Source organism: Pseudomonas sp. OTU5201 (assembly GCF_038440135.1).
GTDB lineage: Bacteria > Pseudomonadota > Gammaproteobacteria > Pseudomonadales > Pseudomonadaceae > Metapseudomonas > Metapseudomonas resinovorans.
Genome location: NZ_JASATC010000035.1, coordinates 1 through 55,744, shown reverse-complemented (window position 1 = coordinate 55,744; position 55,744 = coordinate 1). Strand labels below are relative to the sequence as shown.

Annotated in this window: 51 protein-coding genes, 1 tRNA gene and 2 pseudogenes (1 of these 54 cut by a window edge); 26 read left to right on the top strand and 28 right to left on the bottom strand. The window is 64.7% G+C overall.

Going from position 1 to position 55,744, the window contains the following annotated elements; translation table 11 throughout:
- Together AAHM40_RS20330 and AAHM40_RS20325 are read left to right on the top strand one after the other, a co-directional pair.
- Positions 1–162, top strand: the end of a protein-coding gene (locus tag AAHM40_RS20330) for an MFS transporter (RefSeq protein WP_342246255.1). 1,029 nt of this gene lie to the left of the window's left edge; the window shows 162 of its 1,191 coding nt (coding positions 1,030–1,191); its start codon lies beyond the left edge, outside the window; its stop codon occupies positions 160–162.
- Between the two features lie 137 nt (positions 163–299).
- Complete coding sequence (locus AAHM40_RS20325; protein WP_342246254.1) at positions 300–674, top strand: nuclear transport factor 2 family protein; 375 nt, start codon at positions 300–302, stop codon at positions 672–674.
- A gap of 143 nt (positions 675–817) precedes the next feature.
- Here AAHM40_RS20325 and AAHM40_RS20320 read toward each other — a convergent pair whose 3' ends face one another.
- Positions 818–1,738: a sigma-54-dependent transcriptional regulator gene (locus AAHM40_RS20320; protein ID WP_342246253.1), complete on the bottom strand. Its 921-nt coding sequence runs from the start codon at positions 1,736–1,738 to the stop codon at positions 818–820.
- Positions 1,739–1,806: 68 nt separating this feature from the next.
- Complete coding sequence (locus AAHM40_RS20315) at positions 1,807–2,388, bottom strand: RBBP9/YdeN family alpha/beta hydrolase (RefSeq protein ID WP_342246265.1); 582 nt, start codon at positions 2,386–2,388, stop codon at positions 1,807–1,809.
- Between the two features lie 129 nt (positions 2,389–2,517).
- Here AAHM40_RS20315 and AAHM40_RS20310 point away from each other — a divergent pair.
- A pseudogene (locus AAHM40_RS20310) lies at positions 2,518–2,933 on the top strand (LysR substrate-binding domain-containing protein); the annotation flags it as partial.
- Here AAHM40_RS20310 and AAHM40_RS20305 read toward each other — a convergent pair.
- The 4 genes and pseudogenes from AAHM40_RS20305 to AAHM40_RS20290 all read right to left on the bottom strand — a co-directional run.
- Positions 2,886–3,407 (bottom strand): annotated as a pseudogene (locus AAHM40_RS20305) (biotin-independent malonate decarboxylase subunit beta); the annotation flags it as partial. The pseudogenes AAHM40_RS20310 and AAHM40_RS20305 sit on opposite strands and share 48 nt — an antisense overlap.
- Positions 3,408–3,503: 96 nt before the next feature.
- Complete coding sequence (locus AAHM40_RS20300) at positions 3,504–5,219, bottom strand: aryl-sulfate sulfotransferase (RefSeq protein ID WP_342246252.1); 1,716 nt, start codon at positions 5,217–5,219, stop codon at positions 3,504–3,506.
- 83 nt (positions 5,220–5,302) lie between these two features.
- Positions 5,303–6,637 (bottom strand): aryl-sulfate sulfotransferase, encoded by a 1,335-nt coding sequence (locus tag AAHM40_RS20295; RefSeq protein ID WP_342246251.1) that lies wholly within the window; start codon positions 6,635–6,637, stop codon positions 5,303–5,305.
- Between the two features lie 16 nt (positions 6,638–6,653).
- Positions 6,654–8,999 carry a TonB-dependent receptor gene (locus AAHM40_RS20290; RefSeq protein WP_342246250.1) on the bottom strand — a complete coding sequence of 782 codons (2,346 nt, stop codon included), beginning with the start codon at positions 8,997–8,999 and terminating at the stop codon, positions 6,654–6,656.
- A 188-nt stretch (positions 9,000–9,187) separates the two neighbouring features.
- Between AAHM40_RS20290 and AAHM40_RS20285 the strand changes: the two genes are divergently transcribed.
- The gene (locus tag AAHM40_RS20285; protein WP_342246249.1) at positions 9,188–10,099 is read left to right on the top strand and encodes a LysR family transcriptional regulator; all 912 of its coding nucleotides are present in this window, start codon (positions 9,188–9,190) and stop codon (positions 10,097–10,099) included.
- A gap of 182 nt (positions 10,100–10,281) precedes the next feature.
- On the opposite strand, the gene AAHM40_RS20280 is transcribed toward AAHM40_RS20285, so the two are convergent.
- From AAHM40_RS20280 to AAHM40_RS20265, 4 genes are all read right to left on the bottom strand, one after another.
- Entirely contained in the window at positions 10,282–10,683 is a 402-nt protein-coding gene (locus AAHM40_RS20280; protein ID WP_342246248.1) for an ExbD/TolR family protein, read from the bottom strand.
- Between the two features lies 1 nt (position 10,684).
- Entirely contained in the window at positions 10,685–11,392 is a 708-nt protein-coding gene (locus AAHM40_RS20275; protein WP_342246247.1) for a MotA/TolQ/ExbB proton channel family protein, read from the bottom strand.
- Positions 11,393–11,425: 33 nt separating this feature from the next.
- Positions 11,426–12,214, bottom strand: coding sequence for an energy transducer TonB (locus tag AAHM40_RS20270; protein WP_342246246.1), 789 nt, complete (start codon positions 12,212–12,214; stop codon positions 11,426–11,428).
- A gap of 337 nt (positions 12,215–12,551) precedes the next feature.
- Positions 12,552–13,457: a TauD/TfdA dioxygenase family protein gene (locus AAHM40_RS20265; protein WP_342246245.1), complete on the bottom strand. Its 906-nt coding sequence runs from the start codon at positions 13,455–13,457 to the stop codon at positions 12,552–12,554.
- A 163-nt stretch (positions 13,458–13,620) separates the two neighbouring features.
- Here AAHM40_RS20265 and AAHM40_RS20260 point away from each other — a divergent pair, with 163 nt between their 5' ends.
- On the top strand, positions 13,621–14,535 hold the full coding sequence (locus AAHM40_RS20260) for a LysR family transcriptional regulator (RefSeq protein ID WP_342246244.1): 915 nt from the start codon (positions 13,621–13,623) through the stop codon (positions 14,533–14,535).
- A gap of 279 nt (positions 14,536–14,814) precedes the next feature.
- Here the strand turns inward: AAHM40_RS20260 and AAHM40_RS20255 are convergent, their stop codons facing one another.
- The gene (locus tag AAHM40_RS20255; RefSeq protein ID WP_342246243.1) at positions 14,815–15,873 is read right to left on the bottom strand and encodes an ABC transporter substrate-binding protein; all 1,059 of its coding nucleotides are present in this window, start codon (positions 15,871–15,873) and stop codon (positions 14,815–14,817) included.
- A 301-nt stretch (positions 15,874–16,174) separates the two neighbouring features.
- On the opposite strand from AAHM40_RS20255, the gene AAHM40_RS20250 reads away from it, so the two are divergent.
- The gene (locus tag AAHM40_RS20250) at positions 16,175–17,758 is read left to right on the top strand and encodes an ABC transporter permease (protein WP_342246242.1); all 1,584 of its coding nucleotides are present in this window, start codon (positions 16,175–16,177) and stop codon (positions 17,756–17,758) included.
- Entirely contained in the window at positions 17,755–18,618 is an 864-nt protein-coding gene (locus AAHM40_RS20245; protein WP_342246241.1) for an ABC transporter ATP-binding protein, read from the top strand. Before AAHM40_RS20250 ends, AAHM40_RS20245 begins: the two co-directional genes overlap by 4 nt.
- A gap of 84 nt (positions 18,619–18,702) precedes the next feature.
- On the opposite strand, the gene AAHM40_RS20240 is transcribed toward AAHM40_RS20245, so the two are convergent.
- The 3 genes from AAHM40_RS20240 to AAHM40_RS20230 all read right to left on the bottom strand — a co-directional run bounded on the left by AAHM40_RS20240 (position 18,703) and on the right by AAHM40_RS20230 (position 21,839).
- Entirely contained in the window at positions 18,703–19,674 is a 972-nt protein-coding gene (locus AAHM40_RS20240) for a GGDEF domain-containing protein (RefSeq protein ID WP_342246240.1), read from the bottom strand.
- A gap of 75 nt (positions 19,675–19,749) precedes the next feature.
- Positions 19,750–20,778, bottom strand: a complete 1,029-nt coding sequence (locus AAHM40_RS20235; protein ID WP_342246239.1) for a DUF2955 domain-containing protein — start codon at positions 20,776–20,778, stop codon at positions 19,750–19,752.
- Positions 20,778–21,839: an HlyD family secretion protein gene (locus AAHM40_RS20230; protein WP_342246238.1), complete on the bottom strand. Its 1,062-nt coding sequence runs from the start codon at positions 21,837–21,839 to the stop codon at positions 20,778–20,780. Before AAHM40_RS20230 ends, AAHM40_RS20235 begins: the two co-directional genes overlap by 1 nt.
- Positions 21,840–21,991: 152 nt before the next feature.
- Here AAHM40_RS20230 and AAHM40_RS20225 point away from each other — a divergent pair, with 152 nt between their 5' ends.
- Together AAHM40_RS20225 and AAHM40_RS20220 are read left to right on the top strand one after the other, a co-directional pair.
- Positions 21,992–22,957, top strand: a complete 966-nt coding sequence (locus tag AAHM40_RS20225) for a LysR family transcriptional regulator (RefSeq protein WP_342246237.1) — start codon at positions 21,992–21,994, stop codon at positions 22,955–22,957.
- Between the two features lie 89 nt (positions 22,958–23,046).
- Positions 23,047–23,250, top strand: coding sequence for a hypothetical protein (locus AAHM40_RS20220; RefSeq protein ID WP_342246236.1), 204 nt, complete (start codon positions 23,047–23,049; stop codon positions 23,248–23,250).
- Between the two features lie 772 nt (positions 23,251–24,022).
- Here the strand turns inward: AAHM40_RS20220 and desA are convergent.
- Complete coding sequence (gene desA, locus AAHM40_RS20215) at positions 24,023–25,207, bottom strand: delta-9 fatty acid desaturase DesA (RefSeq protein WP_342246235.1); 1,185 nt, start codon at positions 25,205–25,207, stop codon at positions 24,023–24,025.
- 172 nt (positions 25,208–25,379) lie between these two features.
- On the opposite strand from desA, the gene dibA reads away from it, so the two are divergent.
- The 6 genes from dibA to AAHM40_RS20185 all read left to right on the top strand — a co-directional run bounded on the left by dibA (position 25,380) and on the right by AAHM40_RS20185 (position 31,624).
- Positions 25,380–27,284 (top strand): phosphodiesterase DibA, encoded by a 1,905-nt coding sequence (dibA, locus tag AAHM40_RS20210; RefSeq protein ID WP_342246234.1) that lies wholly within the window; start codon positions 25,380–25,382, stop codon positions 27,282–27,284.
- A gap of 202 nt (positions 27,285–27,486) precedes the next feature.
- Entirely contained in the window at positions 27,487–27,669 is a 183-nt protein-coding gene (oscA, locus tag AAHM40_RS20205) for a sulfur starvation response protein OscA (protein ID WP_280283022.1), read from the top strand.
- A gap of 128 nt (positions 27,670–27,797) precedes the next feature.
- Positions 27,798–28,793: a sulfate ABC transporter substrate-binding protein gene (locus AAHM40_RS20200; RefSeq protein ID WP_342246233.1), complete on the top strand. Its 996-nt coding sequence runs from the start codon at positions 27,798–27,800 to the stop codon at positions 28,791–28,793.
- Positions 28,794–28,927: 134 nt separating this feature from the next.
- Positions 28,928–29,746, top strand: coding sequence for a sulfate ABC transporter permease subunit CysT (gene cysT, locus AAHM40_RS20195; RefSeq protein ID WP_342246232.1), 819 nt, complete (start codon positions 28,928–28,930; stop codon positions 29,744–29,746).
- A gap of 10 nt (positions 29,747–29,756) precedes the next feature.
- Positions 29,757–30,629, top strand: a complete 873-nt coding sequence (gene cysW, locus AAHM40_RS20190; RefSeq protein WP_342246231.1) for a sulfate ABC transporter permease subunit CysW — start codon at positions 29,757–29,759, stop codon at positions 30,627–30,629.
- A 5-nt stretch (positions 30,630–30,634) separates the two neighbouring features.
- Positions 30,635–31,624, top strand: a complete 990-nt coding sequence (locus AAHM40_RS20185; RefSeq protein WP_342246230.1) for a sulfate/molybdate ABC transporter ATP-binding protein — start codon at positions 30,635–30,637, stop codon at positions 31,622–31,624.
- 62 nt (positions 31,625–31,686) lie between these two features.
- Here the strand turns inward: AAHM40_RS20185 and AAHM40_RS20180 are convergent, their stop codons facing one another.
- Positions 31,687–32,088 carry a hypothetical protein gene (locus AAHM40_RS20180; RefSeq protein ID WP_342246229.1) on the bottom strand — a complete coding sequence of 134 codons (402 nt, stop codon included), beginning with the start codon at positions 32,086–32,088 and terminating at the stop codon, positions 31,687–31,689.
- Positions 32,089–32,212: 124 nt separating this feature from the next.
- Here AAHM40_RS20180 and AAHM40_RS20175 point away from each other — a divergent pair, with 124 nt between their 5' ends.
- Entirely contained in the window at positions 32,213–33,001 is a 789-nt protein-coding gene (locus tag AAHM40_RS20175; RefSeq protein ID WP_342246228.1) for an MmyB family transcriptional regulator, read from the top strand.
- 120 nt (positions 33,002–33,121) lie between these two features.
- Positions 33,122–33,874 (top strand): hypothetical protein, encoded by a 753-nt coding sequence (locus AAHM40_RS20170; RefSeq protein WP_342246227.1) that lies wholly within the window; start codon positions 33,122–33,124, stop codon positions 33,872–33,874.
- 160 nt (positions 33,875–34,034) lie between these two features.
- On the opposite strand, the gene AAHM40_RS20165 is transcribed toward AAHM40_RS20170, so the two are convergent.
- Positions 34,035–34,559: an Mpo1 family 2-hydroxy fatty acid dioxygenase gene (locus AAHM40_RS20165; RefSeq protein WP_342246226.1), complete on the bottom strand. Its 525-nt coding sequence runs from the start codon at positions 34,557–34,559 to the stop codon at positions 34,035–34,037.
- 84 nt (positions 34,560–34,643) lie between these two features.
- Here AAHM40_RS20165 and AAHM40_RS20160 point away from each other — a divergent pair, with 84 nt between their 5' ends.
- Positions 34,644–35,336: a Crp/Fnr family transcriptional regulator gene (locus AAHM40_RS20160; RefSeq protein WP_342246225.1), complete on the top strand. Its 693-nt coding sequence runs from the start codon at positions 34,644–34,646 to the stop codon at positions 35,334–35,336.
- A gap of 46 nt (positions 35,337–35,382) precedes the next feature.
- Here AAHM40_RS20160 and AAHM40_RS20155 read toward each other — a convergent pair whose 3' ends face one another.
- Positions 35,383–36,390: an AraC family transcriptional regulator gene (locus AAHM40_RS20155; protein WP_342246224.1), complete on the bottom strand. Its 1,008-nt coding sequence runs from the start codon at positions 36,388–36,390 to the stop codon at positions 35,383–35,385.
- Between the two features lie 105 nt (positions 36,391–36,495).
- Here AAHM40_RS20155 and AAHM40_RS20150 point away from each other — a divergent pair, with 105 nt between their 5' ends.
- Both AAHM40_RS20150 and AAHM40_RS20145 read left to right on the top strand, forming a co-directional pair.
- Entirely contained in the window at positions 36,496–37,569 is a 1,074-nt protein-coding gene (locus AAHM40_RS20150) for a fatty acid desaturase (RefSeq protein WP_342246223.1), read from the top strand.
- A gap of 96 nt (positions 37,570–37,665) precedes the next feature.
- Positions 37,666–37,830 carry a rubredoxin gene (locus AAHM40_RS20145; RefSeq protein WP_028629154.1) on the top strand — a complete coding sequence of 55 codons (165 nt, stop codon included), beginning with the start codon at positions 37,666–37,668 and terminating at the stop codon, positions 37,828–37,830.
- Between the two features lie 297 nt (positions 37,831–38,127).
- Here the strand turns inward: AAHM40_RS20145 and AAHM40_RS20140 are convergent, their stop codons facing one another.
- Positions 38,128–39,051 (bottom strand): autotransporter outer membrane beta-barrel domain-containing protein, encoded by a 924-nt coding sequence (locus AAHM40_RS20140; protein WP_342246222.1) that lies wholly within the window; start codon positions 39,049–39,051, stop codon positions 38,128–38,130.
- 144 nt (positions 39,052–39,195) lie between these two features.
- On the opposite strand from AAHM40_RS20140, the gene AAHM40_RS20135 reads away from it, so the two are divergent.
- Together AAHM40_RS20135 and AAHM40_RS20130 are read left to right on the top strand one after the other, a co-directional pair.
- Positions 39,196–40,098 (top strand): DMT family transporter, encoded by a 903-nt coding sequence (locus AAHM40_RS20135; protein WP_028629156.1) that lies wholly within the window; start codon positions 39,196–39,198, stop codon positions 40,096–40,098.
- A 61-nt stretch (positions 40,099–40,159) separates the two neighbouring features.
- Positions 40,160–41,080 carry a LysR family transcriptional regulator gene (locus AAHM40_RS20130; protein ID WP_342246221.1) on the top strand — a complete coding sequence of 307 codons (921 nt, stop codon included), beginning with the start codon at positions 40,160–40,162 and terminating at the stop codon, positions 41,078–41,080.
- On the opposite strand, the gene AAHM40_RS20125 is transcribed toward AAHM40_RS20130, so the two are convergent.
- Positions 41,069–41,641 (bottom strand): TetR/AcrR family transcriptional regulator, encoded by a 573-nt coding sequence (locus AAHM40_RS20125; RefSeq protein WP_342246220.1) that lies wholly within the window; start codon positions 41,639–41,641, stop codon positions 41,069–41,071. The genes AAHM40_RS20130 and AAHM40_RS20125 overlap by 12 nt on opposite strands.
- Before the next feature lie 87 nt (positions 41,642–41,728).
- Here AAHM40_RS20125 and AAHM40_RS20120 point away from each other — a divergent pair, with 87 nt between their 5' ends.
- Positions 41,729–42,469 (top strand): SDR family oxidoreductase, encoded by a 741-nt coding sequence (locus tag AAHM40_RS20120; protein ID WP_342246219.1) that lies wholly within the window; start codon positions 41,729–41,731, stop codon positions 42,467–42,469.
- 106 nt (positions 42,470–42,575) lie between these two features.
- Positions 42,576–43,166: a 2-hydroxychromene-2-carboxylate isomerase gene (locus tag AAHM40_RS20115; protein WP_342246218.1), complete on the top strand. Its 591-nt coding sequence runs from the start codon at positions 42,576–42,578 to the stop codon at positions 43,164–43,166.
- On the opposite strand, the gene AAHM40_RS20110 is transcribed toward AAHM40_RS20115, so the two are convergent.
- From AAHM40_RS20110 to gabD, 4 genes are all read right to left on the bottom strand, one after another.
- Complete coding sequence (locus AAHM40_RS20110; RefSeq protein ID WP_342246217.1) at positions 43,163–44,383, bottom strand: HDOD domain-containing protein; 1,221 nt, start codon at positions 44,381–44,383, stop codon at positions 43,163–43,165. The genes AAHM40_RS20115 and AAHM40_RS20110 overlap by 4 nt on opposite strands.
- Before the next feature lie 116 nt (positions 44,384–44,499).
- Positions 44,500–45,711 carry an HDOD domain-containing protein gene (locus AAHM40_RS20105; RefSeq protein WP_342246216.1) on the bottom strand — a complete coding sequence of 404 codons (1,212 nt, stop codon included), beginning with the start codon at positions 45,709–45,711 and terminating at the stop codon, positions 44,500–44,502.
- 223 nt (positions 45,712–45,934) lie between these two features.
- On the bottom strand, positions 45,935–47,212 hold the full coding sequence (gene gabT, locus AAHM40_RS20100; RefSeq protein WP_342246215.1) for a 4-aminobutyrate--2-oxoglutarate transaminase: 1,278 nt from the start codon (positions 47,210–47,212) through the stop codon (positions 45,935–45,937).
- Positions 47,213–47,380: 168 nt separating this feature from the next.
- On the bottom strand, positions 47,381–48,832 hold the full coding sequence (gabD, locus tag AAHM40_RS20095; protein WP_342246214.1) for an NADP-dependent succinate-semialdehyde dehydrogenase: 1,452 nt from the start codon (positions 48,830–48,832) through the stop codon (positions 47,381–47,383).
- A 321-nt stretch (positions 48,833–49,153) separates the two neighbouring features.
- Here gabD and AAHM40_RS20090 point away from each other — a divergent pair.
- A tRNA-Arg gene (locus AAHM40_RS20090) sits at positions 49,154–49,230 on the top strand.
- 423 nt (positions 49,231–49,653) lie between these two features.
- Here AAHM40_RS20090 and AAHM40_RS20085 read toward each other — a convergent pair.
- Both AAHM40_RS20085 and AAHM40_RS20080 read right to left on the bottom strand, forming a co-directional pair.
- Complete coding sequence (locus AAHM40_RS20085; RefSeq protein ID WP_342246213.1) at positions 49,654–50,826, bottom strand: amidohydrolase; 1,173 nt, start codon at positions 50,824–50,826, stop codon at positions 49,654–49,656.
- A 4-nt stretch (positions 50,827–50,830) separates the two neighbouring features.
- The gene (locus AAHM40_RS20080; RefSeq protein WP_342246212.1) at positions 50,831–52,120 is read right to left on the bottom strand and encodes an MFS transporter; all 1,290 of its coding nucleotides are present in this window, start codon (positions 52,118–52,120) and stop codon (positions 50,831–50,833) included.
- 385 nt (positions 52,121–52,505) lie between these two features.
- Between AAHM40_RS20080 and AAHM40_RS20075 the strand changes: the two genes are divergently transcribed.
- Entirely contained in the window at positions 52,506–53,648 is a 1,143-nt protein-coding gene (locus AAHM40_RS20075) for a porin (RefSeq protein WP_446731598.1), read from the top strand.
- Here AAHM40_RS20075 and AAHM40_RS20070 read toward each other — a convergent pair.
- The gene (locus tag AAHM40_RS20070; RefSeq protein ID WP_342246211.1) at positions 53,645–54,568 is read right to left on the bottom strand and encodes a LysR family transcriptional regulator; all 924 of its coding nucleotides are present in this window, start codon (positions 54,566–54,568) and stop codon (positions 53,645–53,647) included. The two genes, AAHM40_RS20075 and AAHM40_RS20070, sit on opposite strands and share 4 nt — an antisense overlap.
- Positions 54,569–54,654: 86 nt before the next feature.
- Positions 54,655–55,647: an asparaginase gene (locus tag AAHM40_RS20065; protein ID WP_342246210.1), complete on the bottom strand. Its 993-nt coding sequence runs from the start codon at positions 55,645–55,647 to the stop codon at positions 54,655–54,657.
- Positions 55,648–55,744: the final 97 nt, after the last annotated feature.

The following is a 55,744-nucleotide window of genomic DNA, read 5'->3' as shown; positions in this document are numbered from 1 at the left end:
GGCGCCTTCATCGGCGGCCTGTGGCTGAGCACCAGCATGGGCCTGTCCAGCCTGCCGCTGATGGGCGTCGGCGTGCTGGCCCTGACCATCCTCGTCTGCCTTCCACTGCCGCGCTTGCGCGCAGTACGAGATCGGCTCAAGGAAAGCGGACAGATTCACTGACGAGCGCGCAGCCGGACGATTCGGAGATCGATTCGGAAGCACTCCCCACGCGCTTATTCGCAATGGATCGCTCGCTCCGCGCCGGGCGAACTAGCATTCGGCTTGGCTGATTTGCCGATATCAACGGAGCGCGCGAAATGACTGCCCACGAGACTGACCAAGACGCCATCCAACGCGTCGTGCGTGACTATGTCGAAGGCATGGTGTTCGCCGACGAACACCGCCTGCGCCGTGCCTTTCACCCGCAGAGCCGCATCATCGGCCACTTCCAGGGCGAGCTCGAATGGCTCTCGGTAGACGACTTCGCGGGCGCCATTCTCGACGCCGGCCCGGTGCTGGCTGAAGGCGAAACGCCCGTCTGGAATATCCAGGCGCTGGACATCACCGGCGACGCCGCCTCGGCGAAGGTAGTCGACGACTACGCCGACCTGCGCTTCACCGACTTCCTCTCGCTGCTGAAGATCGGCGGTCGCTGGAGCATCATCAACAAGCTCTACTACCTGCACGAGTAGCGCCCGCCGTAACCGCTCATGGTGGACCGATGAAGCCTGGTCCACCCTACGCCGCGTCCAAACCGTGGGCAGCGGGGATGTCGCTTTTCACATCCGCCGGTGGTGTTCTCCGAAGCCCCGAATCATGCACCGGTGTAGCGTGGCTACCCCGCCAGCACTTCGGCAAATAGCTGGCGCAGGTGGTCGCGCTCTTCGTCGTTGGCCGCCAGCCGTCGCAGTTGCACGGCAAGCTGGGCATAACCCGGCAGGGGCGGCAGGTTGAGGTGCTGCGGCAGGATTTCCTCACCTTCGCTGACCAGCAGGGCGAAATGCACGCTGTTCTCCAGTTCGCGGGTGTTGCCCGGCCAGGGATAGGCTTCCAGGGCCGCCTGGGCGGCCGGGCTGATCAGCGGCAATGGCAGGTCCAGGCGCTGCGCGTAAATGCCGAGAAAATACTCGGCCAACGGCAAGATATCGTCCGGTCGTTCGCGCAATGGCGGCAGCTCCACCCGTCCCTCGTCCAGGTACTGATAGAGCCGCGCATTGAACTTGCCGACTCGCACTGCCTTGGCCAGGTCGATGCTGGTGGCGGCTACCAGACGCACGTCCACCGGGGTCGGCTGGTGGGCGCCGACGCGGATCACTTCGCGGCTTTCCAGCGCCGCCAGCAGCTTGGCCTGCAGGGGCAATGGCAGGTCACCGATCTCATCCAGGTAGAGCGTCCCGCCATTGGCCGAGCCGAACCAGCCGGCGCGGCTGCTGACCGAGCCGCTGTGGGCACCAGCCGCATGGCCGAACAGTTCGGCCTCGGCGTAGGCCTTGCTGATGGCGCTGCAACTCACCGCCACGAACAGGCCGGGGCGATCGCTGGAACGGTGGATCTGCCGGGCCAGCAATTCCTTGCCGGTACCGGTTTCGCCCTGGATCAGCACCGGCAGCGCGCTCGGCGCCAACTGATCGACCTCCTCGCGCAACTGTCGCGAGCGCTCGTCGACAAACACCAACGCACGGGCGCGGATGCTGAGGGGGCTGCGGTCGGCATCGGCGAAGGTCAGCAGCGGTTGACCGGGGTTTTCCTTGCTCATGACAAAATCTCCCGCCGGGCCCAGGCTGCGATGCAGCGGGCCCTGACGTATTGCTGAATTGGATTGGATCAGGCGCGTTTTCTGGACGATTGCTCGACGCGCGCTTGCAAGCGATAGAGATGGGCGAAGCCTTGTTCCCAACGGTGATGCCCGGATTTCACATTGATGTGCCCGGCGCCGGTGAGGATCGCGGCCTCCGAGCCCCAGTCACGGGCCATTTCCAGGGCTCGCGCAGGGCTGGCCGCGTGGTCGCTGTCCGAGCCCACCAACAGACTGGGGAAGGGCAGCAGGTCCCGCGGGATGGGCGCGAAGCCCTTGAGCGCATCCGGACAACCGGGGCGCTGCACGTCCGCCGGCGCGACCAGCAGGGCGCCGCGCACGCGACGCAGAACATCCGGATCGGACTGCGCCGCCCAGTGCGCCACGGTCACGCAGCCCAGACTGTGGGCGATGAGGATCGCCGGGGTACGCTCGGCATCGATGGCGCGCTCCAGCGCCGCCACCCAGGACGCACGGTCCGGGTTGTTCCAGTCAGCCTGCTCGACCCGGCTGGCATTGGGCAGGCTGCGTTGCCAGTGGCTTTGCCAATGCTCATCTGGCGAGCCCTGCCATCCCGGCAGGATCAGGTAGCGAATGGCCTGGCTGCGCATGGCGAGCCCTCCTTGCTGAATGTCGATGCTGGGCAGTCTAGGTGCTTGCCATATATCTGTTAAGGAATAAGAACTTATTTGCTTATGCATTATTAGCTTATTCACTAAAGGTCGTCTCCGCCGGCCGGCGAGGCGGCCGGCTTCTCGGCCGAACGCTTCAAGCTCGGCGCGCTCTATTCGCTGACGGTGAAGACCGTGCCGCAGCTGGTCATGGGCCTGAAGCTGCGACGCAGCGAGCTGAACATCGACCTCACCCTGGGCTCCAACGTCGACCTGCTCTACCGCCTGAAGAACATGAACTGGACGCCATCCTGGTCTCCCTGGATGACAGCGTGAACGACCCGGATTGCGAGCAACTGCCGCTGTTTTCCGACGACATCTTCCTCACCGTCCCCACCGACTCGCCTTTCGCCGACCAGGACGAAGTGGACCTGGCGAACCTCGCCGACTCCACTTTCATCACCCTGACCCAGGGTTTCGCCACCCACCGCGACGGCGCGAGGGTGTTCCAACAGGCCGGCTTCGAGCCCAAGGTGGCGATGCAGGGTCTCGCGGATGGCATCGACATCGTCAGCCACATAGGCGTCCACCAGGCCGCTGGCGCTGCGTTGTTCGCCACCGGTGAGGCTCCAGATGAAAGGGCGGTCGCGGGGGTCGTACTCCTCGATTCCCGCCTCCTGTTCGATCACCTGCGGGCCGTTGAGGCCCAGGCGCGCTTCGCGGGTGACGATCAGGCGGCTGCACAGGCCGGCGGCGATGGACATGCCGCCGAAGCAGCCGACCAGGCCGATCACCGGCTGGTATTGGCGCAGCTCGACAATGGCCGCCTGGATCTCGGCGATGGCGGCCAGGCCCAGGTTGGCTTCCTGCAGGCGCACACCGCCGGTTTCCAGCAGCAACACGGCGCAGGTGGTAATGCCCTGGCGGTTGTCTTCGGCCGCAAGCTCCAGCGCGCCGGCGATCTTGGCGCCGCCCACTTCGCCCATGCTGCCGCCCTGGAAGGCGCCTTCAAGGGTGGCCCGCGCCTCACCGGTCCACCGGCGAGGCTGGGCGAGGCTCCGATGGTGGACGTGAAGAGCGACGTCCACCGCGAGGTCCAGCTTCGGTGCCAGAGGTCAGAACGCCTTGGCGAGATCAATCACTAGCGCCCGGTAGCCCACGCTGCCCGGCTGCCGGCTGGTCACCTTGAGTTCCACCTGGACCTCCCGGGTGCCACGCTTCACCTCGTTGAGTACGGTGGTGGTGAGCTTCTCCGGGGTCAGGAATCCCACCGAGGCCGAGTAGATGAACTGGGTATCGGTGTCCGGGCGGTATTGCACCACCGAGGTCACCGGGCTGTACCACTCGTCCCCGCGTTCCTTGCCGTATTCCCAGACCTGCTCGACGGTGCCCTTCGCCTCGTCGATGCGGTACTCCACCGCGCGGCTGTAGTTGCCGGCAAGCTTGGTCGGCGCAAAGTTGCGGCCCCAGCCGTTGTCGAACACGGTCAACGTGCCATGGTCGGTGAGCCAGGCAGTGTGCTGGGTCCAGGACCAGTCGAAGCCGTCCGCGTAGAGGCCGCCCTCCTCCGCGAGCACTTCACCCTTGGCATTCACCGGGGTCAGCACCTTGGACTTGAGCCCCTCCGGCCAGCCCTGGGGCGAGGCGAGAATCCACTTCACCGTCTTGTTGCGACCGATCTTCACCACGCCCTGATGGCGGGCGGAGATGATGATGCTGTCATCGCTGGCGTCGTAGTCGATGGCGTTGACGTGGGCCCAGTTGCGGCCGGTACCGACGCCAGGGGTGTCGCCAAAAGGCAGGTCGCCTTCCAGCAACTCGTTGGCAGCAGTGCTCTCCTGCTTCTGCACGCCCTCGGGGAGCTGGAGAGCGGCCTTGCCCAAGGTTTCCAGCAGCGCGCCGCGATAGGGGTCGAGGATCTGGTTGAGGTCCCAGAAGTCCAGCACGTCGCCGGCTTCGTTGACTTCGATGATGTGGTCACGGATGGAGCGCACGCGCTTGCCGTCCGGGCGACGGTAGTCGCTGGTGCCGACACGCAGCAGGTAGGTACCGTTGGGGGTCTCTCGGATTTCGTGGGAGAAGTCGGCGAACTTGTCCGGCAGTGCACGCTGCCACACGCGACGCCCCAGCAGGTCGTACTTGGAGTAGGTCTGGCCCTGGCCCCAGATCAGCTTGCCGTCGCGGGTCTGCTGGAAGCCCATGGTACCGCCCAGTCCGTCCTTGCGATTGGAATCGTGGACCTGCTCGATATCCAGGTACCAGCGCACGTCACCGTTGCTGTCGGCGATCCAGTTGTTGCCCACCTGGTCCCACTCCGCGGCACCGCCAAGGGCGTTCCACTTGAAGGCACGACCTCCGGGGATCTCGCCCAGCAGGTGATTGAACAGGTACAGGCGACGCTCGAATCCGGGCGCCACCTTGATCGGTTCCACCAGCGGCAGCGCGGCGGTCTGGTTGGCCACCACCGGCAGGCGCACAGCTGGGGCATAGACCTGGTAGCGCTCACGGATGCGCTCGCCATCCAGCTTGTAGGTCACTTCCACCTGGTTGACATGATCCGGGTAGAGGCCGAAGACCGGGATGCCGCCATAGGTCCACAGCGAGCGCTCGGAAACTTCGTAGGCGATGTCCACGCCACGTTCGCCGCGACCCAGCACGCGCACATGGGCGGCGCTGATGGCCTGGCCGCCGTCGCGGATAATGGCGGTCAGCGGTGCCAGCTTGTAAGGGTTGACCACCACGTCGCCGAGCAGCGCGGTGCCGCGCTCGGGGACCTTGGCGGTGATGCAGGCGCCCTCGGGGAGATCAGGGGCTTCGGTTTTTGCGTTCATCTTCAGGTTCTCCAGGGCGCCCCTGCGGGGCGCTTTGCGAATGAATTCGCACCCACAGAAAAGCAGCAGGTGCCGGGTCGGATTCAGGGGTTGGTGGAAACGCGGAACTGATCGATGGCGGGCGGCGTGACAGCCTGCTCGGAACGCGGCGTGCCCTCGGGCACCCAGTCGTAAGGCACCGGCAGCGCGCGGTAGATCCAGTTGCTGCGAGCGTTGCCCACGGGAGCCTTGCCAAAGTAGGGGCTGACGTACTCCCAGACGATTTCGCCCGCCGGGGTAACCTGGAACACCCGGCCGAACTTGCCCTCGTCGATCAGGGTGTTGCCATTGGGCAGGCGTCGCGCACTGCTGATGAAGGCACTGAAGAACGCCCAGCCGGGTTGGCCGCTGTCAGCGGCGCTGTACTGCCAGACGATCTCACCCTTCACGGGGTCGATCTCCAGAATCCGCGAGCCGCCCAGCAGGCTCAATGGCACGCGCGGGTAACCGGCCTCGCCCTGGTTGTCGAACACCAGCAGATTGCCGGCACCCGGCAGGCCCTCGGGAATGATGTGCGCGTCGTGCTGACCGGAGAACTGATCCACCGGGCGCGGCACGGCGGTCGGCGCGTAGGCATTGAACTTCGGCAGGTTCGGCCCCAGGCTCCAGGCGACCTTGCCGCTGGCCTTGTCGATGATGGCGATGAAGTTGCCTTCACGGGAGTCGATCAGCAGGTTGTCCGGGTGGAAGCGCTTGTCGCCCTGGTCGAACCACCTGTTCGGCCCAACCACACTGAGGTTGTTGATGTGCAGCACGTCGGGGTTCTTGCTGGCGCGCACCAGTTTGAGTTGCTCCGGGGTGAAGCCGAACTCATCGAGGTGCTGGGAGGCGGTCCAGCTCCAGGCGACTTTGCCGGCAGGCGTAACCTCGTAGATCACGTCATCGATCACCTGGGGTACGGCAAAGCCCTTCACCGGGTGCAATTGGTTGGCCAACACCAGGGTGTTGCCGTTGCCCAGTCGGCGCTGGTCATGATGCTGGTGGGCGGCCCCACCCGGCGCCTGGTCGCCCCACTGCCAGACCACCTGGCCGCTCCAGTCCAGCTCACCCACCACCTTGTTGCGCAGGCCATTGCCGGCGGATGCCAGCTTGCTTGGTTCCTTCACCTCTTCAAGCTGAACGAAGAGGTGGCCGCGCTTGCCGTCGTTGTGCTTCGGGTCGATCAGCGCGGCGGGAAAGCCGGCGTTGTTCCAGTGCCGCACCTCATTGCCGTTCATGTCGATCAGGCGCGTCTGCTTGTCCGGCGAGCTGAAGATCACGTAGCCGTTCCAGGCCTTGGCCGGGTCATAGAGGGTCACCCCGGTGGGGTAGACGCTGGGGGCGCCGACGGCTTGGCCTGCGACCAGGGTGGCCGCGAGGCCGAGGGTCTTGAGTTTCATTGCAGGTTCCTTGTGCTCAAAAGTCATAGCGGGCAGTGGCGCCGACGGTGCGCGGCGTGCCAAGTACCCCGGCGTAGCCACCGTTGGCGGAGTTCCACAGGCTGGTGAAGTAGGTCTTGTCGCCGGCGTTCTTCACCCAGAGGGACAGATCGAGCACGCCATCACCCTGATCCAGACGCACGCCGCCGGAGAGGTTGACCACCGCGTAGCTGGGGATCTGGCCGAAGTCCGAGTCGTCGATGGTGCCCACGGCCTTCGAGCGGAAGGCGTAGCTCGCGGTGACGTAGGGCTCGACGCGGTCCGCCAGATGCCACTTGTATTCGCCGTTGAGGTTGGCGATGTACTTGGAGGCCCCCACCACTTGGTGCCCGGTCAGGTCGCAGGTGGCGGCGGGGTTGGCCAGGCTCACTTCCGGCGGGCACGGCGCGTCCTTGTAGTCGGTGTAGCGGACGTCGTTCCAGGAGCCGTTGACGTTCAGGGTCAGGCCACGAATCGGCAGCGCGGTGGCCTCGAACTCCAGGCCACGCGAGCGCACCGAGCCGGCGTTGGCGAGGAATTGCACGCGGTTGACCTGGTCGTAGACGTTGGCCTGGTAGCCATGCACGTCGGCCCAGAAGAGGTTGGCGTTGAGCAGCAGGCGGCGGTCAAACAGGGTGCTCTTGACCCCCAGCTCGGCATTGTTGATGCGCTCGGTGCCCACCAGCAGGGAGTCGGTGCCCAGGCGTGGCGCTGCGCCGACGGTGAGGTTGACGCCACCGGACTTCTCGCCGTGGGACAGCGAAGCGTAGCCCAGCACGTCGGGATTGAACCGGTAACTCAGGGACAGCAGGCCCGACGGGCTGAAGCTGTACTGGTTGAGGTCGCCGGAATCGAAGGCGCCGACCCGGCCCTGGCGCGCAGTCGCGGCGGCACCGGCAACCGCGGCCCCACCGACCGGCGCATCGCGATCGACCCAGGCGCTCTTTTCTTCGTAGGTGCCGCGAATGCCGGCCGTGAAATCCAGCCGCTCGGTCAGATGCCAGGTGCCTTGGGAGAACAGCGCGTAGCTGTCGGTATCGATGTGGCCATCGCCTTCACTGGTGACATTGGCCAGGGCGCCGGCGGGCGTGGAGTTCCAGATGTCCGCCTGGGGGCCGTAGAAGGTGAACGAGTGGTTATCCAGGTCCTGCTTGAAGTAGTAGGCGCCGAGCACGTAGTCGAAGGCGCCGCCGGTGGGCGAGGCCAGGCGGAATTCCTGGGAGTACTGTTTGTCACGTACCGAGACGCCGGCGTTGATCGAGGCCGACACGTTGAGGCCATCATCGTTGCGCGGGGTGAAATCCCACCAGCGATAGGCGGTGATGGAGGTCAGGGTGAAGTCGTTGGGCAGGGTCCAGTTGGCCTCTACCGACGTGCCGCCCTGGAACACCGTCACCTGCTGGTCGGAGTCGAAATTGACCTTGCGGTCCTTGCCGGACACCAGCGTGGCACCGGCCTGTGCGGCTAGGCGCTCATAGCGGTTGACGCCATTGATGGTGGGACCGGTGCTGTAGAGGCTGAGAATGCCGTTGTTGGAATCCTCCTCGTTGTACTCGCCTATCCAGCGCAGGTTGAAGGTTTCGCTTGGTTCGAACAGCAACTGGCTGCGGAATCCCTGGCGCTTGCCGCCGTTGAGGTCCTCGCCATTGAAGACGTTCTTCACATAGCCATCGTCTTCGGTGTGGTAGGCGGTAAGGCGGCCAGCCAGGGTTTCGGTGAGGCCGCCAGAGACACTGCCCAGGGTCTGCCAGTAGCCGTCCTCGCCCACCGAGGCCTGCAGGCTGCGCTCGGTGGTGAAGGTGGGTTTGCGGGTGCTGATGTTGATCACCCCGGCCGTGGTGTTCTTGCCGAACAGGGTGCCCTGCGGGCCACGCAGTACTTCCAGCTGCTCTACGTCGAGCAGGTCGAACACCGCCATGCCGGGGCGGCCGAGATAGACGTTGTCCAAGTATACGCCAACGCTGCCTTCCAGGCCGTCGCTCGCCGGGTTGTTGCCCAAACCACGGATGGAAATGCTCGACTGGCGGGCATGCACATAGGAGACGTTGGTGCTGGGCACCAGTTGCTGCAAGTCCTGCACGCGATAGACGCGCTGGTGCTCCAGGGTCTGGCCACCGAGCACGCTGATCGGCGTGGGCACGCTCTGCGCGGTTTCTTCGCGACGCCGGGCATTGACGGTGACGGTGCCGAGCTGGGTGTCCAGCTCGGCCTTTGCCTGGGTGCTGCTCGCCTCTTGCGCCTGGACGGTCGGGGCCAGGCCGACACCGGCCAGCAACACGGCCAGGGCGAGGGGTTTCAGGTGGTGCGCCGACGTTCGCGTCGGGCTCTGGGTAAGTCGGGACATGCAGTACTCCTAAGGACATTGGCCTTGGCGAGCACTTCCGTTGGCGGAACCGAATCGCGGGCAGATCGCATATATCTATAATGAATATAAATAGTTTTATTTCTTTGTTTTAGAAATAAGTAATTGCCTTTATAAGGATCGGGACCCAGAGCAGCAATTGCATTTCACCGAATCTTTCCATGTAGAAAATGCATATCGACCTTCGCCAACTCCGCCACTTCATCGCCCTTGTCGAGCACCGCAGTTTCGTCGCCGCCGCCGTGGCGGTGAACCTGTCGCAGTCGGCCTTCAGCCGCAGCATTCAGACGCTGGAGCACAACGTCGGCTGCCGCCTGATCGACCGTGCCAGCAAGGACCTGATCCCCACTCGCCAGGGGCTGGTGGTGCTGGAGCATGCTCGTCGCCTGGTGCACGGGGCGCACAACCTGGTCAACGAGATCAGCCAGTTCAACGGCGCCAAGGCCGGCCTGGTGCGCTTCGGCTGCGGACCAGCACCGGCCGGCCGCCTGGTACCACGCGCAGTGGCCTGCTTCGTGGGTGATTACCCGGCAGCGAGGGTGAATTTCCAGGTCGATAACTGGCAGGAGCTGAACCGCCGTCTGGTGGCCGAAGATATCGAGTTCTTCGTTGCCGACACCCGTCAGTTCGAGGCCGACCCCGACTATCGTGTACACAAGCTCAAACCCCAGCGCTGGCACTTCTGCTGCCGCGCCGGGCATCCGCTTACCGCACGCGACACGGTGCGAGTGCGTGACATCTTCGACTACCCGCTGGCCACTACCATCCGCCCGCCGAACATCCGCAAAGTCCTGGTGGACTTCAGCGGTCGCCAGGACTTCGCCCCCAACGTGGAGTGCGAGCATGGCTACGCCCTGCTCAACGTGGTGCAGCACTCGGATGCCATCGGTATCGCCAACGAGAGCAACCTGCGGCCCTACCTGCGCGATGGCGCACTCGTGCCGCTGGAGCTGAAGGACCTACCGCCGGACCTGGAGGAGTTGCACACCCGCTACGGCATCGTCAGCCGTGTCGGCTATGGCCTGTCGCCGCTGGCCCAGGCGCTGGTGGAGCGCATCCTCGCCTGCGACAGCGACATCTGAGCACTTCGGCCTGGTCGGGCGCCGCGCAGTCTCAGCCCACCAACGGACGAGGTCGGCACGGGGCTTTGCGTGGTCGATTTCCATCTCGAGCGCGGACCGCAGGCGCGCCCCCCGGGACAGCACAATGAAAAAAGCCGCCATTCCCCTGCCTGAAGAATGACGGCCAAGCCTGATGAAAGACGTCAGCGCGCGGTAATCACCGCGAGCTTGGTGATTCCCGCCCGCTCGATGGAGGCCATGGCGCGGGCCACCGCGCCGTAGTCGACCTGGTCATCGGCCTGCAGCTGCACGCGCAGTTCCGGGTCCTTGGCCTTGGCGGCCTCGAGGCGGCCTTGCAGCACGTCGGGCTGGATCTCGTCCTTGTTGATGAACAGCTTGCCGGCGCCGTCGATGCTCACCACCAGCGGGTCCTTCTGCTCGGGCGGGGCCACGGCCTCAGTCTTCGGCAGGTTGATCGGGATGGCGTTGGTCAGCAGTGGCGCCGTGACGATGAACACCACCAGCAGCACCAGCATCACGTCCACCAGCGGGGTGACGTTGATTTCGGAGAGGACTTCGTCGTTGTCCTGAGTCGAGAAGGCCATGTCAGGAGGCCTCCTTTACGTTGCCCGCGGTGCGCGCCGGGTGAGGATTGACGATGACCCGGAAGGCGCTCTTCTGCGCCAGCAGGTAGAAGTCGTGGGCGAAGTCGTCGAGGTCGGCGGCAGTGAGCTTGAGGCTGCGCAGGAAGTAGTTGTAAACCAGCACCGCCGGCACCGCGACGGCGATGCCCACGCCGGTGGCGATCAGCGCCGCGCCGATGGGGCCGGCCACGGTTTCCAGGCTGGCCGAGCCGGCCGCGCTGATGCCCTTGAGGGCCTCCATGATGCCCCAGACGGTGCCGAACAGGCCGATGAAGGGCGAGGTGGAACCAATCGAGGCGAGCACCGCCAGGCCGGATTCCAGGGAGCGGCGCTCACGCTGGATCTGCTGGCGCAGGGCACGTTCGAGGCGGTCCTGGTGGTTGATCGCCTGGCTCAGGTCGCCGGGTTGGCCACCCTGGACCTGGATCGCGGCGAAGCCGGCCTGGGCCACGTGGGCGGCGGCGCCGGCCTGCTGTTGCACCTGCTCGGCCGCGCTGTCCAGGCTGGTGGCGCTCCAGAAACGCGTCTGGAACTGGCGGTCGCGGTGCTTGAGGCGGGCGAACTGGATCGCCTTGACCAGGGCCAGGCCCCAGGTGACGACGGAGAAGCCGATGAGCAGCCAGATCACCAGGTGCTCGATGGAGGCGAAGGGGTTGGTTAGCAGGTCCATGGTGAATTCCTCTCTACAGGCAAAGTCGCTGAATCAGTTCAATTTGAAGTCGATGGGCACGCTGACCCAGCCGTCGCGGGCAACGTCGCCCTGCTTGGCCGGCACGAAGCTCCAGCGCTTGACCGCACGCACTGCGGCTTCGTCGAGCAGCTCGCGGCCGCTGGTTTTCTGCACCTGGATCTCGCTCGGCAGGCCGCTGGCGAGCACATGCACGCGCAGCAGCACGGTGCCTTCCCAGCCGCGTCGCTGGGCGAAGGCGGGGTACTCGGGCGCCGGGTTCTTCAGGTAACCGGCGTTGGCCGACGGCGGCGTCACCGGGGCTGGCGCAGGCGGTGCCGGCGGTGCCGGCGGGGCTTCGGTCTTGGGCGGCGCGGGCGGCGGCTCCACCGGTTTCGGCGCAGGCTTGGGTGGCTGCTGTTTCGGCTTGGGTTTGGGTACCGGCTTGGGTGGCGGCGGTTTTACTGCCAGTTCCTCCACCATCGGCGGTGGCGGCTCGACCACGGGCGGCGGCGGCTCCACCACCGGCGGGGCCGGCGCGGTGAATTCGATGGTCATAGGCGGGATCTGCGGCGGCACTTCCGGCAACGGCGGGGTGGGCTGCTGGCTCAGCCAGTGCAGCACGGCGCCGTGCAGCACCAGGGCGAAGGCACCCAGCAGCAGCGCCTCGCGGCGACCGAGGACGCGGCTAGCACCGGCGCTGCGGAAGACCGTGCGGTACAGCGCCTGGCGTACCGGGACGCCGAGGTCGAGCACCTCGCCAGGTCGGCGGGTTTCACGCCAGAGCAGTTCGCGGCCGCTATCGGCTTTGAGGACATTGCCCATGGGCAAGACTCCTGGGAAAAAAAGGCCCGACCTGTGCCGCCGGGCCTGTTGAACAGGCAGCCGGCTCAGGACCGGCGAGATGGCCGAACTAGAGCGGTCGGCTATGGAAGGATGATTAAGCTGGCGACTTATCTCATAAAGTAATTTTTAACTATTCTGTAATAACTATTAGATATATAAGATATGTAAGTAATTGAATTTAAAAGTTAATTTCAAATTGATGCTTCGAGAGCATTGAAAATATGCCCAGCGAGCATCGCCCATGCGTTTCCTGTACCCCCCTGAACGTCAAAAGCCCCCACGGGATCGCTCCGGTGGGGGCTTTCTGGATGCAGAATCAGTTCTTGCGAATGGTCTGGCTGCGTTGGCCGTCGATGCTCACCGGTACGTCTCCGGCCAGGGTCACACGACGGACGATGCGCGGCTGGGTGTCGTAGTCATCCACGGCATAGTGCTGGGTCGCGCGGTTATCCCAGATCGCCACGTCGCCAGCCTGCCAGCGCCAGCGAACGGTGTTCTCCAGGCGGGTGACGTGGCCCTGGAGCACGGCGAACAGGTGCGCCGAGTCTGCCTGGGAGAAGCCCTTGATGCGTTTGACGAAGTGTCCCAGCACCAGCGTGCGCTCGCCGCTCACCGGGTGAACCCGCACAACCGGGTGCTCGGTTTCGTAGACGGTGGAGGTGAACACCTTGCGGTACTGCTCCAGCTTCTCGGCGCTGACATGGGGGCGCACGGCAGCGTAGTCGTACTCATTGCTGTGCACCGCCCAGAGCTTGTCGGCCAACTCGCGTAGCGTCGCCGGTAGATCCTGGTAGGCGGCTGCGGTGTTGGCCCAGACGGTGTCGCCGCCGGCAGCCGGGGCCACCACGCTGCGCAGGATGGATGCCTTGGGATAGGCGTCGACGAAGGTGACGTCGGTGTGCCAGGAGTTGGCGCGCTGCCCCTCGGCGCCGTCCAGTTGCAGCAGGTAATGGGTGCCTTCGCGTACCGGCACCGTGGGATGGGCCACCGGCTCGCCGAGCCGCTTGGCGAAGGCTTCCTGGCCCTGGTCGTCGAGCTGGGTCTGGCCACGAAAGAAGATCACCTTGTACTGCACCAGGGCCGCCTGGATAGCCTCAAGGGTGGCGGCGTCCAGTGAACCGGACAGGGTGACGCCCCGGATTTCGGCGCCGATGCGACCGGCAACGGGATGGATATCGAGTTCGACGGCCTGGGATTGGCTGGCTAGTGCGGCAGTGCTCATGGTGCGGTCCTCGCAGTCAGGAGAGAAGCGCCATATGCTTATTCGATATGCATCTAATAAATTATCAAATACGCATTTGACGGAATAAGAGCCTGCATTTAAAACCCCACGCAAACCCGCGACAAATGCCTTCGCCCTATATTTTCAATGCCGGAAAAGCACCATGGACCTGCGCCAGCTCCGCTACTTCATCGCCTTGGTCGAACACCGCAGTTTTGTGCGCGCGGCCGACGCCATGGGCATCACCCAGCCCGCCTTCAGCCGCAGCATCCAGGGCCTGGAGCAGGACTTCGGCTGCCAGTTGATTGACCGTGGCAGCAAGGACCTGCGCCCCACCCCCGAAGGCCAGGTAGTGCTGCAGCACGCCCTGCGTCTGGTGCAGGGGGCGAGCAACCTGGTGCGTGAAATCGACCAGATGACCAAGCTGGACGCTGGCGAGCTGCACTTCGGCAGCGGCCCCGCACCGGCCGCCAAGCTGGTGCCGGATGCCCTGGCCATCTTCATGCGGCACTACCCGCGCATTCGCACCCACTTCGAGGTGAACAACTGGGAAGTGCTGGGGCGCCGCCTGGCTCGCGAGGAGATCGAGTTCTTCATCGCAGACGTGCGCCAGTTCGAGGCCGACCCGAACTTCCAGACCCGTCCATTGACGCCGCGCTACGGCCGCTTCTTCTGTCGCCAGGGACACCCGTTGCTGCTCAAGGAGAGCCTGTCGACCAATGACATGTTCGACTATCCGCTGGCCGCTACGCGCCTGCCGGCGGGCATCCGCAAGCTGCTGGCGAGCTACAGCGGCAAGGCGGACTTCCAGTTGAGCCTGGAATGCGACCATGTACCCGCCCTGGTGCAGGTGGTACGCCAGACCGACGCCATCGGCATCGCCCAACAGGACACCATCGCCCCGTTGCTGGAACGCGGCGAGTTGACCCTGTTGCACTGGCGCAACCTGCCGGAACGGCTGGACAGCCTCGCGGCACGCTGCGGCATCGTCACCCGCACCGGCTATCGCCTGTCACCGGCGGCCCGCGCGCTGATCGAGGTGCTGGTGGAGCTGGACTCTCTGGAGCAGGCGGCTTAGGAGGGTTGTCTGTGCCGGGGTCAGGCCTTGGTACGTTTCTGTAGGGCCGAATTTATTCGCCAGGCGGGCCGCAGGTCTGCCCTTGGGAATCCCAGCGGGGTTCAATTGCCCTCACCCCACCCCTCACCCACTGTGGGAGAGGGAGCTGTCCGCGCAGGCGTTCAGGTGCGTGCGCTCCCTATGAGAGTGAGTTCATTCGCGGTGACCTGTGGAAAAAAAGCCGCCTTTCGGCGGCTTTCACGACTTCCCTGTCGGTGACGTCCTGTCAGTGACTCCCTGTCAGCGCGAGGCCTGAACTGGCTCCTGCGCCTGCAATGCTGCATCGAGGAAACGCGGCTCCACCCACTCGGACACCTGGAAGCTGCGGCGGATCAGACGCTCCTTTGCGGCCAGATCCACGCCCTGTTGCAGCAGGCCGACGAAGCCAGCATCCAGGCGCGGATCGAAGTACTGGCTCAGGCGCTCCTGGGCCAGGTCGGTCTTGAGAATCACCGGCGGGTAGCTTGCCAGGCGCGAAACCAGCTCCACATAGGCATCCTTGTTGACGTCGTCACGCAGCCAGTTCACTGCCTGCTGCTGGGCCTTGACCAGGCGCCCCACCAGATCGGGGTGCTGGCGGATGAACTCACCGGTGGCCACCAGAACCGCCTGGGTGCTGCCGGCGCCTTTCAGGTCGCGGGAACTCAAAGGCAGTTCGGCCAGGCCTCGTTCGCGCAGGGCGAGGAGGCTGGAAAGCCCCCAGGTGGCGTCGATCTGTTTGGCGGCGAGGGCGGCGTTGGCCGCGTTGAAGTCGAGGTTGATCACCTTCAGGTCACGCTCGCTGAGGCCCTGGCTGGCCAGTGCGCTGGCAAAAGACAGCTGGTTGGCCGTACCACGGAACACGGCCACGCGCTTGCCCTTGAGATCCTCCAGGGTCTTGATGCCGGAACCCGGCACTACCCCCAGGTAGCTCTTCACACCACGGGTACTGGCACTGATCACCCGGGTATCGAGCCCACTGGCCTTGCCAATGATGGCGGCCAGGTCGCCCAGGTAGGCGAAATCCACCTGGCCGTTGGCCAGGGCTTCGTTGATGACCGGGCCGGCTCCCTTGAAGAAGCGCCAATCGATACGAATCCCGTCCTTGGCGAACTCCCGCTCGAAAATCTTCCGGTCACGCAGTACGTCCACCACGCCGCCGCCGCTGTGCTCGCTGCCTGCACTGAGGTCGGGAACAGCGATGCGGATGGCTTCGGGCCGGGCCTGGGCAGCATGGGCGGCGAGGGGGAAGGCACCGAGCAGGCCGATCAGCAGCGGGGAGGCGAAAGCTCCCAGGACGTGGTTGAGCAGAGTTTTCATGGTGGTCGCTCCTTGGCTGGCTGCCGCCGGCAGTGTCCGGCGCTTTGGAGCGAAAGCTAGTCACGGGTTCATAGGTCAAACAAATACTAAAAATTCATTTTTTAGTAACTATATGACCTAAGCCAAGCACTGCGCGGCCTGCAATGACGCATGCAGAGCACGCATAAAAAATATGAGGCAAACGCATCGACCAACGTCTTCCCGGCGCTACATCGTCATGCTCTTATCCCGTTAAGTAATTAATTATCTAATAGTTATTCTATAAGTGAATAAGCTAAGAACCACCATTCGGGAGCTGGAGATGAGCCGAACCCTGACCTGGGCACCCGCCTTAGCCGCGCCGGGCCGGTTGCACGCCCCCATCGACGCCTTGCTGCCCTGGATGCTGCCCTTGGGCCTGGCCCTGCTCTGGGAACTGGCGAGCCGTTTCCACTGGATGAGCGAGCAGATCCTGCCAGCGCCCGGGCTGGTCTGGCAGAGCGCGCGGGAGTTCGGCTCCGGTGAGCTCTGGAGCCACCTGTGGATAAGCCTGCAGCGGCTGTTCTGGGGCCTGCTGGCGGGCGTTGCCGGCGGCCTGTTGCTGGGCTCCTGGCTGGGGGCCTCGAAACGTGCCGAGGCGCTGGTCTACCCGACGTTCGTGGCCCTGGCGCAGATTCCTACCCTGGCCTGGATTCCGCTGTTCATGCTGTTCTTCGGCATCGGCGAGTTGCTCAAGCTGGTGGTGCTGATCAAGGCCGTGGTGGTGCCGGTGACCCTGCATACGCTGGTCGGTGTCCGTGATGCCCAGCCCACGTTGCGCGAGGCCGCGGCGGTGCTGCGACTGCCCCGTCATCTGCTGTTCCTGCGCCTACTGCTGCCAGCCGCCCTGCCCGCATTCCTCGCCGGATTCCGCCTGGCCCTGGCCACCGGTTGGACGTCGCTGCTGGCAGTGGAGCTGCTGGCCTCCAGCGAGGGCCTGGGCTACCTGATGGTCTGGGGCCGGCAATTGTTCATGCTCGACCTGGTGTTCCTCTGCATCCTGCTCATCGGCCTGGTGGGCGCCGTGATGGATCGCGGCTTCGGCGCGTTCGAGCGGCAATTGCTGCATTGGCCGCAACCGGCCACCGGCGAGCAGCGCCAACGCGGGGACACCCGTGGCTGGCGTCGTCTACAGGGCGCCCTGCTGCCGCTGGCGCTACTGATTCTCTGGCAGGCCAGCAGCAGCCTGGGCTGGGTCGACCGCAACATCCTCGCCTCGCCGCTGGACGTGCTGCGCAGCCTGGCCGACGGCCTGGACGACGGCTCGTTGCCCCACGCCATGCAACTCAGCCTGCAACGCACCCTGGCCGGTCTGGCCCTGGGCGGCGGCACCGGCTTCTTGCTCGGCCTGCTGCTGGGGCTGGCGACCCGCGCCGAGCGCCTGCTGGGGCCCAGCCTGTCGGCACTGCGCCAGGTGGCCCTGTTCGCCTGGGTACCGCTGCTCACCGCCTGGTTCGGCCTGGGTGAGGCAGCCAAGGTGGTGTTCGTCAGCCTTGCGGCATTCTTCCCGATGTTCATTGCCACCCAACGTGGCATCGCCGGCCTTTCACCGCAGTTGGAGGAAGCGGCCCGCGCGCTGCGCCTGGACCTGCCACACCGGTTGCGCCTGTTGATTCTGCCGGGTGCGGCCCCGGCGATCTTCGCCGGCCTGCGTCTTGCGCTGATCTACGCCTGGCTGGGGACCATCGGCGCCGAGTACTTCATGCCGTCCGACGGCGGCATCGCCAGCCTGATGCTCGGCGCCCAGCAAGTGTTCCGCATGGATCAGGTGATGGCGGCGATGCTGCTGATCGGCCTGGTTGGCGCCCTGCTGGGCAATCTTGGACAACGCATCGAAACGCGCGCGACGCGCTGGAGACACGCATGAATGCCTTCAATCCCTCGGCCCGGGAAGCGGCCAACCAGCCCCATCCCACGCCGCCGCTGGTCAGCTTCGAACGGGTCGGCAAGGTCTTCTCTGTGGACGGCCAGGCCTTCGAGGCCATCCAGGAATTCAGCCTGGCGATCAACGAAGGCGAGTTCATCGCCATCGTCGGTTCCAGCGGTTGCGGCAAGTCCACCCTGCTGCGTCTGCTGGTGGGGCTGGATACCGAGTTCAGCGGCGAGATCCGCGTCGACGGCGCGCAGGTAGTGGGCATCGGCGGCGAGCGCGGCATCGTGTTCCAGGAGCACCGCCTGTTTCCCTGGCTGACGGTGGCGCAAAACATCGGCCTGGGGCTGGTGAACGAAAAGCTCACCCAGGGCGAACGCGCCCGACGGGTCCACGAGTTCGTGCAGTTGGTCGGTCTGGGAGGGTTCGAGTCGGCCTACCCCCACCAGCTGTCCGGCGGCATGGCCCAGCGCGTCGCCATCGCTCGCGGCCTGGTGGCCAGCCCGCGCATTCTGTTGCTGGACGAACCCTTCGGCGCGCTCGACGCGCTCACCCGCCAGCAACTGCAGGACGAACTGCTGGCCATTCGCGAACGCTCCGGCATCACTACCCTGCTGGTCACCCATGACGCCGAAGAGGCCATTTACCTCGCCGACAGGGTAGTGGTGATGGCGCCCAAACCGGGACGGATCAAGTCGGTGGTGGAGATCGACCTGCCGCACCCGCGCCAGCGTACCGGGGCAGAATTCCACAGGCTGCGCGAGCAACTGTTGCACCAGCTCACCGGGGATGGCGACTACCTGCCGCCAGCGCTGCAGCGGGTGGAGGGGATGAGGCCAGAGTTCATTGCGCTCTGACACCCTCCAGAAGAAGGGAGAATCCATGGAGGTTGGGTAGAGGGGAGCGAAACCCAACGCAGCGACGCCAAATGGTGCGGGGTCTCAGTCGGCCAAGACGATCTGGTTCTTCCCGCTGCGCTTGGCCTGGTACATGGCCGCATCGGCACGGGCGTAGAGGCTGTCGAGGTTGCCGTCGTCGCGAAGATTCGCCAGGCCCTGGCTGACGGTGACGCCGAAGCTCTTGCCCTCGACTGTGAAGCCCAGGCGCTGCACTTCGCGCTGCAGGCGCTCGGCGATCTGCCACGCCAGCTCCGGCGGACAACCGGGCAGGACGGCGGCGAACTCCTCGCCGCCGATGCGACCGAAAAGGTCGCCCCGGCGCAAGGCGTTGGCGCCGCACTGGGCGATGCGTTGCAGCACTTGGTCGCCGGTCTGGTGGCCGTGAGTGTCGTTGATCAGCTTGAAGTCATCGATGTCCAGCAGGATGAACGCCAGCGGGCTGCCGAACTGCACCGAGTGCTCGAACTCGCGCTGGGCGCATTCGAAGAAATGCCGACGGTTGCTGCTCTTGGTCAGCACGTCGGTGGTGGCCAGGCGGTGCAACTCGCCTTCCAGCTGCTTCTTCTCGGTGATGTCTTCGGCGATACCGACGACTATGGTCGGCTGGCCTTCACCGCCACCCTGACTGACGAAGCATTTGTCGCTGATCCAGCGCAGCTGGCCGTCGGCGCGAATGATGCGGTACTCGCGGGCCTCGATGGCGCCCTTCTCCAGCACTTCGGCAAAGCTCTGCGCGGCGTACTCGAGGTCGTCCGGGTAGATGCAGTTGCGCCACTCGTTGTAGTCCGCCAACAGCAGGGCAGCGGAGCGGCCGAACATGCTCTCGTAGGCCGGGCTGACATAGATGATGCGCTGCGCCTCCCAGTCGAAGGCCCAGAGCACCGCATTCACACTGCCCAGGAGGCTGCTGTAGATGGCCTCGCGCTCACGCAGCCGCTCCACCTCGCCCCGGCTGTGCAGCAGGGCAAGGGTGAGTTTTTCCAGTTCGCTTGGCGATTCGAGGGGCGTTTCCATTCGGCCGCTACCTTCAAAGGACCTGCCTTGGACAGATTAGGCAGGCAAAAGTGCGGCCGGCAATCCACCCGACGGTCAGGCATGACTGGCATGACGGAAGGCAGCGAACCGGTTGAGCAACCGGTGCAGGGCGAACACCGCCACCAGGGTGAGGAACACCGCCACGCACACCGAACTCAGGCGATAGGCAATGGAATAGACCACGTCGTGCTGTGGCGTGAGGTACTGGCCAAAGACGATGGCCAAGGTGGTCAACGCGCCGAAGCCGATGCCCTGGGCGCCTTCCAGCACATGCAGTCGCGCGCAGCAGAAGGCCGCCGTCCAGTACATCAGGGTGACCAGCGGCAGCACGTCGTAGTGGCTGTAGAGCACCAGCTGCAGCACCAGTCCGATGGCGCAGCCGAGCAGGGTGCCCAGGGCCCGGATGCGCCCGGCGAAGCGGATGCCGTTCCAATGCATGGGGAACAGCACCAGGATCGAGGCCACCTGGGCCGACAGCGAGTCCTGCAGGTCGAAGCTCTGGAACAGCATGAACGACAGGGTGGCGATGGTCGCTCCGAGCACCGCCTCGTGGCGCTGGCTGGGCAGGTCCTTGGCCGGCATCGGCCTGGGTGGTCGTGGCTCAGCGTCGGGGAAGAGGAAGAACATCAACCAGGCGATCAGCACCGTCAGGCCGGCGGCCACCAGGTTGCTCGTCACCAGGTCGTAGAGGTGCGTATCCGGGTAGCTGGCGAAGTGCAGCTGGATGGAAAGGAACACGCTCCCCAGGGCACCGAACATGAAAGACGAGCCCTGCGCCATCAGGCGGAAGCGCCAGAAGAAGGCGAGGAACGCCAGCGGCACCATCAGCGGCGGGTGGTTGCCGAAGAGACCGTAGATCACCAGCACCTCGATGCTCACCACCGCCGCCTGGAACAGGAACTGGCGGACGACATGGGCATTGATGCTCGGCGTAAGGCCGAGCAGGAGCATGGGATAGACGCAGAAGAACGAACCATTGTCCCAACCCATCAGCTTGCAGATGAACAACCCGAGGGTTCCACCACCGGCCAGGCGCAGGCACTGGCGCAGGTCGTTCTCGGTCAGCACGGTCCGGCGACTCATCAGTACACGTAATGCAGGAGGCTGATGACGCCGATCTGCAGACGGCCGAACAGGTCCGCCAGGCGCGAGTCGCGCGGGTAGAGCTGGACCGTGGCCTTGGCGCCGCTGGGCAGGCTGTAGGGCAGCGCCTCGATCAGGCTGACATGCAGGCGCTGGCGCTGGGCATCGCGCACCCAGCGGTCGGAAACAGCGGGGGCGGCCAGGTCGCCGTTGGCGTCGAGCTGACCTTCCTTCACGCCGGCGTCCATGGCACTGACCCTGGCCTCGAAGATGTGCCCGGGAAGGGCGTCGAACACCACAGAAGCCCCGTCATCCAGACGCACGTAGCGCAGCGCCTTCTCGCGGAAGTCCGCGCTGATATCGGCGTCATCCGCCACCAGTGCGGCCACCGGGTTGCCGGCGTGCAAGAAGGCGCCAGGGGAGAGTTGCAGGTTGCTCAGCGTCCCCGCGCGTTCGGCACGCACTTCGCTGTACGCCAGTTGCAGACGGGCCTGGTCCAGGGCATTGCGCGCCTGGCGCAGGCGCAGGTTTTCGTCGCCGCTGGCGCCGCGCTGGGCCGCCAGCTCCCGGATGCGTGCAGCAGCGGCGGCCAGCTTGGCCTGGGCGGCCTGCCGCTGGGCTTCGGTCTGCTCATAGAGCTGGCGCGACACGTGCTGGCTCTGCACCAGGCGGCCGAGGCGCGCCGTCTCACGCTGCAACTCGCTGGCCGAGGCCTGTGCGGCAACCTGCTCGGCACGGGCGGCGGCGATGGCGGCATCGAGTTGAAGGTTGTCCTGCTCGGCCTGTTCCAGCGCCAGCTCGGCGGAGCGCACGGCGAGTCGAAAGGGTTCCGGGTCGAGGCGGAACAGCAGCTGGCCGGCCGCGACGTGCTGGTTGTTGGTGACGGCGACGTCCAGCACCTGGCCGTCCACGCGAGGAGCGACGCGCAGCACCGGGCGCGTCAGTTGCGCCTGCGGCGTGATGGGCATCCACAGATCCGCCGCAAGGAAATAGGCGAACAGCAGGACGAACAAGACGATGGCCGCCTGAACCCGACGGGCGAAACTTTGATCCGGAGTCATGCGTACCTCGAAGGGACCCGCGAAGCACGCGGGTGGGAATGACGGGAACGGCAAGACCTCGGCCATTGCCGCTTATGGGGACGAAGTATATTTATCAGGGAATCGTGGATAATCTCGCGATTGCGAGAAGCAGCCTTACACGGGGAGTAACAATGGACACGCTCCACAGCATGCGGGTTTTCGTGCGAGTGATAGACACCGGCAGCTTCACGGCCGCCGCGCAGGCCATGGACCTGTCCACCGCCCAGGTGTCGCGCCTGGTGTCGGAGCTGGAGCAACAGCTCCAGGCCCGCCTGTTGCACCGCACCACCCGCCGCCTGGCGCTGACTGAAGTGGGCGAGCGCTACCTGCAGCGCTGCCGGCAGATCCTCGGCGAAGTGGACGAGGCCGCCGCCGAAGCCCGTGGTGCGCACCTCAAACCGCACGGACGACTGCGCGTGCACACCATGACCGGACTCGGCCTGCAGCACCTCACCGCCTTGGTGGCGCGCTACAGCGAGCGCTACCCCGAGGTGGTGGTGGAGCTGACCCTGTCGCAGCGCACCCCCGACCTGCTGGAAGACGGCCACGACGTGATCATCACCTTTGCCCGAGAGCTGCCCGACTCGCAAATGGTGGCCCAGGCGCTAGGGCCGATGTTCAGCGTGCTCTGCGCCGCACCTGACTACCTGAAGAAGCACGGCGTGCCCATCGGGCCGGCGGACCTGCAGCATCACCGCTACCTGCGCCTGCTGGACCCGCTCTATGAGGACAGCTGGGTCTTCAATGGCGAACAGGGCGAATTCAACGTGCTGCCCGCCGAAAGCTTCCAGGTGAATGTGGCCGAATCCCTGGCCAAGGCCGCCCAGGCCGGTATGGGCGTCTGCCTGCTGCCCTCCTTTGTCGCCTGCCCGCACGTGCGTGAAGGCAAGCTGCTGCGGCTGCTGCCGGAGTACCGTCTGCGCGAGCGCACTATCTATGCGATCTACCCGTCGCGGCGCTTCCTCGATGCCAAGATCAAGACCTGGGTGGAGTTCCTCAAGGCCGAACTGCCACCACTGCTGGCCCAGGACGAGGCGCTGCTCGAAGACTCGAAGCAATGGGCGATCAACTCGAAATTGTTGCGCCGCGAGAAATAGTCATTCACTGAAACCGCTATTTTTCGCCCGTCACGACCTCCATAAGATGGCGCCATGTTTCGCAAGAAACCATCCAAGAGGTTCAAGATATGCAACGCAACCTGACTTTTACCGCCGTTTTCGCCGTATTTTCCCTGTTTTTCTCGCAGCTGACCCTGGCCGAAGAATCCAACGCCTTTGTTGCACGTAATGCAGCGCTGGCCGAGCAGCGCGCCGATGCCGCCCAGCAGGATGCCATCGCCAAACAAGGCGCCGAGCAACAGAAGCAGTCCGACGTCCACCAGGACAGCTGATCCCTGCCCCTCCCTGTTCTCCACCTCCTGACGTTGATGCGTGACAGCTCCTATATCGACGTCCTGTTCAGGCCGCTCATGATGAGCGGCCTTTTTTTGTTCTTCACGGATTACCCGATCGAGGTGCTCTGAGGGGGGGGATTTCAATCGCGAAGGACAGCGCAACTGCCCCCTGATGCATTGCAAGCCGAACCTGCGGTCCGGTCAGCGAATGAATTCGCTCTGTCTGCGTTAAGTGTTGTCCGGTTGATTGTCGAGTCTTGTGGATGTTTTTGGTTTCGCCCTCCCGGGCGAGTCCCTTTCTCAGTCGCCGAAAGGAACCAAAGGGCTTGCCCCTGCATCCGGGTTTGGCTTCGCCAAACTTCCCTCGCTCCATCGTCGCGCCGGGGGCCCGGCGTGAGGGGCCATCCATGGCCCCGCACGCCTCTCGCGGCATCCATGCCGCTCGTCCCCTCTGCAACGATTACGCACGGCCTCCTGACGGGGCGGAGTCGTTGCCCCACCGTCTTTGCTCAGTTTCAGGCCGCTGTGGGCTTCATGACTGTTTGGCGCTCGCCGGCGCGCGTCACCCCTTTCCCTCCGGGAGGGGGGCGGGGCGGGCCGCGCTCGGAAGAGGGATGCCCCAGGCTGGCACAAAGGTCTGTATATGCCGTGCTAGAGCCGTCCGCCTCGCATCGCAACAGCTAACGCAGACATAGCCAATGAATTCGCCCCCACAGCGCACAAAAAAGGCCGGCATCTCTGCCGGCCTTCTTCATGGGCGCTTACCGCGTCAGGCAGTGGCCGGACGCAGGGAGTAGGTCTTCAGCTGTTCGGCGAAGTCGCGCAGGGACTGGATGCCACTGGCTTCGGCCTCGTGCACCCACTGCTTCATGGCTTCCAGCATGTCGTGGCCGTTGGCGCTGGTCTTGACCCAGATCTGCTGCAGCGCCAGGCGCTTCTCGTAGATCACCTTCAGGGCCTGACTCTGCTCCAGCATGGCGGCGATACGCGCCTGGTGGCCTTCGTCGAGCAGGCTGGTCTCGCGGGAGAGCAGGCGCTTGGCGCGGCGGAACGAGTGGCGGACCGAAGCGTCGGCCTTGGCCAGCTCCTGCTTCACCAGCGGGCCGATCACCAACTTGCGGTACTGGGCCATGATCTGGAAGCGGTTGTTGAGGATGGCCATGGCGGTATCCATGTCCAGGTTGCCCTTGCCTTCGACGCGATGGGCAATGGGTGCCACGCGCTGCACCTTGGCCATGCCCAGCAGGCTGAACAACTTGATCCAGGCCCAGCCCATGTCGAACTCCCACTTCTTCACCGAGAGCTTCGCGGAGTTCGGGTAAGTGTGGTGGTTATTGTGCAGCTCTTCGCCACCGACGAGGATGCCCCAGGGCACCAGATTGGTGGCGGCATCGCGGCATTCGAAGTTGCGGTAGCCGATGGCATGGCCCAGGCCGTTGATGACGCCCGCAGCCCAGACGGGAATCCACATCATCTGGATGGCCCAGATGGTGATGCCGCCAGCGCCGAACAGCGCCAGGTCGATCAACGCCATCAGGGTCACGCCACCAATGGGGAAGCGGCTGTAGACGTTGCGCTCCATCCAGTCATCCGGGCAGTTCTTGCCGTAGATACGCAGCGTTTCTTCGTTCTTGGCCTCTTCCTGGTAAAGCTCGGCGCCCTTGCGCAGGACGGTCCAGACGCCCTTGACCACCGGACTGTGGGGGTCGTCGGCGGTTTCGCACTTGGCGTGGTGCTTGCGGTGGATGGCAGTCCACTCGCGGGTGTTCATGGCAGTGGTCAGCCACAGCCAGAAACGGAAGAAGTGCTTGAGCGCAGGATGCAGCTCCAGCGAGCGGTGCGCGGAGTAGCGGTGCAGATAGACGGTGACGCTGACGATGGTGATATGGGTCATCACCAGGGTGACCGCCACCAGTTGCCACAGCGACAGGTCGAGAAAACCGTTGTACCACATGGATGGAGTTGCCTCGGGTGGAGTGATCGGGGCTTGTAGCGCTAGCTACGCTCGAATTATCACAAAGACCCCGGAGAAAACCATCCTGTCTTTTAGATAGAAGCCCCCCGGTCGTCGGTTGCTCCTATAATGCGCATCCTCACGTTTTGCCCAAGCCAGGAAGGCCGCGCCTATGCGTTCCAAGTTCAGCGCACTCAGACTGGTGCTGCCCTACTTCATTCTTGCCAGCCTCTGGGTGCTGTTCAGCGACCGTGTACTGGTCGGCCTGGTCGGCGACCGCGCGCTGCTGAACGAGTTGCAGACCGCCAAAGGCCTGTTCTTCGTCCTGGTCACCAGCCTTCTGCTGTTCGGCCTGGCATGCATGCACCTGCGCAGCCTGAAGGGCTACCTGGACGCCCGCCGCGCCCACGAAAGCAGCCTGCGCCAGGCCGCCGCGGTGTTCGACAGCACCCAGGAAGGCGTGCTGGTCACCGATGCCGATAGCCGCATCGTGCACGTCAATCGCGCCTTCTCCCGCATCACCGGCTTCGAGGAGGCCGAGGTGCTGGGCAAAAACCCGCGAATCTTCAGCTCCGGCCGCCACGAGCCGGCCTTCTACAAGGCCATGTGGCACGCCCTGGAGAACCGCAGGGAATGGAGCGGTGAAGTGTGGAACCGGCGCAAGAACGGCGAAATCTACCCGCTCTGGCAGAACCTGCGCGCCATCCATGACGAGGAAGGTCGGTTGACCCATTACGTGGCGGTGTTCTCCGACATCAGCGCGATCAAGCGCTCCCAGCACGAACTGGACTTCCTCGCCCACCACGACCCGCTGACCAGCCTGGCCAACCGCCTGCTGTTCACCGAACGCGTCGAACAGGTGCTGGAGCGCGCCCGCCGCGAACAACAGCGCGGTGCCGTCCTCCTGCTGGACCTGGACCATTTCAAGCACATCAACGAAAGCCTCGGCCATTCCCAGGGCGACCTGCTGCTGAAGATGGTCGGCGTACGCCTGCAGGGCCTGCTGGAAGGCGGCATGACCCTGGCTCGCCTCGGTGGCGACGAATTCGGCCTGCTCTGGGACAACTGCCCCCAGGCCGACCAGGCAGCGGCCCTGGCCGAGCGCATCCGCAGCGAGCTGGCGACCCCGTTTCGCCTGGGTGGCCAGGACATTTTCATCAGCACCAGCCTGGGCATAAGCCTGTTTCCGGACGACGACTCCAATGTCGAGCAAGTGATGCGCAATGCCGACTCGGCTCTGTTCAAGGCCAAGAATGCGGGGCGCGATTCCTATGCGTTCTACAGCCAGGAGCTGACCGAGCAGGCGCGCCAGCGCGTCGAGCTGGTCAGTGCCCTGCGCCGGGCCCTGGAGCACGACCAGTTGCGCGTGCACTACCAGCCCATCCGGCGCATGGCCGACAACCACCTGATCGGCTTCGAATCCCTGGTGCGCTGGGAACACCCCCAGCGCGGCCTGGTGCCGCCGGGTGAGTTCCTGCCGATTGCCGAAGAAAGCGGACTGATCGGCCACATCGATGCCTGGGTACTGGAACAGGCTTGCCGGCAGATGCAGCAGTGGCTGGCCCAGGGTCATGAGCTGACCTTCGTTGCCGTCAACCTGTCATGCCGCCTGTTCCGTCGCACCGGGCTGTATGACGATGTGGCACGCGTGCTATCCGCCACCGGCCTGGAGCCGAAGTATCTGGAGCTGGAAATTACCGAAAGCGCCGTGATGGAGGCCCCGGAAACCGCCGAGGCCCTGCTATCGCGCCTGCGCAATCTCGGCGTGCGGCTGGCCATCGACGACTTCGGCACCGGCTACTCCTCGCTCCAGCGCCTCAAGCGCCTGCCAGTGCACAAACTGAAGATCGACCAGAGCTTCATTCGCGGCCTGCCGGCCGACCCGAATGACATCGCCATTGCCCGCGCCGTCACCGCCCTGGGGCACAGCCTGGGCCTCAGCGTGCTGGCCGAGGGTATCGAGGCGGATGCCCAGGCCGACTTCCTTCGCGAGCTGGGCTGCGACTACGGCCAGGGCTACCTGTTCAGCCGCCCGCTGCCAGTGGAAGAGGTCGAGCGGCTCTGGCTGAGCGCCTGATGGCCGCCCCAGGCCAGGCACACGTCGCTCTGGCCGCCTCCAGCAGACCAAGACACCTCTCACATTGAGATTGAATTTTGGTTATATAAAAATTCTTAAATAGTATTTTTAAGAATATTACGAGCTTGCTTAAGATTCGCTCCACGCCACGCGGAATTCCCTCCTGACCCACGCCGCTGGCCCCATTTCTAGGAGCACGACCATGAGCGCAACCCTTCGTAGCGTGGAAGGCCAGGACGAGGCCAGCATCCTGCGCGAAATCCAGAGTGCCCTGCACGGCCTACGTTTCGGCTCGGTGGAGATCACCGTGCACAACGGCCAGGTGGTGCAGATCGAGCGCAAGGAAAAGTTCCGCCTGCAGCAACCAAACCCACGCAACAGCTGATTCACCGAATTCTTCCGAGCCCTGCGCAGCAGGCTCAAGGCCCGACCGGACAGCCGGAGGGTGTATCGACGAACACAAAACTACAGCCCTAGCCAATACCAAAAAATCCAGTTTCCAGGAGCTTGATAATGTCGATTCGCCGCTTCGCCCTCGCCGCCCTCGCCAGCGCCTTGATCGCCGGCCCGGCCGCCGCCACCGAACTGCTCAACGTGTCCTACGACCCGACCCGCGAGCTGTACCAGGAATACAACGCCGCGTTCGCCAAGCACTGGAAAGCCCAGGGCGGCGACGATCTGAAAGTGCAGCAATCCCACGGTGGCTCGGGCAAGCAGGCCCGTGCCGTGATCGACGGCCTGAAGGCCGACGTGGTGACCCTGGCGCTGGCCGGCGACATCGATGAGCTCTCGAAGCTCGGCAAGCTGGTCCCGGAAAACTGGCAGGCCCGTCTGCCGGACAACAGCACCCCCTACACCTCGACCATCGTGTTCCTGGTCCGCAAGGGCAACCCCAAGGGCATCAAGGACTGGGGCGATCTGACCAAGGAAGGCGTGGAAGTCATCACCCCGAACCCGAAAACCTCCGGCGGCGCCCGCTGGAACTTCCTCGCCGCCTGGGCCTGGGCCAAGAAGCAGTACGGTAGCGACGCCAAGGCACAGGAATACGTGAAGGCGCTGTACCAGCACGTGCCGGTGCTGGATACCGGCGCCCGTGGCTCGACCATCACCTTCGTCAACAACCAGATCGGCGACGTGCTGCTGGCCTGGGAGAACGAAGCCTTCCTGGCCCTGAAGGAACAGGGTGGCGAGAACTTCGAAATCGTCGCCCCGAGCCTGTCGATCCTGGCCGAACCGCCGGTATCGGTGGTCGACAAGAACGTCGACAAGAAGGGCACCCGCAAGGTCGCCGAAGCTTACCTGCAGTACCTGTACAGCGAGGAAGGCCAGCGCATCGCGGCGAAGAACTTCTACCGTCCGCGTAACGAGAAAATCGCGGCCGAGTACGCCAAGCAGTTCCCGAAACTGGACCTCGTGACCGTGGACAAGGACTTCAACGGCTGGAAGGAAGCCCAACCCAAGTTCTTCAACGACGGTGGCATCTTCGACCAGATCTACCAGGCGCAATAAGCGCGGACCACGCCCCCTCTCCCCGACCCTCTCCCTCAAGGGAGAGGGGGCTCAAAGGCCTGATCTCCGGATCGGGCCTCTGTGCTGTACAGGGGAGAGAAACCAAGCGTTCCAACGCAGAGTAAGGACAGAACATGTCGCGACGCATCTCACCGGTCATACCCGGCTTCGGGCTGACCCTGGGATACACCCTGGTGTATCTCAGCCTGCTGGTCCTGATTCCCCTGGGTGCCCTGTTCCTCAAGACCACCGAGCTGACCTGGGTCCAGTTCTGGACCATCATCAGCGCCCCCCGCGTGCTCGCCGCCCTCAAGCTCAGCTTCGGTACCGCGCTGGCTGCCGCCGTGATCAACGGCCTCATCGGCACCCTGCTGGCCTGGGTGCTGGTGCGCTACGACTTCTTCGGCCGCAAAGTGATCGACGCCATGGTCGACCTGCCCTTCGCCCTGCCGACCGCGGTCGCCGGTATCGCCCTTACCGCGCTCTACGCGCCGGCCGGCCTGGTGGGCCAGTTCGCCACCGACCTCGGCTTCAAGATCGCCTACACCCCGCTTGGCATCACCCTGGCGCTGACCTTCGTCACCTTGCCCTTCGTGGTGCGCACGGTGCAGCCGGTGCTGGCGGACATCCCCCGCGAAGTGGAGGAAGCCGCTGCGTGCCTGGGCGCCAAGCCGCTGCAGACGTTCCGCCATGTGCTGCTGCCGGCCCTGCTCCCTGCCTGGTTGACCGGCTTCGCGCTGGCCTTCGCCCGCGGCGTGGGCGAGTACGGCTCGGTGATTTTCATTGCCGGCAACATGCCGATGAAGACCGAGATCCTGCCGCTGCTGATCATGGTCAAGCTGGACCAGTACGACTACACCGGCGCCACCGCCATTGGTGTGCTGATGCTGGTTGTGGCCTTCGTCCTGCTGCTGCTGATCAACCTCCTGCAGCGCCGTATCGAAACCCCTTGAGGAGAACGCCATGAGCACCGCAAGCCTGACCGCCGCGTCCTCCGCCAATGCTGCCCGCCGGGGCAGCGCCTGGGGTCGTCGCATCCTGATAACCAGTGCCTGGCTGGCCTTCGCCCTGTTCCTGCTGCTGCCACTGCTGGTGGTACTGAGCGAAGCGCTGAAGCAGGGCCTGGGCACCTTCTTCACCGCCATCTTCGAGCCGGACGCCCTCTCCGCGCTGAAGCTGACCCTGATCGCCGTGGCCATCTCGGTGCCACTCAACCTGGTGTTCGGCGTGGCCGCCGCCTGGTGCGTGAGCAAGTACGAGTTTCGCGGCAAGAGCCTGCTGGTGACGCTGATCGACCTGCCGTTCTCGGTCTCGCCGGTGATCGCCGGCCTGATCTACGTGCTGCTGTTCGGTGCCCAGGGTTACTTCGGCGAGTGGCTGAGCGACCGCGACATCCAGATCGTCTTCGCCGTCCCCGGCATCGTCCTGGCCACCCTCTTCGTGACCGTCCCCTTCGTCGCCCGCGAGCTGATCCCGCTGATGCAGGAACAAGGCACCCAGGAAGAAGAGGCCGCGCGCCTGCTCGGCGCCAACGGCTGGCAGATGTTCTGGCACGTGACCCTGCCGAACATCAAATGGGGCCTGATCTACGGCGTGGTGCTCTGCACCGCGCGGGCGATGGGCGAGTTCGGCGCGGTATCGGTGGTCTCCGGGCATATCCGAGGCGTCACCAACACCCTGCCGCTGCACGTCGAGATTCTCTACAACGAGTACAACCATGTCGCCGCCTTCAGCGTCGCCAGCCTGCTGCTGGTGCTCGCCCTGTGCATCCTTCTGCTCAAGCAGTGGAGCGAGTCGCGCCTGTCCCGTCTCAAGTCGAATGCTGATGAGGAGTAACCACCGTGAGCATTGAAATCCGCAACGTCAGCAAGAACTTCAACGCCTTCAAGGCGCTCAACGCGATCAACCTGGATATCCACAGCGGCGAACTGGTGGCGCTGCTCGGGCCGTCCGGCTGCGGCAAGACCACCCTGCTGCGGATCATCGCCGGCCTGGAAACCCCGGACGTGGGCAGCATCGTGTTCCACGGCGAGGACGTGTCCCAGCACGACGTGCGTGATCGCAACGTCGGCTTCGTGTTCCAGCACTACGCCCTGTTCCGCCACATGACGGTGTTCGACAACGTCGCCTTCGGCCTGCGCATGAAGCCCAAGGGCGAGCGCCCGAGCGAGAAGCAGATCGCCGAGAAGGTCCATGAGCTGCTGAACATGGTGCAGCTCGACTGGCTCGCCGACCGCTACCCCGAGCAACTCTCCGGCGGCCAGCGCCAGCGTATCGCCCTGGCCCGCGCCCTGGCGGTGGAACCGAAGATCCTGCTGCTGGACGAACCCTTCGGCGCCCTCGACGCCAAGGTGCGCAAGGAGCTGCGCCGCTGGCTGGCGCGCCTGCACGAGGAGATCAACCTGACCTCCGTGTTCGTCACCCACGACCAGGAAGAAGCCATGGAAGTGGCCGACCGCATCGTGGTGATGAACAAGGGTGTGATCGAGCAGATCGGCTCGCCCGGCGAGGTCTACGAGAACCCGGCGAGCGACTTCGTCTACCACTTCCTCGGCGACTCCAACCGCCTGCACCTGGGCGACGACCAGCACCTGCTGTTCCGTCCCCATGAAGTCTCGCTGTCGCGCTCCGAAGTGGCCGAGCACCGCGCCGCCGAAGTCCGTGACATCCGCCCGCTGGGCGCCATCACCCGGGTAACCCTGAAGGTGGACGGCCAGGACGAGCTGATCGAGGCCGAAGTGGTGAAAGACCACGACAGCCTCGTAGGCCTGGTGCGCGGCGAAACGCTGTTCTTCAAGCCCAAGGCCTGGCAGAAGGCGGCGGGGTTCTGAACCTGGCCGCCTGACCGCAGGTTGGGCTGAGCGCCGCGCACAGCCCAACGCATCGCTACCCTTCACGCAGTCACGCTCGGGCAACGGCGCAGGCCGAAGAACTCCAGCTCCGCGAGCACGGCCACCGCCACCGCCTGGCCGATCACGAAGACCTTGCCCAGCGGGGTTGGCTCCACCCCACCGAGGGCGAGCAGCGAGAGGCTGTCGATCACCCACACCACATTGATCGCCAGCACTGCCCAGATCCAGCCGCGCTGGACGGTTGCGCGATTGGCCAGCCAGCCGAGGACGAGCGCGAAGGGCAGCAGGCCGATACCCGCGCCCAGCAACAGCGAACGCGGCAGGCCCAGCAGTTCTTCCAGCGGTCCGGCGGCCAGCGCCAGCAGCAGGCCCATGGCGCCACTGGCCAGGGCATCGGCTTGCAGGGCACGGCGCAGCAGCGGGGACATGTCGAGATGAGTCATGGTGGTTCTCCTGTCGATGGGGCGCCGACCTGGCGCTTGGCGACAGATTTCCGCGAAACCCGCAGCGGGTCGATTACCTGCCAGGTAATGGCCGGTCTTCCCCCTCTGATCTATCGTCGTTGCCATGAACGCACAGCCCCATCCCGTCGGCGCCCTGTTGCGCCAATGGCGCCAGCGGCGCCGCCTCAGCCAGCTCGACCTCGCCTGCGACGCGGAGATTTCCACGCGTCACCTGAGCTTCGTCGAGACTGGTCGCGCCCACCCCAGCCGCGAGATGCTGCTGCACCTGGCCGAGCAACTGGACATTCCCTTGCGCGAGCGCAACCGCCTGCTGACCGCGGCGGGCTATGCACCACTGTTTCCTCAGCGCGCGCTCGACGACCCTGCCCTGGCGGGTGCCCGTCAGGCGATCGATCAATTGCTCAAGGCCCACGAGCCCAATCCGGCGCTGGCGGTGGACCGGCACTGGAACCTGCTGGCGGCTAACCGTTCCGTTGCGCCCCTGCTCTCGGGCGTGGCACCTGAACTGCTGGCGCCACCACTCAACGTGCTGCGCGTGTCGCTTCATCCACAAGGCCTGGCACCGCACATCGTCAACCTCGGCCAATGGCGCGCGCATCTGCTGGAGCGCCTGCAGCGAGATATCGAGATCAGCGGCGACCCCGAACTGCAGGCCCTGTTCGATGAACTCGCGGGCTATCCCGCCCCGCCTCCGCCAGCCGGCTTGCCCAGCGATGCCGTGCTCGTGCCGCTGCAACTGCGAACGCCGTTGGGCGTCATCAGTTTCATCAGCACCATCACAGTGTTCGGCACCCCGGTCGACGTCACCCTCGCCGAGTTGGGGCTGGAAACCCTGTTTCCCGCCGACCCGGCCAGCGCGGCGCTGCTACGCAAACTGCTGGACGGCGCCTGAAAACATCGATCGCCCCACAGCAAATCACTCTTTCGGGTAATAGCCTCCAGGCCACGACACAGTAGGCTGTGCTCGCACCTCCAACGACTCCTCAGAACAACAAGAACAGGAGCACCCGCTATGATTCGCAAGGTTCTGCTGTACCCGCTGTTGGGCCTTCTCCTAGGCCTCGCCCTGCCTGCACCCGCAACCGAGCTGGCACCGCTGGAACTCGCGCAGGTGCACGCCTGCCGCGCCACCAGCAGCCTGCTGCTGTTCCGCGGCGAAGGCTTCCAGGACGCTCACTCGACCCGCATGCGCGACGACCTCAAGGCACTGGACGCCGCCTTCCAGCGCATCGCCGAGCCGAGCGAGGACCTGCGCAAGACCCGTGACACGCTTGTTACCCAACTCGATCGGGGCGTTTCCTTCGGCCACAAGGAAGAGGACGTGCCCTGGCGCTATCCCCAGGAACTGGCCAAGGCCCTGCGCGATTTCCTGATCGCCGCACGCATCCAGGCTGGCGCCGCCGGGGGCGAGGATCTGCCGGCCAAAGTGGAATACCTGAACGTGCAGTACCTGAGCCGGGCCTACATCGGCACCTTCGAAATCGCCCGCGAGAACGGCGACACCTACATCGGTCAGGACGAGCGTCTGCTATTGCCGGACATCGACCAGGAACTGGCACCCCTGGATGACAAGGCTGACCCGGCTGTGGCCAAGCTGAAGACCCGCTGGAGCTTCCTGAAGGCGGCATTGAGCGATATGAACAGCCAGAGCAGCGCCCTGGTCAGCGCCTCCGGCCGGCCCTACGCGCCGATGGTGGTGGACCGCCATGCGCGGTCGATGAGCAGGCAGTTGCTGGCGCTGGGCACCCTGCCCCCCGCGCCCTGATTGGTGGCACTAACCCTGTAGGGGCGAATTCATTCGCTATGCCTGCGTTAACTGTTGCGAGAGATTTACCATCGGGCCAAGAGCTTTGTAGGAGCTGGCTTGCCAGCTCCTACGGGCGCAATCCGTGCAGATTGAATGGTGAGTGCCGGGAAACCATTGCTCAAACCGCCGCTTTCTTCTCGCGAATGCAGGTCGGCCCCGCGCGCTCCTCCACGGCGTGCTCGACTTCCTTGCGTAGCCCCAGCAGGAAGCCCAGTTCGGCCACCACGAACAGCGGCCCGATGATCAGGCCCGTCAGGTCGTCGACGAACGCTGGTTTGCGCCCTTCGTAGTAATGACCGATGAACTGGATCACCCAGCCCACCACGAACATCCCCAACCCTGCGCCAAGCCAGGCAGCAGTGCCCTGCACCGCGAGGGTGGCGCCTATCCACAGGCTGAGTGCGAGCAGCGCAGCCATCACCAGGCCGTAGCGCAGATCGAGGCGGAAGTAGTAGAGCACCGATACCAGGCTGACCCCGGCGGCCGGAGACAACCAGAGGCCGAAGGCTTCGGTACCCGGGCGCGACAGCAACACGGCGACGGCGACCACGATCAGTGGAATGCCGACGAAGTGGGTGGCGATGTTGCGGCGATCACGGTGGTACTCGGCGTACTGGCCAAGTTGGTCGATGAGGGTTTTCATTATTGTGTCCTCGGGTTGGCAGGCAGTTGCGTCGATAATGGCGCCACGCCCCAGGCAACCTCTGTCAGCTAGCCGACAAAGCCCATGACCCCATTCAAGCACCACCGCGATCTCCTGCTCACCGGCCAATGGTTCAGCCAGCTGCCGGCCAGCCTGCAGGACGACCTTCTGGCCATGGCCCAGGTGCGCCGGCTGGAACCTGGCCAACGGCTGTTTCGCCGAGGCGATCCGCCCTGTGGGCTCTATGCGGTGCTGGACGGCGCGATCCGGGTCGGCAGCATCAGCGAGAGCGGCAAGGAGGCCTTGCTGGTGCTGGTGGAGCCGCCGCACTGGTTCGGCGAAATCTCCTTGTTCGACGGCCAGACGCGCACCCATGACGCCTTCGCCGAAGGCCCCGTGACGCTGTTCAACTTACCCCAGGCACCGTTGCTGGCACTCTTGCAACAACGACCGGAGCACTGGCGCGACTTCGCCTTGCTGATGAGTCAGAAGCTGCGCCTGGCCTTCATCGCCCTGGAAGAGATGAGCCTGCTGCCGGCCCCCCAGCGCCTGGCGCGACGGCTGCTGATGATCGCCGAGGGTTACGGCGCAGGCACAAGGCAGCGGCGGGTTATTCACCTGGCCCAGGAGCAGTTAGCGATGATGCTGGCGCTGTCGCGGCAAACCACCAACCAGATCCTCAAGGAACTGGAGGCCCAGGGTGCCCTGCGCCTGAACTACGGGGAAATCGAGATTCTCGATCCAGAGCTGCTGCGCCACGCAGCCCAGAAACCCTAGGTCGGCATTGAATTCGGTAGGGTGGGCTGAAGCCCACCCTACCGGCTCATCGCGGCAGGCCGTCCCGGTACTGACTGGGGCTCTGTCCGGTCCAGCGCTTGAAGGCGCGGCTGAAGCTGCTGGTATCGGCAAAACCGAGCAGGTAGGCGACTTCGCTGATGGAGCAACGTGGATCACGCATGTGCGCCAGCGCCAGTGCCTGGCGGGTATCGCCCAGAAGCTGCTCGTAGCTACAGCCCTCATCCGCCAGGTGTCGCTGCAGGCTGCGCAGGCTGAGGTGTAAGGTTTGTGCGATGCGCTCGGCGGAGGGTTCGCCGTTGGGTAGCTGAGCCTTCAGGCAGGCGCGCACCTTGCGCGACCAGGTGGGCGGCTGCAGCTGCTCCAGGGTGCGCTTGAGCACCGCTTCGTTGTGTTCGGCCAGCTCGGGGTTGGCGTCGTCCAGCGGTCGCTCGAAATCTTCCACCGCAAACTCCAGCAGATTCTCATCGGCGCCGAACACCAGCGGCGCGCGGAAAACGTTGTGCCACGGCTGCGGGTCCGCAGGCGCCGGACGGCGCAGGTGCACGGCCAGCGGCGCGTAGTCACGACCGATGCGGTTGCGGCAGGTGCGGACATAGATGGCGACGAAGGCGTCCACCGCTTCCGGCGCGGGCTCGATACCGTCGGCGCGCACCCGCAGACGGAACAGGTAGCGCTCGCCCTGGCGGCTGAGGTCCAGTTCCAGGGCGTCGCTGACCACCTGGTGGTAACGCACGATGCGCTCGAAGACTTCCCGCAGGCTGGCACTGGCCACCAGGGCATAGCCCAGAGCGTGGAAGGTGGTGGGGCTGACGTAGGTAGAAATCTTCAAGCCCAGGGCCGGGTCACCGCTGGCTGCTACCGCCAGCTCCCAGAGCCGTGTGGTGGCCGAAAGCGGGTAACGCGCATTGGGGTCGTCCATCAGCGCCGGATCGAGCTGGGCCTGGCGGCACAGGTCGGCGCTGTCGAGCCCAAGCGCATCCAGTTGCTTGCGCAAGGCACGGGTCCAACTGGCGAGGGTAGTGGGTTCGCTCATGCAGGTTGGCGTATCCAGTCAACAGGTTGGCGTGCTCGGTCGGGCGCGACAGCGGCCCGAGGCGGCAGAGTAGGTCCATCGGCAACACGACAAGAGGATGGAAGCATGTCCGCCAAGCCTGCAAGCCCCCGCACGCTGAATGACCAGCAGCGATCAGCGCATATTCGTGAAGTGGTGATGGCCCGCGGCAACGCGCTGCGCCAGCGCTACCCTGTGCTGAACCACCAGGACACCATCGGCGCCGGCATTCTCGCCTTCGCCCTGGCCGGCATGGTCGGTTCCGCCCTGCTCTACCTGAACGAGCAGATCGCCTGGTGGGTCTGCCTGCTGCTCAATGCCTTCTTCGCGTCGCTGACCCACGAGCTGGAGCACGACCTGATCCACAGCATGTACTTCCGCAAGCGCAAGGTCCCGCACAACCTGATGATGGCGCTGGTCTGGCTGGCGCGGCCGAGCACCATCAACCCCTGGATACGCCGCCATCTGCACCTCAACCACCACAAGGTGTCCGGCACCGAGACCGACATGGAGGAGCGCGCCATCACCAACGGCGAACCCTGGGGCCTGGCGCGCCTGCTGATGGTGGGCGACAACGTGATGTCCTCGCTGATCCGCATGCTGCGAGCCAAGACCTGGGCGCACAAGCGCAGCATCCTCTGGCGCACCCTGAAGGTCTACGCGCCGCTGGCGCTGCTGAACTGGGGCACCTGGTACGTCTTCCTCGGCTTCCACGCCATCGACACCCTGGCCTGGGCCCTGAATGCCCCCATCGCCTGGTCGGCTGGAACCCTGGAGGCGATGCACCTCGTCAACATCGCCGTGGTGGTGCTGGTCGGCCCCAACGTGCTACGCACCTTCTGCCTGCACTTTGTCAGCTCCAACATGCACTACTACGGCGATGTCGAGCTGGGCAATGTGATCCAGCAGACCCAGGTGCTCAACCCCTGGTGGATGTGGCCGCTGCAGGCGTTCTGCTTCAACTTCGGCAGCACCCATGCCATCCACCACTTCGTGGTCAAGGAGCCCTTCTACATCCGCCAGATGACCGCGCCAGTGGCGCATAAGGTGATGCGCGAGATGGGCGTTCGCTTCAACGACTTCGGTACTTTTGCCCGCGCCAACCGCTGGAATCCGAAGGAGCAGGCGGCCACGCAACCGGCCCAACCCACCCTTGGTTAGGGCACCGGCGCCCCAGCACCGCGACTATGATCGCGACAACGCGCGCCTCCGGGCGTGTGCCTTCCCCGAGCACAGCTGCAAGCATGAGGTAGCGGCATGAAAACCTGGATTTGTGTGGTCTGCGGCCTGATCTACGACGAGACCAAGGGCTGGCCCGACGAGGGCATCCCGGCCGGTACTCCCTGGGCCGACGTGCCGGATGACTGGATCTGCCCGGATTGCGGAGTCGGCAAGAACGACTTCGATATGCAGGAAATCTGAATCAGGATTCGCCTTTCCTTGTGGGGGCGAATTCATTCGCTATGTCTGCGTTAGCTGTTGCGAGCGATTTACCCTCCGGCCAAGAGCCTTGTAGGAGCTGGCTTGCCAGCGAAACGCCGCCATTCGCTGGCAAGCCAGCGCCTACGGGCAATGCAGCTGACTACAACACGTCATGCAGACATAGCCATTTCATTCGCCAAGGGCAGCGCAGTTGCCCCCTTCCAGGTCCGATGGCGAATCTGCGTTCCGCTTGGCGATTGAAATCGCCCCCACAGATCCGGCAGCCGCCGAAGTTGCTCAGAACCGCAGGCTCACCCGAGCCGTCAGCCCATTGTCCCGCGCGTCTTCGGCGTAGGTGCCGTTATAGAACAGCCCCGCATAGGCCTGTTCGGTGAACTGGTAGTCCAGCCCCATATCCAGGCGGAAAGCGTCCCGGGTCAGTGCCACGGCGGCACCACTCTCGTCTTCCAACCGACTGTCACTGAACGCATGACGCCAGCCCGAACTGATGCGTGCAGTCAGGCGCCGGCCCGAGGCCAGGTCGATGCGCGTGGTGCCTCGCAGGCCGAAGGTGCTGTAGCCGATCTCGTCGCGCTGACTGTCGATGGCGCCCTGTGAATCACTGTCCAGCCGCACATAGGCCAGCTCGCTGAAACCCTCGGCGCTGAAGTCACGGAAATCGAGGGAGTAGCTGAGCTCGCCGAATACCTGGCCACTGTTCGCATCGGCGGCGCGCCGGTCACCATCATGACCACTCCAGGCCGCCCCCATCTTTACGCCGATCTGGTTGTAGATCTTGGTGCCGGCATAGGCACCCAGGTGCAGGCTTTGGATATCGGCATCCGCGCCCTGCACCTCCACCGAAGTTGCCGAATAGCCCCCCATTCCGCCGACCAGCCAATTCCCCAGCTTGCGTTCGCTACCCAGCAGCAACCCACCGACATCACGCTCCCGACGCGGTGCGCGGTGGTCGGCGTCTACCGAACCATGGCTGCCGAAGGCGCGCGCCCAGGCGGGTGACTGTCCCTCCTCCAGGTGCGGCTCACGGAATGAAAAGCGAATCTGCTGGATGCGCTCGGACGCGGCGTCACGCACGAAGCGGCTGTCCTCCAGCAGACTGGCGCGGCTGGCGGCGGCGAGGGAGTCACCCAGGGCCGGTGCGGCCAGCAGCAAGGCGCACAGCCCGGCGAGGGCGGCGAGCGTCGATTGATCCTGACCCATGACGGGCATCTCCAGACGGGCGTGTGGATAACTCTAGCGCCATGCGGGGCAATTCAAATTCCCGAATCCACTCTCGACTTTCTGATTTGCCGGGAAATCGCCGCGCTGGCGCAATGGCCACCTGCATACAGAACGAGCCCCACCATGCGCCAGTCCCTCTCTCCCGGCTTCAACGCCCACGCCTCGATGCTGCTCTGGGCACTGTTGGTGGCGCTGTCGTTCTTTGCCGCCGCGGAGGTGAACCCCGCACTCGACGCCCTGCCGTTGACCGCATTGCGCCTGCTGCTCTCGGGCGGCCTGTTCCTGCCCTTTCTGCTGTTGCGCCGCCCCGGACTTCCCAACGGGCGTGCGCTGTTGGCCCACGTGGTGCTGGGCGGGCTGCTGGCGCTCTATTTCGGCAGCCTGTTCGAGGCACTGAAACACACCAAGGCACTGGACACCGCGCTGCTCTATGTCAGCGTGCCGCTGCTGACGCTTGGGAGTGAGCGGATGCTGCTGGGCAAGCCGGTGCTGCAACGACTGTGGCCAACCCTCGTCGCCGCCCTTGGCGCGCTGGCCCTGCTCGGGCTCGATAACGCCCACTTCGACGCTTACGCCTATGGCCTCTACGGCATCGGCTGCCTGGCCATGGCCATTTACGGCCCGCTCAGCCAGCGCCTCAAACCCTGGCTCGGTACTGAGCGCAGCGCCGCCTCCCTGGCCTGCGGCAACCTACTGGCCGGCGGCCTGCTGCTGGCCCTGACGGCGACCCTGGGCCAGCGCTGGGAGGGGCTGCAAGGCATTGCCCTGCGCGATATCGGCTGGCTGCTCTACCTGGCCTTGACCGCTACTCTGGCCACCTTCTGGCTGCTGCACCGGGCCATCCACTGGCTGCCCCCGGCCACGGTGATCGCCTACAGCTACCTCAGCGGCCTGTTCGCCCTGCTGCTGCAGAGCTTCTGGCTGCACCGGGCACCCGCGCCGCTGGCCTGGGCCGGCGCCGTGCTGATCGTCCTCGGCATGCTCTGGCTGGCGCGCCTGAGCCCGGCGCGCACGGCGACAGCCTGAGTGGCTTGCCATGTCGATCGGGGCAGGTTCTGATGGCACTCCCGCTCAATGGATCCCCGCCATGCTGCTCGCCAATGGACTGCGCAAGATCGATATCCAGGACTTGCTGGTCTTCCTCGAAATCTACGAGCGCCAACACTTGGGCGACGTGGCGGAGGCGCTGAATCTCAGTGCCTCCAGCGTCAGCTACAGCCTGAAGAAGCTACGCGGCGCCCTGGACGACGAACTGTTCATCGCCACCCGAAGCGGCATGCGCCCCACCCGCAAGGCGATGGCCATGCGCCCCCACGCCCGCAGCATGATTGAGCTGATGAACGCCTGCTTCAGCGAAGCCAGCGCCTTCGACCCGTGCCAGGCGCCACGTACCTTCCGCCTTTGCGCACCGGAGTACTTCGAGCTGCTGATCCTGCCGCCATTGCTGCGCCGGTTAAGCGAGGCGGGATACCCCATCAGCCTGGAGGTCCAACGCCTTGGCCGGGAGATCCCCGCCGATGCGCTGGTACAGGGCGAACTGGACCTGGCCCTGGGCTTCGGCCCGCACCAGCACCGCGCCCACCCCGGCCTGGTCAGTCTGGCCTTGCTGAAGGACGACCTGCTCTGTGTCCGCGCCGCCGGTAGCGAGGCGGTGGATGACCTGGATGCGTTCTGCGCACGGCGTCAGGTGTTCCCCACACCCTGGGACTCGGAGCGCAACATGATCGATGGCTGGCTGCAGCAGCAGGGCCGCTCCCGACAAATCGCCGCACGGACCAACAACTACCTGGCCGCCTTGCAACTGATTCCGGCCAGCGAGCTGTTGCTGGTGCTACCAGCTCGGGTCCATACGCTGCTGGGCGATGCTCGTACCACCACCAGCCCGCTGCCTGACCTGCCGAGCTTTTCCCTGGAGATGCTCTGGGCCCAACCCTTCGACCAGGACCCGGCGAACATCTGGTTGCGGGAGCAGATTCTCAGCGTGTGCGCCGAGCAGTCACTTCTCTAGCAGGTCATCCAGCGCCCGACCGAGAAAGCCGCGGCTGGCGTCCAGCACGTCGACCTGTGTTTCTTCGCGAGCCAGCATGCGCGCGACCACCAGGGCGCCAACGCACTGGGATATCAGCGCCCAGGCCAGACCGCCGTCTTCCAGTATCTCCGCCCAGGCACGCTGCAACTGCAGCATCCAGTGCTCGGCCTCTTCGCGCACCGACAGGTCGGCACGGGCGATTTCCGCTCCCAGCGTCGGGATGGCGCAGCCCGAGTCGGGGTTCTGCAGATGGGCCATGCTCAGGTAGCGATCGAGGCAGCGTTCCAGCTTGTCGCGGCAGAAACCTTCGCCACGGGCGACATGGCCGATCAAGCTCAGGGATAGCTCGCGCTGGACGATGGCGGTGAAGAGGTCGTTCTTCGATGGGAAGTGGCTGTAAAAGGCACCGCCGGTCAGGCCGATGGCCTTCATCAGGCCGTCGACGCCGGTAGTGGAGAAGCCGCCGCGCTTGGCGATGGCACCGCTGCTTTCCAGCAGCTTCTGCCGGGTTTCTTCCTTGTGGGTGGCTGAATAACGCACGACGACCTCCGGTGGACTGGCTTGACGCGTTGGCAAGCATAGCATAACGTACGTTCAGTTAACGATCGTTCAGCAAAGGTGGACAACATGGCTAGCGAGACCGAGAACAAGAAAGTCGTATTGGTGATAGGAGCAGGCGATGCCACGGGTGGTGCCATCGCCCGGCGCTTTGCCCGCGAGGGTTATGTGGCCTGCGTGACCCGGCGCAGCGCTGACAAGTTGCAGCCGCTGGTAGACGCCATCCGCGCCGAAGGTGGCGAGGCCCACGGTTTTGCCTCTGATGCACGCAAGGAAGAGGAAGTCGCCGAGCTGGTGGAAACCATCGAGCGTGACATCGGCCCGATCGAAGCCTTCGTCTTCAACATCGGCGCCAACGTGCCCTGCAGCATCCTCGAGGAAACCGCGCGCAAGTACTTCAAGATCTGGGAGATGGCCTGCTTCTCCGGCTTCCTCACCAGCCAGGCAGTCGCCCGTCGCATGGTCACCCGCGAGCGCGGCACCATCCTGTTCACCGGCGCCACTGCCGGCCTGCGTGGCGCTGCCGGGTTCGCGGCTTTCGCCGGGGCCAAGCACGGCATCCGCGCCCTGGCCCAGAGCATGGCCCGCGAGCTCGGCCCGCGGAACATCCATGTCGCCCACGTGGTGGTGGACGGCGCCATCGATACCGATTTCATCCGCGACAACTTCCCCGAGCGCTACGCGCTGAAGGACCAGGACGGCATCCTCGACCCTGACCATATCGCCGAAAACTACTGGTATCTGCATAGCCAGCCGCGGGATGCCTGGACGTTCGAGCTTGATCTGCGGCCATGGATGGAGCGTTGGTGACCCCGTAGGCGCGAGCTGGCTCGCGAAAAGCCCCCGCACGGCCTCGTTCGCGAGCACGCTCGCCCCTACCTGGCCATAGCCGATAACCAACGACGAGAACGCACCCATGACCAAAACCGTCGAATTCTTCTTCGACCTCGGCAGCCCGGCCAGCTACCTGGCCTGGACCCAGTTGCCGGGCATCTGCGCCCGCCATGGCGCTGAACTGCGCTATCGCCCCATGCTGCTGGGCGGGGTGTTCCAGGCCACCGGCAACGCCTCGCCCGCCGCCGTTCCTGCCAAGGCGCGGCACACTATGATCGACATGCAGCGCTTCGCCCGCCGCTATGGCGTGCCGATGCACTTCAACCCCTTCTTCCCCATCAACACGCTGACGCTGATGCGCGCCGCCATTGGCGTGCAAATACGCCAGCCGGAACGCTTCGAGGCCTATCTGGATGCCATGTTCCGCGCTCTCTGGCAGGACAAGCGCAACCTCGGCGACCCCGCCGTGCTGGGCGCGACGCTCAAGGCCGCCGGATTCGACCCGGAGGCGCTGCTGGCCCTGGTGGGCGATCAGGAGGTGAAGGACGCGTTGAAGGCAGCGACCGAGGAAGCAGTGAAACGCGGCGTATTCGGCGCGCCCACCTTCTTCGTCGGCGAGGAGATGTTCTTCGGCCAGGATCGGCTGGATTTCGTCGAGGAAGCGCTGGCCTAGCTCGACGAAGTCAGCTTCGGCAACGACGCCAGCAGTGCGGCGTCGAGGCCGAGCATGCGCGCCGCCTTGTGCTTGGCGAGGCGGCTGGCGTCTTCACCCTCGGGAAGATCGGCAGCCAGTTTGGCGACGTGCAGGATGAGTGCTTCCTTCGAGTAAACACCGCCGCCCAACTGGAACACGGCGGCGATTAGCTGGCGCAGTTCCAAGGGCAGGCGCCAACGGGTGCGCAGGGCAGACCCGAAAGGTGCGGCATGTTTGTGCAGCGCGTCGCCCACCTGTTCGGCGGTCAGGTCCTCACCACCCAAGTCGCGCCAGCTCTGGATGCTGCGCAGCACCGCCAAGTCTCCCAGCAGGTGCAGAAGCCCAGCGGTGTAGCAACGCTCATCGTCCCCCTCCAGGCACTGGGCCAGCCAGCGCGCCAGTAGGGCGGTGTGCTGCGATCGTTGCCAGATATGCTGGCCGTGCGTGACCAACAACGGGTCGGCAAGCTTCACGCTGCGCTGCAGGGCCAGGCCGAGGGCCAGGTTGAGGCTGTGTTGGGGACCGAGCCGGGCCAGGGCCTGCGTCAGGGTCTGGCAACTATTGCCGAGGTGCTGGGCGGCGCTGTTGGCAGCGGCGATCAGTTGGCCGGTGAGTTGCGGGTCCTGGTGAAACAACGGCTCCAGTTCAGCCAGGTCTCGCTTGTGGGCTTCCAGGGCGAAACTCAATGCCTCGCGTACCGCGTTCAACAGCGGTGCGCCGGACGACGACTCGCGCGCCTCGGCCAGGAACACGTCCAGGCTCTGCACGGGCGACATGGGCGGCACGCTGCAGGCCACATCCTCACCCGGCTCCAGCAGCAGATTGCGCAGGCGCCGCAGCAGGTCTTCGGCGTTGAAGGGCTTGGCCAGGTAGGCGGTGGGGGCCAGCGGCAGGGCCGCGCGTACGCTGGCGGCATCGACCCGTTCGGTGAGGAGGAAGAACGGTACAGGCGGATGGCGACGCTGGCGACGGACTTCCCGCAGCAGTTCCAGACCGCCGATGCCGGGCAGGCCGTAGTCGACGATCAACAGGTCGGGCCAGCCATTGCGGCAATGCTCAAGCACGCTGTGGCTGTCCTGCAGCACGGCGAGTTGGGCGTCGCAGCGCGCCTTGCGCACCAGTTCAGTGAGCAGTTCGGCGCTCCAGCGATCGGGGTCGGCAATCAGCACCTTGGGTGCACGTTCGAGATCAGCCATGCATGGCCTCGGTATCCAGCTCCACTGCAGCTCCCGGGCAGCGCCGGGAAGGCTCGTAAGACTGACGAGCATTTGAGCAGACTAGTCAATCACCGTGCCATAGGCCATTAGCCGCATCAGGGCAGAAGGCGTTGCGGCAGACGCTCCAGCACGGCGGGGTCGAGCCGCAACAGCCTCGCGGCGCGCTCGTCCATCAGGATTGCAGGGGCCTCGCCACGAGGCAGGCAGAGCAACGCGGCGCAGAGGTTGAGCACAAGGGCTTCGCGAGAAAACACCCCCGTACCCAGTCCGTGGAACGCCGCCACCAGTTCACGCAGGCCAAAGGGCAGCCGCCAACGGATTCGCAAGGCGGAACCAAAACCCGCCGAGCGGCGTTTCATCACATCCTGCAGCTCTTCATTGCTCAGGCTGCCGCCGGCATCCTGCCAGTCCTGCAGACTGCGCAGCAGGGCCAGTTCGCCCATGTTGTGCAACAGCCCGGCGGTGTAGCAGAGCTCGGCATCCAGCTCCAGTTCGCTGGCCAGCCAGTAGCCCAGCTCGGCGCTGCGCTGGGCGGCCTGCCAGACCAGTTCGGCCAGCTCCGCCAGGCGTGGGTCGTGCAGCCGCGCATTGCGCTCCAGGGCCATGCCCAGCACCAGGTTGAGCACGCGGGTAGCGCCCAGGCGCTGCATGGCTTGGCCCAGCGTCTGGCAGGGCATGCCGAGGTGCTGTGCCGCGCTGTTGGCAGCAGCGATCAACCGCGCAGTGATCTGCGGGTCGCGGGAGAAGATTTCGTCGAGGTCGCGCAGGTCGACCTGATCGGCCTGCAGGCACTGGCTAACGGTTTCGCGCACGTCGTCCAGTAGGGGCGCGCCCTGGCCTTCCTTGCGGACGCTGTCGAGGTACTCCTTCAGACTGCTCACCAGCAGCGCAGGTGCCGTTCGCCCGACGGCGCCATCACCGGCCGGCAGCAAGCTGCTGAGGCGCTTGCGCAGCTTCGCGGCGTTGAAGGGCTTGCCCAGGTAGGCGGAAGGCGCCAGCGGCCGCACGGCACGCACGCTGGAAGCATCCACGCGGGCGCTGATCAGTACGAAAGGCAGCGCCGGGGTACGCGGGTGGCGGCGCAACTGGCGCAGCAGCTCCACGCCGTCGATCCCAGCCAGTTCGCCGTCGGCAATCACCAGCTCCGGCAGGCGCCGCTTGCATCGGGCCAGGGCTTCGAGGCCATCGGCCACCTGCAACACCTTGGCGTTGCCACATACATCCAGCACGAGTTGGGCAAGCAGGCCCGACGTCCACGGGTCGGCCTCGGCAATCAGGACTTCCGGAGCCTGGGCGGGGGCGGGCATGGATACCTCGTGGTGGTTGAGTCGTCCCTGACGAACCACATGGGACCAGGAAACGGTCCAGGAGCAGGTAGGATTCGTCGTCAGAATTGAAGGCACGCAGTCTAAACCGGGGCCTTGGTGGAGGATAGTGGTGTAGACCAAGGTTGGAGTCGTGCGTGCCACGCCTGAGCATCCAGGCAAAAAGAGACCCGCCGAAGCGGGTCTCTTTTCACTACCTGAGCAATCAGGCCAGTTCGTCGAAGCACTCAGCGACAATGGCCAGGCCCTTGTCGAGTTGCGCGTCGGGAATGGTGACCGGCATCAGGAAGCGGATGACGTTGTAGTAGGTGCCGCACGACAGCAGGATCAGGCCTTTTTCACGAGCGCGAGCCACGATCTTGCCAACCAGTTCGGCAGCCGGCTTGCTTTCGTCGCCGCCTTCGAACAGCTCGATGGCGATCATCGAACCCAGGCCGCGGACGTCGCCGATGACCTTGTGCTTGGCCTGGATTTCACGCAGGCCGGCCTTCAGGCGCTCGCCTACAGCCTGACTGCGCTCCAGCAGCTTCTCTTCGTCGAACACCTTCAGCACAGCCAGGGCCGCGGCGCAGGCGATCGGGCTGCCGGCGTAGGTGCCGCCCAGGCCGCCGGGAGCGATGCTGTCCATCACCTCGGCCTTGCCGCATACGCCGGAGATCGGGAAGCCGCCGCCAACGGATTTGGCGAAGGTGGTCAGGTCAGGCACAACACCCAGTTGCTCGGTGGCGAAGAAGGTGCCGGTACGGCCAGCGCCGGTCTGTACTTCGTCGGCGATCAGCAGGATGCCATGCTGGTCGCACAGGGCGCGCAGACGCTGCATGAAGGCCTTGGAGTTGACGTAGAAACCACCTTCGCCCTGGACCGGCTCGATGATGATGGCTGCGATGTCCTGGGGCTGGGCGTCGTTCTTGAAGATGCGCTCGATGCTGGCGATGGACTCGTCTTCGCTGATGCCATGCAGTTCGCACGGAGCCAGGGCGCGGAACACGCCACCGGGCATCAGGCCCATGCCGGCGGAGTACGGAACCACCTTGCCGGTCAGGGACAGGGTCATCATGGTGCGGCCGTGGTAGGCGCCGGTGAAGGCGATCACGCCAGCGCGGCCGGTGGCGGCACGGGCGATCTTCACGGCGTTTTCGACGGCTTCGGAGCCGGAAGTCACCAGCAGGGTCTTCTTGGCGAAGTCGCCCGGTACGCGCTTGGCGATCTCTTCGCAGAGCTCGATGTAGGGCTCGTAGGCCAGTACCTGGAAGCAGGTGTGAGTCAGCTTGGTCAGCTGTTCTTGAACGGCCGCGATCACTTTCGGGTGCAGGTGGCCGGTATTCAGTACGGCGATACCGCCGGCGAAGTCGATGTACTCGCGACCGTCGACGTCCCAGACGGTGGCGTTCTCGGCGCGCTCGGCGACGATCGGGTGGATCTGGCTGACACCGCGGGCAACGGCAGCGGCACGGCGTTTCAGCAGGGATTCGTTCTTGCTCATAAGTTCCTCACGGCCGCTCATCGGGCGGCGCAGTCTCAAGGATAAATGCCCCCGGTAGGGGCCAGCGCAGCATTCGATGATCGACTGCGCGGGCTTGCCGGAGGCTCGTTCGCTTTAGGGTGAAGCTGGGGCGCCGCGCGCTCTTTCGCGCCTTGCCCCGTCTTTGGATCAGATACCGCCGAGGCAGAGATACTTGATCTCCAGGTAGTCCTCGATGCCGTATTTGGAACCTTCGCGACCCAGGCCAGAAGCCTTCACGCCGCCGAAGGGCGCCACTTCGTTGGATATCAGGCCGGTGTTGATGCCCACCATGCCGTATTCCAGCGCCTCGGCCACGCGGAACACGCGGCCCAGGTCACGGGCGTAGAAATAGGAAGCCAGGCCGAACTCGGTGTCGTTCGCCATGGCGACCACATCGGCTTCGTCTTTGAAGCGGAACAGCGGCGCCAGCGGACCGAAGGTTTCTTCCTTGGCCACGGCTGCGTTCTTCGGTACGTCAACCAGGATGGTCGGCTCGAAGAAGGTGCCGCCCAGGCTGTGCGGTTTGCCGCCGGCCAGGACTTTGGCGCCTTTGGAAACGGCGTCCTGGATGTGCTCCTGGACCTTGGCCACGGCTTTCTCGTCGATCAGCGGGCCAGTGGTGGTGCCATCTTCCAGGCCATTACCGATTTTCAGCTTGGCCACGGCGGCCTTCAGTTTCTCGGCGAAGGCGTCATAGATACCGTCCTGCACGTACAGGCGGTTGGCGCAGACGCAGGTCTGGCCGTTGTTGCGGTACTTGGAGATCAGCGCGCCTTCAACAGCGGCATCCAGGTCGGCGTCATCGAAGACGATGAACGGAGCGTTGCCGCCCAGCTCCAGGGATACTTTCTTGATGTCCTTGGCGCATTCGGCCATCAGCTGGCGACCGATTTCGGTGGAGCCGGTGAAGGACAGCTTGCGCACGATCGGGTTGCTGGTCAGCTCACCGCCCACTTCGCCGGCGCTGCCGGTGACCACGCTCAGCACGCCTTTCGGGATGCCCGCGCGCTCGGCCAACTCGACCAGGGCCAGTGCGGAGAACGGAGTCTGGGAAGCGGGCTTGATCACCATGGTGCAACCGGCGGCCAGGGCCGGGCCGGCTTTGCGGGTGATCATCGCGGCGGGGAAGTTCCACGGGGTGATGGCGGCGGTCACACCGATCGGCTGCTTGATCACGATCAGGCGCTTGTCGGGCTGGTGGCCGGGGATCACGTCGCCGTAGACGCGCTTGGCTTCTTCAGCGAACCACTCGATGAAAGACGCAGCGTAGGCGATCTCGCCCTTGGCTTCGGCCAGCGGTTTGCCTTGCTCGATGGTCATCAGACGGCCCAGGTCGTCCTGGTTCTCCATCAGCAGCTCGAACCAGCGACGCAGCTTGTTGGCGCGCTCCTTGGCAGTCAGCGCACGCCAGGCCGGCAGAGCACGCTCGGCAGCCTCGATGGCGCGGCGGGTCTCGGCGGTGCCCATCTTCGGCACGGTGCCGATGATTTCGCCAGTGGCCGGGTTGTTGACCTTGATGGTCTGGCCACTGTCGGCGTCCAGCCAGGAGCCGTCGATATAGGCTTGCTGGCGGAACAGCTTGGCGTCTTTCAATTGCATCTCTGTCTCCTTCACACCGGCACCTCACGGGTGCCGGGGCAAGTTGTTGTTCTTCAGCCAATGCGGGATTGGCCAGGACGGAGTGATTGGAACGGCCCGGCTTATGGAGGGGCGAGGGGGCGTTTGAAATCTCAAACGGAATCCTAGGGCGCTGAAAACCCAAGGGCAATAGCCCGTTCGATAAAATCAACAAAAAGTCGGTGCTGTTTGTCGAAATCCTGATCAAAGATGACCAGATGCAGGACCATCGTTCAACATTGCGAACAAGCTGCTACCACATGGACGCCAGGCATCTAGATGAGTATCATGGCGCCCCCATACGCATCCGTAGCTCAGCTGGATAGAGTACTGCCCTCCGAAGGCAGGGGTCGTGGGTTCGAATCCCGCCGGATGCGCCAGAAATGAAAAGGCCCCAGGAGAAATCCTGGGGCCTTTTGCTTTTCCTAGGGAAGGCCTGTCCCCGTCTCCGGGCAGGTGGAGCCCAGGCGCTCCCCGTTTGGCCGTTGCCAGGCCATCCGTCCTCCGCCTTTAGTCCGGCCCGCCACGGTCAGTCCCGTGGCCGACCTTGGCCGGTCGCTTGGATACAGGCGCACATGCGCCAGCACGTGTATTGCGGGGGTGCACACCTCTGCAACGTTGCGCCACGGCAGTTGTGCGCGGGAAACCTCCGGGTGTGCCGGGTCGCATATCCCCGGTCGGCCAAACCGCGTACAGCTGCCCCCCTTGGGGTTCGTCGCCGTGCAAATCAAGACTGTTTCATGAGCCTTTGATGGTCATGCCTGCAGCGCCCGTACAACGGGCCGCACTCCCCCAAGGCAGCTTCAGGCCAGGTAGTCCTCCACCAGCTTGACCCAGCAGTCGGAGCCGATGCGGACCAGCGCGTCGTTGAAGTCGTAGAGGGGGTTGTGCACCGAGCAGCCGTGAAACTCGCCCTCGCCGTTGCCCAGCATGAAGTAGCAACCCGGCACCTCGGTGAGCATCCAGGCGAAATCCTCGGTCCCCATCACTTTCGCCGCGCGTGGCAGCACGCGCCCTGGCTCGAACAGCGGGGTGAGGCTGGTGCGCAGCAGCTCGGTCTCCGCCTCGCTATTGACCAGTGCCGGGGCGAGCTGGGTGATTTCCAGTTCGATCTCGACGCCGAACAGCTGCTCGTGGCCACGGACGATTTCCTCCAGCCGCAGGTTGATCTTGCGCTGGGTGGCAGGGGTATCAGTGCGCACGCTGACCAGCATCCGCGCATCATCGGGAATGATGTTGTAGACGGTTCCCGCTTCCACCATGCCGATGCTGACGACGGCGTACTCGTCCACCGCAAGATTGCGCGACTTGATTGTCTGGATGGCGTTAATCAGGCTGGCCAGTACCGGTATCGGGTCCACCGCGAGCTCGGGCATGGCACCGTGGCCGCCACGCCCCTTGATGTGGAGCCCAACACGCTCCGAGGATGCCATGGTGGGGCCGGACTGGACCACCGCGGTGCCCACCGGGATGCCAGGCATGTTGTGCAGGGCGAAGATGCCATCGCAGGGGAAGCGTTGGAACAGTCCGTCTTCCATCATGGCGCGGGCGCCACAGAGCCCTTCCTCGTCGGGCTGGAAGATGAGATTCAGGGTGCCGTTGAAACGGGGTTCCCGGGCCAGGCGCCAGGCAGCGGCAAGCAGGATGGCGGTGTGGCCGTCATGGCCGCAGGCATGCATCCGTCCCGGGATGTGGCTGGCATGGGCGAAGCGGTTCTTCTCCTGCATGGGCAAGGCATCCATGTCGGCCCGCAGGCCCAGGCGCCGGCCACCTTCGCCACGACGCAGCACGCCGACCACGCCGTGGCCGCCGATGCCGCGATACACCTCGTAGCCCCAGGCTTCGAGCCTGCTGGCCACCAGCTCGGCAGTGAGGGGGGTATCGCCGCCCAGCTCCGGGGCTTGGTGGATAACGCGGCGCAGTTGGACGAAGGCGTCGAGGTCCAGCTCGGCGCCGGGTTGGATCAGTGCATTCATGGGGTCACTCCCGTCCGGGGTTTTCAGGGAACACGGCCAGGCAGGCCAGGCTGATGGCGCCACCGACCAGGAGGTAGAGGGCCGGAGCCTGGGGGTTGTCCAGGGCGCCGGTGAGCCAGGTGGCGATGAGCGGGGAGAAGCCGCCGAACAGGGTGACGCCGAAGCTGTAGCTGACGGCGGTGCCCAGGGCACGGCGCTCCTTGGGGAAGGCTTCCATGATCATGGCGAAGAAGGCGCCGGAACCGATGCAGCCCGGCAACACCAGCATGGCCACGACGAACATGGCGAGTAGAAGGTCAGTGCTGAGGCTCAGCAGGTAGAAGGCCGGCCAGGCAAGCACCACCGGCAGGGTAATGGTCCAGGCGAGCAACTTCTTGCGCAGTATATGGCGGTCGGCAAAACGGCCGGCCAGCGGCGTGATCACCGCCAGGCAAGCGCTGGCGACACAGGCGATGGCCAGGGCGCTGCGTTGTGGATAACCCAGGGTGGTGGTGAGGTAGGCCGGCATGTAGAAGATGAACAGGTACATGCCGATGGTGGCGCTGGCCATGAGGCCGATGGCCAGCAGGGTATGACGCAGGTCGATCTGGTCGCGCCAGTGGCCCCTTTGGTTGGAGGGCTCGGCTTCAAGGGTTTCCGGCAGGCAGCGGCGGATGTACCAGCCCACCGGACCGATCAGCAGACCGAGCATAAAGGGAATTCGCCACCCCCAACTGTTCAGGTCCTCGGTGCTGAGGGCGCTGGTGAGTAGGAGGCCAATGCCTGCGCCCACCATGGCCGCGTAACCCTGGCTGGCCGCTTGCCAACTGACGTTGCGGCAACGCATGGCGGTACTGCTGGACTCCATCAGGAACACCGACGCGGTACCGATCTCGCCGCCGGCGGAGAACCCCTGGGCGAGGCGGCCAAGCACCAGGACCAGGGTGCCGGCCAGGCCGATCTGATGATAGGTGGGGGCGAAGGCGATCATCGCCGTGCCCAGGGTCATCAGGCCGATGGTGAGACTGAGGGCCGCCTTGCGACCATGGCGGTCAGCGAAGCGGCCAATGACCATGGCACCCACCGGACGCATGAGAAAGCCGACGCCGAAGGTGGTGAGGGACATCAGCAGCGAAGCCATTTCCGATTGGGCCGGGAAGAAGTTCTTCGCGATCACCACGGCAAAGAAGCTGTAGATGGTGAAGTCATACATCTCCAGGGCGTTGCCCAGGGCACAGGCCACTGTGGCTTTTCTGGAACCGCTGGCCGATCGGGCGCCGGCGCTGGGAAGGGTGTCCGCATGCAGGGTGGTCATGGCTGTTTCCCGTGACAGTTTTGTTGTTGGAGTCGACTATCCGGCAAAGGCCCGCCCACGACACTTGCGCTTTTCGTTATGGATTAACCAACGGTTAACGGGCGTAAACCCAACTTCCTGCCTGCGCACCAGGATGTAGCGGCGCTGGCCGTTTATCGAACGAACTGCCCATTATTCAGCGCCGCGAAGCGCCCATCCCGGCGTGGATGACTGGCGCAATGGGGGCGAATCGAACCTCCAATCGGAAAGCGGAGAGACTGAAATAGCCGATTCGAGTGTGGAAATTAAGCAAAGGGCATAACGATACAAATCGGTTAATTTTCTCGCTTTTGGCCCATCCCGGAGGCTGTGCACCTCTTTCCACTGGGTTCGAGGAGTCTTCGGTATGCGCGGTTTCTCTGTGATTCGCACGGCGCCCTGGTGTGCGGTGGCGCTGGGAATGGGCCTCCCTTTGCAGGCCTCGGCCGAGGGTTTTCCCGCCCTGGCGCGGGTGGCGTCGGGTTTCGGCTACTACAACGTCGACAAGGGATTTGACGATCGCATGGCGCTCTACGGAACCCTGGACGCCTTCACCAGCTATCACGACTCGGAGCACCACAGCGGCTTCCGTCTGGAGGGTGGCGGCGCCTGGACTAACAAGCTGGGGGCTTACCTGCGTAAGGCCCTGGACGAGGAGACGGTACTGGAGCTGGACGTGGAAGAAGGCTTCAACCTCAACGGCCAAGCCTTGGACCAGCACTGGAAACAGATCGGCAGCCTGCGCCTGGCGGTGGCCGCGCTGCGCAACAAGCGCTTCGGCAAGGTGGAATACGGAAAGACCTACGGAATGGGGACGCCTACCTACGCAGACCCGTTTCTGGCGGTCTACGGTTCGCCCTATACCTTCCTCACCCTGCCGCCGCCGGGTAAGGGTGCCTTCTACCTGGACATGCGGCCCAAGCACACCCTGGCCTATACAACACCGTCGCTGGCGGGATGGAGCCTGGGCACAGCGATGACCTTCGGTTTCAACGATACGGCCAGCTCCGGGAAGACCCTGCGCGGCCAGGGCGTGAAGCTGCAGTACAACTCGCCGTCGTTGATGTTGCTTGGCTCCTACAACCAGTACCTGAGCGACCCCTGGGACGACAACGGCCACAGCCGGCAGACCCGCAACCACTACAGCAGCGCATCGGTGTTCTACGACTTCGGTCCGCTGGCCGCCAGTCTGACCTGGCAGCGCCAGGACGTGGACTACGCCACCACGCCGAGCATGGAAGCCTGGACCCTGGGGTTAATGGCGCCCGTAGGCCGGACGGATGTGGCGCGTTTGCTGCTGGTTCACCGGGACCTGGAGTTCGGTGAGCGGGATGCCGCCGGGGTGATGCTGGGCTACGACCATTTCCTGCAATCCAACCTCGCCGTGTACCTGCGGGTGGCGCTGATCGACAACCAGTCGCAGTCCTCTCTCAGCCATGCAGGCATTCCACTGGAACAGCCCGGGGACGATCCGCAAAACGTGGCCATCGGCGTCTACTACCACTTCTAGACCTGGGGCAACGCGGGCTCGCTGACCGCCAGGCGGGCCTTGAGGCTGTAGAACAGGTCCCGAGCCGGGGAGGTGAGCGAATGCCTGTCGATGCAGACCAGGTAGATGGGGTACTCGGGAATGATCTCTTCCACCTTCACCTGGACCAAATCGGTGTTCAGCGCGCTCGGCATGACGTTGGCAAGGCCCAGTTTGCTGAGGGTCATGAAGGCTTCTCCCCGCCGCAGCAACCGCAAGGCCAGCATCACCGAGGAGCACTCGATGATGCGCTGCGGCGCATGAATGTCGTTGACCTCGAACATCTGATAGAACTGCGAGGAACGGTCGTCGATCTCGTCAAGGCTGAGCCAGCTGGCGTATTGCAACTGGCGCAGGGAACGAGAATGGCGCAGGGGGTTGTCGGCGCTGCAGACCACCACACCGCGAATGCGGTTGAGGGTTTCCCAGTCGAGATTGAGCCGCTGGGTGTTCTGCTGCGAGGTGATCGCGAAGTCGAGGGTACCGTCGCGCAGGCGCTGAAGGATCTGACTGGGGCGCAGGTCCACCAGCTTGAGGCGTACGCGAGGGTTTTTCGTCTGGAAGACGGTGAGGCTTTCCTCCAACCCATCCAGCATGGCGGTCAGCGAGGTGACACCGATGGAAATTTCTCCGACGGTCATGGCCTGGATGTTCTCGGCCTCGATCTGCAGGCGCCGCAGGCTCTCCACTGCCAGTTGGGCGTGGCGGATTACCCGCCGCCCTTCCTCGGTCAGCGACATGCCCTTATAGGAGCGCTGCAGCAGGGTGAGCCCTAGCTCCCTTTCCAGGTCCTTGATGGAACGGCTAAGTGCGGGCTGGGTGACATGCAGTATCTGCGACGCTTCGTTGAGGCTGCCGGTGCGATGGATGGCAACCAGGGCCTTGATCTGATGGAGTTTCACGTATCTGGGTCTCGCAGGGGTGGCTGCTTGGGCCAAGCAAGATGCTGGCCAGCCGACGGGAGCAAGGCGGTTGCCGGGCGGCTCGGTCAGCCGGCCAGCTCTCCACAAAAGTCCTGGGTCAACCAGTGCTCCACTTCGGATTGGCGAAGCCCGACCCCCAACAGGCTGAAGAGCTTACCCAGGGCCGCCTCGCGCGTCATGCCGGCGCAGGAAATGAGGCCAACGCTGGCCAGCAGGCTACCGGCGGCGTAGATGCCGAACTCCACACCTCCTTCCGGGCACTGGCTGATGGCGGCCAATACAATGCCACGATCATGGGCGTCCTTCAGGGCGGCCAGCAGGTCAGCATTGTCGGAAGGGCCGGTACCGCTGCCATAGCACTCCAGCAGCAGGCCCTGGATGCCACTCTCCAGTACGGCACGCAACTGGGCTGCGCCTAGGCCTGGAAACAGCGGCTGCACGGCCAATTCGACTGAGCGACGGGGATTGCGGTAGTCCAGTACTACGGGGATGGACGAGGTGCGTTTACCACACAGTGGGCGTCGGGATGCGCTGAAGGCATCAGGGGCATCGCTCCTCTGCTTGCTGGCTCGCGCGCCAAGCAACATCTGGCCATTGAAGTAGAGGTGGACGCCGGGTTCGACGCCAGCGTGGAGTTGGGCTAGAGCGCCAAAGAGGTTGGGCCAGGCGTCACCACCTTCTACCCCGGCGGGTTGCATGGAGCCGGTCAGCACGACGGGGATGTGGAGTCCCAACAGCAGGAAGGATAGTGCTGCGGCGCTGTAGGCCAAGGTGTCGGTGCCATGGAGCAGGAGCACGGCATCGCAGTTCCTCTGCTCCACACCCTTCACGATGGCATCGCGCATCTGCAGCCAATTGGCCGGCGTCATGTTGGCGCTGTCCAGCAAGGGCGACAGCTCCTGGAATATCCAGTCGGGCGCAGGGCGTTGTGGATGGCTGGCCTGCTCGGCACGTAAGCGGGCTTCAAAGCCGGAAGCGGGGGCGAGGCCGGTCTCGGTTATCTGCATGCCGATGGTGCCGCCGGTATAGAGCACCAGTAGCTGGCGGGCGGGGGACATGTCTTCTCCGTTCTTGTTGGTCCTGCAGTCCCGGCCATCCTAATACTGCAAAGGGCAGCGGCCTACGGCACGAAGGGATATTTTGCGATCCAGTTTT

Coding starts and splice junctions, on each gene's coding strand:
- AAHM40_RS20325 (WP_342246254.1), top strand. CDS start 300: ATGACTGCCCACGAGACTGACCAAGACGCCATCCAACGCGTCGTGCGT.
- AAHM40_RS20320 (WP_342246253.1), bottom strand. CDS start 1,738: ATGAGCAAGGAAAACCCCGGTCAACCGCTGCTGACCTTCGCCGATGCC.
- AAHM40_RS20315 (WP_342246265.1), bottom strand. CDS start 2,388: ATGCGCAGCCAGGCCATTCGCTACCTGATCCTGCCGGGATGGCAGGGC.
- AAHM40_RS20300 (WP_342246252.1), bottom strand. CDS start 5,219: ATGAACGCAAAAACCGAAGCCCCTGATCTCCCCGAGGGCGCCTGCATC.
- AAHM40_RS20295 (WP_342246251.1), bottom strand. CDS start 6,637: ATGAAACTCAAGACCCTCGGCCTCGCGGCCACCCTGGTCGCAGGCCAA.
- AAHM40_RS20290 (WP_342246250.1), bottom strand. CDS start 8,999: ATGTCCCGACTTACCCAGAGCCCGACGCGAACGTCGGCGCACCACCTG.
- AAHM40_RS20285 (WP_342246249.1), top strand. CDS start 9,188: ATGCATATCGACCTTCGCCAACTCCGCCACTTCATCGCCCTTGTCGAG.
- AAHM40_RS20280 (WP_342246248.1), bottom strand. CDS start 10,683: ATGGCCTTCTCGACTCAGGACAACGACGAAGTCCTCTCCGAAATCAAC.
- AAHM40_RS20275 (WP_342246247.1), bottom strand. CDS start 11,392: ATGGACCTGCTAACCAACCCCTTCGCCTCCATCGAGCACCTGGTGATC.
- AAHM40_RS20270 (WP_342246246.1), bottom strand. CDS start 12,214: ATGGGCAATGTCCTCAAAGCCGATAGCGGCCGCGAACTGCTCTGGCGT.
- AAHM40_RS20265 (WP_342246245.1), bottom strand. CDS start 13,457: ATGAGCACTGCCGCACTAGCCAGCCAATCCCAGGCCGTCGAACTCGAT.
- AAHM40_RS20260 (WP_342246244.1), top strand. CDS start 13,621: ATGGACCTGCGCCAGCTCCGCTACTTCATCGCCTTGGTCGAACACCGC.
- AAHM40_RS20255 (WP_342246243.1), bottom strand. CDS start 15,873: ATGAAAACTCTGCTCAACCACGTCCTGGGAGCTTTCGCCTCCCCGCTG.
- AAHM40_RS20250 (WP_342246242.1), top strand. CDS start 16,175: ATGAGCCGAACCCTGACCTGGGCACCCGCCTTAGCCGCGCCGGGCCGG.
- AAHM40_RS20245 (WP_342246241.1), top strand. CDS start 17,755: ATGAATGCCTTCAATCCCTCGGCCCGGGAAGCGGCCAACCAGCCCCAT.
- AAHM40_RS20240 (WP_342246240.1), bottom strand. CDS start 19,674: ATGGAAACGCCCCTCGAATCGCCAAGCGAACTGGAAAAACTCACCCTT.
- AAHM40_RS20235 (WP_342246239.1), bottom strand. CDS start 20,778: ATGAGTCGCCGGACCGTGCTGACCGAGAACGACCTGCGCCAGTGCCTG.
- AAHM40_RS20230 (WP_342246238.1), bottom strand. CDS start 21,839: ATGACTCCGGATCAAAGTTTCGCCCGTCGGGTTCAGGCGGCCATCGTC.
- AAHM40_RS20225 (WP_342246237.1), top strand. CDS start 21,992: ATGGACACGCTCCACAGCATGCGGGTTTTCGTGCGAGTGATAGACACC.
- AAHM40_RS20220 (WP_342246236.1), top strand. CDS start 23,047: ATGCAACGCAACCTGACTTTTACCGCCGTTTTCGCCGTATTTTCCCTG.
- desA (WP_342246235.1), bottom strand. CDS start 25,207: ATGTGGTACAACGGTTTTCTCGACCTGTCGCTGTGGCAACTGGTGGCG.
- dibA (WP_342246234.1), top strand. CDS start 25,380: ATGCGTTCCAAGTTCAGCGCACTCAGACTGGTGCTGCCCTACTTCATT.
- oscA (WP_280283022.1), top strand. CDS start 27,487: ATGAGCGCAACCCTTCGTAGCGTGGAAGGCCAGGACGAGGCCAGCATC.
- AAHM40_RS20200 (WP_342246233.1), top strand. CDS start 27,798: ATGTCGATTCGCCGCTTCGCCCTCGCCGCCCTCGCCAGCGCCTTGATC.
- cysT (WP_342246232.1), top strand. CDS start 28,928: ATGTCGCGACGCATCTCACCGGTCATACCCGGCTTCGGGCTGACCCTG.
- cysW (WP_342246231.1), top strand. CDS start 29,757: ATGAGCACCGCAAGCCTGACCGCCGCGTCCTCCGCCAATGCTGCCCGC.
- AAHM40_RS20180 (WP_342246229.1), bottom strand. CDS start 32,088: ATGACTCATCTCGACATGTCCCCGCTGCTGCGCCGTGCCCTGCAAGCC.
- AAHM40_RS20175 (WP_342246228.1), top strand. CDS start 32,213: ATGAACGCACAGCCCCATCCCGTCGGCGCCCTGTTGCGCCAATGGCGC.
- AAHM40_RS20170 (WP_342246227.1), top strand. CDS start 33,122: ATGATTCGCAAGGTTCTGCTGTACCCGCTGTTGGGCCTTCTCCTAGGC.
- AAHM40_RS20165 (WP_342246226.1), bottom strand. CDS start 34,559: ATGAAAACCCTCATCGACCAACTTGGCCAGTACGCCGAGTACCACCGT.
- AAHM40_RS20160 (WP_342246225.1), top strand. CDS start 34,644: ATGACCCCATTCAAGCACCACCGCGATCTCCTGCTCACCGGCCAATGG.
- AAHM40_RS20155 (WP_342246224.1), bottom strand. CDS start 36,390: ATGAGCGAACCCACTACCCTCGCCAGTTGGACCCGTGCCTTGCGCAAG.
- AAHM40_RS20150 (WP_342246223.1), top strand. CDS start 36,496: ATGTCCGCCAAGCCTGCAAGCCCCCGCACGCTGAATGACCAGCAGCGA.
- AAHM40_RS20145 (WP_028629154.1), top strand. CDS start 37,666: ATGAAAACCTGGATTTGTGTGGTCTGCGGCCTGATCTACGACGAGACC.
- AAHM40_RS20140 (WP_342246222.1), bottom strand. CDS start 39,051: ATGGGTCAGGATCAATCGACGCTCGCCGCCCTCGCCGGGCTGTGCGCC.
- AAHM40_RS20135 (WP_028629156.1), top strand. CDS start 39,196: ATGCGCCAGTCCCTCTCTCCCGGCTTCAACGCCCACGCCTCGATGCTG.
- AAHM40_RS20130 (WP_342246221.1), top strand. CDS start 40,160: ATGCTGCTCGCCAATGGACTGCGCAAGATCGATATCCAGGACTTGCTG.
- AAHM40_RS20120 (WP_342246219.1), top strand. CDS start 41,729: ATGGCTAGCGAGACCGAGAACAAGAAAGTCGTATTGGTGATAGGAGCA.
- AAHM40_RS20115 (WP_342246218.1), top strand. CDS start 42,576: ATGACCAAAACCGTCGAATTCTTCTTCGACCTCGGCAGCCCGGCCAGC.
- AAHM40_RS20110 (WP_342246217.1), bottom strand. CDS start 44,383: ATGGCTGATCTCGAACGTGCACCCAAGGTGCTGATTGCCGACCCCGAT.
- AAHM40_RS20105 (WP_342246216.1), bottom strand. CDS start 45,711: ATGCCCGCCCCCGCCCAGGCTCCGGAAGTCCTGATTGCCGAGGCCGAC.
- gabT (WP_342246215.1), bottom strand. CDS start 47,212: ATGAGCAAGAACGAATCCCTGCTGAAACGCCGTGCCGCTGCCGTTGCC.
- gabD (WP_342246214.1), bottom strand. CDS start 48,832: ATGCAATTGAAAGACGCCAAGCTGTTCCGCCAGCAAGCCTATATCGAC.
- AAHM40_RS20085 (WP_342246213.1), bottom strand. CDS start 50,826: ATGAATGCACTGATCCAACCCGGCGCCGAGCTGGACCTCGACGCCTTC.
- AAHM40_RS20080 (WP_342246212.1), bottom strand. CDS start 52,120: ATGACCACCCTGCATGCGGACACCCTTCCCAGCGCCGGCGCCCGATCG.
- AAHM40_RS20075 (WP_446731598.1), top strand. CDS start 52,506: ATGCGCGGTTTCTCTGTGATTCGCACGGCGCCCTGGTGTGCGGTGGCG.
- AAHM40_RS20065 (WP_342246210.1), bottom strand. CDS start 55,647: ATGTCCCCCGCCCGCCAGCTACTGGTGCTCTATACCGGCGGCACCATC.